Origin of the sequence: Marinomonas foliarum (genome assembly GCF_003337275.1) — a bacterium.
In the GTDB taxonomy this organism is placed as follows: domain Bacteria; phylum Pseudomonadota; class Gammaproteobacteria; order Pseudomonadales; family Marinomonadaceae; genus Marinomonas; species Marinomonas foliarum.
Window position 1 is genome coordinate 1 of record NZ_QPJQ01000011.1, and the last position, 57671, is coordinate 57671.

The following is a 57671-nucleotide window of genomic DNA, read 5'->3' on the forward strand; positions in this document are numbered from 1 at the left end:
AAACTGGCAGCCAATAGGTGATGTGGAATTAAATCCAGAGCAACACAAAGACGCTGCTTAATTATTTTAGGCGACAACTACCTTGAAAGACGCCGCTATGCTTGTTTTCCAGCTGTGCTTGAAATATTTCAAAATAAGTATGTAAAGATGAAAAGTCCGCTTCTTCTAATGGAGAACTATGGTTATACAACAGGTTGATGTTATCAAATGTGATTGAAGGAATCTGAGCTTCTGTAACCAAATAAAACGGTATCGATTTATCACGCCAATATCTACGCTCAATTTCAAGCTTTTCTATCGTTCGAGGGTTAAGTAATGCTTCTGTATGCTTTACCTGAATAGCGAAGCGCGGACAACCGCCTTCTTTAGCATCAACAACAAAATCACTACTCATGTATTGCGCGATGCCTTGGAAAGAAGGATGTCTAATACCTAGTCGATCACTTAAAGACATAGTTAATTCTAGATCTAGAGGGAATTGCTCACGTATATCAATGGTAGAACTTCGCCATTGAAGTAGTAGAAAGGTTGCAAGTTCAAGATCTGAGAGTAAATGGTGGGTACGATTAGTGAGATGCCCAAATATTCTATGGGAGCGACCTTCTGAAGCTACATCCCTGACAGTCAGCCATGGTTTATAATTCGAACCTCGCCCTTGACCCCGCCCCTCTTTCAGCCAACGTTTGTTTTTTACTTCTGTATTCCAATACCGTTTCTTGCCCATAAAAAACGCCACCCTAACTAATTCATTTAAAAATAGCTTAGGTGACGCTAGTTAACAACTTTTTTGTTTTGTTAGTAACTTTATTGTCTTATTAACAACTTTATTGTCCTGCAACACTAAGACCGAACTCTTTTTTTATATCACTCAACGGTAACCGATTTCGCTAGGTTGCGCGGCTGATCTACGTCTGTACCTTTCACAACAGCAACGTGGTAAGACAACAACTGCAGCGGAATGGTATGCACAATCGGCTCTAGAATGCTGTCTACTTTTGGTACTTCTGTGAAGATGATGTTGTCTTCATTATGAAGGTCGGTATCTTTATCAGCAAAGACGTACAGTTCACCACCGCGGGCGGCGACTTCTTGTAGATTTGACTTAAGCTTGTCCAACATGTCGTTGTGTGGAACCAGGGCAATAATCGGCATATCTTCATCGACCAATGCCAATGGGCCATGTTTCAGTTCGCCTGCAGGGTAAGCTTCAGCATGAATATAAGAAATTTCTTTCAGCTTTAATGAGCCTTCCAGTGCGATTGGGAACATGGTGCCACGTCCCAAAAATAGCGCATTGGTTTTATTCGCAAATCGATCTGCTACTTTCTTAATATGAGCGTCTGCCAATAAAGCGTCATTCACATAGGCAGGCAAAGAACGCATCGCTTGTACAAGCTCTTCTTCTTTTTTTGCAGACAAGCCGTTTTCAACAGCAATTGCTACGCTAGTAATTAATAGTGCCGTTAGCTGAGTTGTAAAGGCTTTGGTTGATGCCACGCCAATTTCTGGGCCCGCATTGGTCAACAAAGTAAGCGCTGACTCACGTACTAACGTACTAGATGGCACGTTACAAATAGCTAGCGTCGTTAAATAGCCAAGCTCTTTTGCCATACGTAGTGCAGCCAAGGTATCTGCTGTTTCACCCGATTGAGACAAGGTTAAAAACAAGGTTTTCTTTGGCACTGCCACTTTGCGATAGCGATATTCGCTGGCCACTTCCACGGTACATGGCAAACCAGCTAAATCTTCGATCCAGTATTTTGCCACCATGCCGGCATGGTAGCTGGTACCACAAGCAACGATATGAACATTTTCAACTTCTTTTAAGAAGCCAGAATTAACACCAAAACAGCTAGTAAGTACTTTGGTTTCGCTAATCCGCCCCTCTAAACAGGCGCTAATCACTTTAGGTTGTTCGTAGATTTCTTTCATCATGTAATGACGAAACTCGCCTTTGTCTGTGGCATCGACGTTGTGGTTAAACACGCTAATTGGTCGGTCTTGCAATTCGCCTTTTGCATCATAGATAGAGACTTGATCACGGCTAACTTCGGCGACATCGCCCTCTTCTAAGAAGATGAATTGGTCGGTAACGTGTAACAAAGCAAGCTGGTCTGATGCTACGAAGTTTTCTTCAATACCAACCCCAACGACAAGCGGACTGCCTTTTCGAGCCGCTATAAAGCGTTCGTTATCGTCTTTTTGCACCACGCCAATTGCAAAAGCACCATGTAGTTTTGTCAACGCAGCTTGAACCGCTTTCAGCAAATCCGGCTGTGTTTTCATTGCATCGTGTATAAGATGAACAATAACTTCGGTGTCTGTTTCAGATTTAAATTCATAGCCTTTGGCTTTTAATTCGCGACGCAGAGGCTCGTGATTTTCAATAATGCCGTTGTGCACTAGTGCAAGGTCATCACCAGAGAAATGCGGATGCGCATTGGCTTCCGTTGGTTTGCCATGGGTCGCCCAACGAGTATGTGCGATGCCCATTTTGCCATCTAGTGGCTCAGCCTCAAACTTGTCTTTTAACGCTTGAACTTTACCTACTGCACGGTGTGAAAACACACCGTCTTCGTTGTTAATCGCAACACCGGAAGAGTCATAACCACGGTATTCAAGGCGGCTTAAGCCTTCGATTAAAATTTTTGATACGTTACGACGTGCAATGGCACCAACTATTCCGCACATGAGAGAATCCTTTTTGTGTCTGCGAAAAGGGGTCTGACCCCTTTAATGCTTTTAAATTTAAATTATTTTAAACGTTTATTTTTTGGTGGGCCTAGGCCAATTGTCTTTATTGGTTTGTCGTGCTCTAGCGAAAGCTAATTGCTTCTCACCAACTTGTTTAGTGATGGTCGAGCCTGCTGCAATGGTTGCGCCTTCGGCTACTTGGACGGGGGCAACTAATGAGGTGTTGGATCCGATGAATACGTTATTGGCTACTTGTGTCTTATGTTTATTAACGCCATCGTAATTACAGGTAATGGTACCTGCGCCCACGTTTACGTTAGCACCCATTTCGGTGTCGCCAATGTAGCTCAAGTGGTTTACCTTGCTACCTTCACCAATAATGGCTTTTTTCGTTTCAACAAAATTACCTATTTTGGCTTTATTAGCCAGTTGAGTTCCTGGACGTAAGCGTGCAAATGGCCCGATGTCACAAGATTCACCCACCAGACTGTCTTCAATCAAGGTGTTGCTTTTTATAATGGTATTGTCGCCCACAATGCAATTTTTAAGGTAGCAGTTTGGCCCAACTTCCACACCAGAACCCAACACAACTTTTCCTTCAAAGACACAATTCACATCGATAATGACATCGTTTCCAGTTACTAGCTCACCACGAACATCAATGCGAGATGGATCCAACAAGGTCGCACCATTTTGCATAAGACTAATGGCTTGCTGACTTTGTAACTCTCGCTCTAATGCTGCAAGTTGTACACGGTCATTGACTCCAGCGACTTCGGCTTCGTTTTCTGGATTGACAGTGACGATATCAACGCCGTCACGTGCCGCCATGGCAATCACGTCAGTTAGGTAATATTCGCCTTGGGCATTGTTGTTTGTTAAAGCAGCAAGCCACCCCTGAAGGCGTGCATTTGGCGCCAATAGGATGCCCGTATTGACTTCTTTAATAGCCAGCTGACTTTCTAAGGCATCTTTTTGTTCAACAATTGCGGTTACTTTACCTTGTTCATTACGCACGATACGCCCGTAGCCTGTTGGATTATCGAGAGAAATTGTCAATAAAACCAAGGTATTAGCATTCGAAAGTGCTGTCATTTTTTCTAATGTATAAGCACGAATAAGCGGCACATCACCGTATAAAGTTAAAGTCGCACCATCAGCTTGAAGAAAAGGCGCAACGCGGCGCAACGCATCCCCAGTACCTTGTGGGTCGTTTTGCCAAACAATATTGGCTGAAAAATCCTGACAATTCGCTTCGACCTGTTCGCCTTGATGTCCAACAACAAGGTGTAATTTCGAATCTGCCAATGTGCTTGCGGTTGTCAGCACTCTTCTTACCATAGCGATACCACCTACTTTGTGCAGTACCTTGGAAAATGCAGATTTCATTCGGCTACCCTTTCCGGCAGCAAGAATTACGATGTCCTGAGTCATGAAGCGTCCTTGTATTGGCGTCTTTAAATAATGAATAAATTTAGGATGGGAGCCATTAGACCTTTTTGCAAAAAACGCTACAACCCAAATTGTCACAAAAAAATTGACAATTTTTATAAAAAATCATAAATCAATGATTTTCAACGCTTCCGCACAAGACAAAAACCAATATTGTCAGAGAATTATCAATCTGATGGTTGGAGGTTACATTAAGGCGTTTGCAGTATAAAATACCTTCTAATATTAATAGTAACCATTATCAATGATTGACCACACCTGCAACAATAAAGGACGAACATGAGTAAACTCAGCGAACCACAACAACTTAATGCACTTTATAAAGAGGCACATCCTTTAGCATTAAAAAAGGAGATTGATGCGTTGGAGCAGCACTCCATCACCTTCATTGAATATTGCCCTTTTATGATAATGTCGACATCGGACGAAAACGGCTTCGCTGACGTATCGCCTCGTGGTGGGGACGCTGGATTTATTAAGGTTTTAGATTCTAATACGATCGCTTTTTCAGACCTTCCTGGTAACAATCGTCTAGACAGCCTTAGAAACATTGTTGAGCGCCCTGAAGTAGGGCTGCTGTTTATGATTCCTGGGATTGGTGAGGTTGTACGTATAAAGGGCACAGCTAGCCTACACACTGACAAGGACACACTTGATTTGTTCGCTGGAGATAATAAGCCACCCAAGTTAGTCGTTAAAATACAAGTGCATAAATTACTGTTTCACTGCCCTAAAGCCATTGCCGTTGCCAAACTTTGGAGCGAAGAGAATAAAGTAGAACGCTCTTTCCTACCTTCATTATTGACCATCATTCAAGACCAAGTCCCAGAGTAATGTGGGACTTGGGGGGCTGTCACAATAACGAAGAAGCTTTACGACTTGGGCATGCATTGCATTCCGCCTGAAGAAGTTCAACCAGCAGTCTAGTCGCGGGCCCCGTTCGTTCACCTTTGCCGAAGATGGCATACATGTGGAAATTTCGCTCACTGCCAGAGATTAGTTTCAGCTTTTGCAGCTTTCCGCTTTGCAGTGCGTACTCCAAGTCAGCCTTTGGCAACCATGCAAAACCAATACCGCTCGTGACAATTTCTAAAGCAGACTGCACGCTCGATACCGTCCAGCGACGATCCGTCCCTAACCAACCCGCATCAACCGAGGTTTCAGAGGCAGAATCTCGAATGACGATCTGCAGCTCTCGGCTCAGTCGCTCATTATTAATGGGTTCTACTTCTTGTAGCAATGGATGACTGCTAGCCGCGACGGCGATCATTTCAACTTCAACAATCGGGTCGGCAAGATAACCTTTCGGAACGATACTGCTAAGCACTAAATCAGGGCGGCCTTTTCTAAGAGCTTCTTCACCTCCGCTCAATACCGCTTCTTTGAGCTGTACTTGCGTGCCTTGGCTTTGCGGTTCAAATGCTTGCAGCGCTCGCAATAGGGCCGGTGTTGGAAACGTTTGATCCACCACCAGTTCCAATTCTGGCTCCCAACCTTGGCCTAACGTATGAGCCAATTCTTCTAGGTCTACTGCTTCTTTTATTAGATGGCGAGACCGGCGCAATAGCACTTCCCCCCGCTCTGTTAATTTGGCCTTTCGGCCTTCAATAATTAATAGCGGATAACCGAGCTGCTCTTGAAGCTTCGCAACTGTGTAGCTCACCGAAGACTGGCTTTTGTGTAGCGCTTCCGCTGCTTGGGCAAAGCCGCCTTTATCAACAACTGATTGCAGCACTCGCCATTGTTCTAGGGTTACTCTTGGGGCTTTCAAGGTCATTCTCGTTTTAAAAATATGAATAAATAATGTATCGCATTTTTCGATTAATATCCCCAAAAAATGTCACTTTTTTATCGAATATATTGGTTATATGATAGCTTTATTCATCAAGACATAGCGTCTCAAAGACTCTAAACCCCTTATTACGGAGAACTTAACATGGCTACATTATTACGTATCGACTCTAGTGCTTCTGGCGAAAACTCAAAATCACGTCAGTTAGCAAATGAATTTGTTGAAAACTGGTTAGCAAAAAATCCAGGCGGCAAAATTATTGTTCGTGATGTTGATGCTAATCCACTACCACACTTTACAAGTGAAACTTTGGGTGCATTGTTCACACCAGAAGAAAACCGCACCGCTGAGCAAAAAGCCATTGTTGCGATTGGTGATGAGCTTATTAGCGAAATCGAAGCGGCTGATGTTGTGACGGTTTCTGCACCTATGTATAACTTCGGTATTCCTTCTACATTGAAGTCTTACTTTGACTACATCGCTCGCGCTGGTCGCACTTTCCAATACACAGAAACTGGCCCAGTTGGTTTGCTAAACAAAGATGCTTACATCTTCGTTGCAAGCGGTAGCTTCTTGGCAGAGACACCAATGGATCACCAAGTTCCTTACCTGAACACTTTCTTAGGTTTTGTTGGTATCACTGTAAAAGAAACTTTCATTGCTGGTGGTCAAGCACTGGGCGAGCCTGGTGAAGAATCTTTCAACCAAGCAAAAGCAAAAATCGCTACTGCGGCTTAATTTAATAGCCCAACGCGATACCTAAAAAAACCGATTAGCACGCTAATCGGTTTTTTTTGCCTAGATTTACATCATGACACCAACACTCGTAGATACTTATAAGTCCTTGTTGGATCACGGCCGTACCTCCCTCATCCAACCTACAAAAACATCATAAATGAGACACTCCGTAGGTCTGATGAGACGAGGCACGAGGCGTGATCTGACGTCCATAAGCATCTCTCTTAAAGCCCATTGGCTTTCAACGCGATTCGCTTACGTTGTATATCCACTTCTATCACGGTGACATTGACCACTTGTCCCACTCGAACTAACTCTCTTGGGTCTTTCACAAATCGGTTAGCCAGCTGCGAAATATGAATCAAACCATCTTGATGCACCCCAAGGTCCACAAAGGCGCCAAACGCCGCCACATTGGTCACAACGCCTTCTAATGTCATACCTTCCTGTACATCTTCAAGTTTCTGAATACTGTGATCAAAAGACGCATAGCGAAATTCTGGACGAGGATCTCGGCCTGGCTTGGCCAACTCTGCCAAAATATCAGAATAGGTAAAATCACCCGCTTGCGCAAAGCTTGGCGCCAACTGTTTTAATTGCTGTAAAGCTTGGGCATTGTTTAAAAGGTCGTTGGCTTTGAGAGAAACCTGCTCAGCCATTCTTTTCACCAAAGGATAAGATTCTGGGTGAACACCTGATTGATCCAGTGGCTCTTTACCGTTCAATATTCTCAAAAAACCAGCACATTGTTCAAAGCATTTATCGCCAACACCTTTTATTTTCAGTAATTCGGATCTGGATTCAATTCGGCCTTTTTCCTGTCGATAATCAACAATATTTTGAGCAAGACGATTGGTTAGACCTGAGACATACGACAGCAAAGAAACCGATGCTAAGTTGATATCTACTCCTACTCGGTTCACACAGTCTTCCACAACATTGGCCAGCGACTTTGAGAGCAGTGTTACTTTCACGTCATGTTGATATTGCCCAACCCCAATGGCTTGCGGGTCTATTTTTACCAATTCGGCCAATGGATCTTGAAAACGTCGGGCAATCGACACCGCGCCACGAATAGTGACATCTAAATCTGGAAATTCTTGAATCGCAATAGGCGATGCCGAATACACAGAAGCGCCAGCCTCACTGACAACCACTGCGCGACAGTCTAATTCTTGTTCCGCTATCAAAGCCTTTAGTAAAGATTCAGTTTCACGTGAGGCTGTGCCATTACCAATTGCTGCCCATGTAATGCGGTGCTTATTTATTAGCGCCAATAATCGAGCGTTTGCTTCTTGTGTTTTGTTTTGCGGACCATGCGGATAAATAACGCCATGATCTAATACGTCGCCTTGTTCATTGATTACCGCCAGCTTCACACCATTACGGAAACCAGGATCGACCCCCAGTACTCGGTACGCCCCCGCTGGCGCCGCCATTAGTAAATCCTGAAGGTTATCGGCAAAAACCTGAATAGCCCCTTCTTCTGCTCGCTCTTTCAATTGCGCTAATACATCACTTTCTAATTTGGAAAGAAGTTTCTTCTCCCAGGCAATGTTTAAATAACGTCGTTGCACAGAAGTTAGTCTATACGATTCAACTTGTTCATGATCAAGCAATTGGTTTAAGTGAGGGAACATTAAGCTATCGGGATAAGAATCTCCGTTTTTTAAGGTCATGCTCAACTTTAATAGAGTCTCTTTTTTTCCTCGAAATAGTGCTAATAATCGATGGGGTGGCACTTTATTTATGTCTTCTTGGTAATCAAAATAGTCTCTAAATTTTTCGCCTACTTCTTTTTTACCTCGCAATACTCGGCTGACTAAACGACCATTTTTAAGTAACTCTACACGTCCTTGCTTTAGAACATCACTGTCATTTGAAATAGCGTCACTCAATATCTCAATCACACCTTCTCGTGCTGAGTCAGCCGACATCTTAATATTATTTCGTCTATTCCAAGCCTCGATTGCGGACACACTATCAGACCTTTCTCCCGACCAAATCAAGGCCGCCAGTGGCTGTAAGCCTTGCTCTCTTGCTTCATCTGCTTTTGTTTTACGCACTTTTTTGAACGGTGCATACAAATCTTCTAATTCATTCTTTGACGTGGCACTTTGTATTTTCCGTCTTACTATATCGGTGACATTTGTATCATCAGCTAATAAGGAAAGAATGCTTTCTTTTCGTTTGTTTAATTCAACTAAATATTGCCATCTATCAAAAAATGCACGTAAATTCATATCGCTCATACCGCCAGTACTTTCTTTTCTATAGCGAGCAATGAAAGGTACTGTAGCGCCTTCTTCAAATAACTTAATGATGTTATTGCTGTATTTTTTTAATATAGAAAACTCTGTGCTTAAGTTATCTGGTATAGAATTCATTTATTACCCTATTATTTACACTTTTATAACAGTCTAAGAACATTATTTGATTAGCATGTTAGGTTATTTTTTATTAAAATCCACACACAAACTTGAAATAGTATAGAATCACGCCACAATATAATGACAATAATTCAACATCTTCTTAAATATTGAATTAGCGTCATTAGAAGATAAAAAGTCATCTCTTGTCTGAATTTTAATTCATGAACAAGAGTAAACGAAGCTACTTTTTATTAAAAAGTAACGTGTTTTGACTACCAATTTTACCACACCACTGTGTGTAATAGATGGATCTCTTTTTCAATACAGGATCACACAATCCGTTCTTAACAGATAGATAGGGGACACCAATGAGTTTATTAGTTGAATTAGCAGGCAACAAAGCGAAAGCTCGCGCTGCTGGTAAAGAGTTAAGCGTTGCACAACTTGAAAACCTAATTGCAGGCTTCACTAATGCGCTTGAGAAAGCGAAAGAAGAAGAAGCGGCACGCGAAGCTGAGCAAGCACTGAAATCTGCTCGCGCAGAAGAAATTGCTAGCCTGATCGCTAAAAGCGGCTTAACAATGGAAGAAGTTGCACTTTTAACTACGCCAAAAGCTGGCGCGACAAAAGGCAAAACTGTAGAGCCTAAATACCGTCTAGTCGTTGCTGGTGAAACTCACGAGTGGACTGGCCGTGGCCGTACACCAAAAGTATTCCAAGAATACTTTGACGCAGGCAACAGCCGTGAGAGCGTAGAAATCAAATAATATTTGATTCTCAACTTTCGAATAATAAAAAAGCGACCTAGGGTCGCTTTTTTATTAGCTAAGTATTAAAAGCGGAATTCTAATTTAGTACTTTTAATGCTTAGTTTATAATTTTGAATAAATCAAATCCCAAACACCGTGACCTAAACGCTCGCCACGTTGTTCAAATTTAGTCAAAGGACGCCATTCAGGACGCGGATGATAAAGTCCTTTGCCAGCGGCATTTTGATAACCTTTCTCAACTTCCATCACTTCCATCATATGCTCTGCATAGGGCTGCCAATCCGTTGCCATATGAAAAAGGCCACCCTCTTTTAAGACATTTGCCACTTGCTGAGCAAACAATGACTGTACAATACGACGCTTGTTGTGTTTCTTTTTATGCCAAGGATCTGGAAAAAACAGCTGGAATCCGCTTGCAGTGTTTTGCGGTAAGCAATTTGCCATCACCTCAATGGCGTCATCACAGTACACACGCAAATTGGTAACACCTTCCTCTTTCGCTAGCATCATCAACTTGGCAACACCTGGCGGGTGGACTTCAATACCGATAAAGTCTTTTTCTGGTGCATTCTTTGCCATTTCGACCAGAGATGCTCCCATGCCAAAACCTACCTCGATCACCACATCAGATTCACGATTAAATACACTTGTGTAGTCAATTCGGCCATCAGCAAGGTTTAAACCGTATACGACCCAGTTTGCGTCATAGTTCTTTTGCTGGCCTTCTGTCATACGACCACCACGTACCACAAAGCTTCTGATGGTGCGTTTGTGACTTGGTTCTTGTATTTCTGTGTCTTGCTCTTGCATGATTTCGTATCGCTTAGCTTAAATATGTTCGATTTGAATGGGCATATTTATCAATATTTGATAATACACAACACCCACTGTAAATTTTGGACGCAATACTACCCGAAAACCCCAAATCTGTCCTGTTTTGTCAGATCAAAAATTAGGCTTGATGCTGAGTTGAGCGCCATAAACTTAATGCGAATAAGCACCAAGCCAATAAATAACAAAAACCACCTATCGGCGTTATAGCCCCTAAATAAGTATGACCAGTCAATGCCATGATATATAAGCTGCCAGCAAAAAAGAGATTACCTAAAGAAAATAATATCAGCACGCGTTTACAAAATGACAAAAGGGATGACAGCGCAACGACCAACAAACCAGCCAAGGCGTGATACATTAAATACTGACTCGCTGTGTGCCACCAGCCAAGCGCTTTAGCATCAAGAATTGCAGTTAAAGCATGAGCTCCAAATGCACCAGCTGCAACAGAAATAGCGGCTTGGATAGCAAACAGGGCGCCCCACTTGGACAGCGCCTTCTGAGTTATTGGGAAAATAGAAGGTCTGTTTTTATCGGTCATTGCTATCGGACTTATAGTTTAATGAAAGGGTCATTCTAATATGTTCAAAAAGCCATTACTGCCAATGGCGTAGTATCGATTGTCAGATCCATGCGCAAGCGCTAGGACGCTAGAACCGGTAAGCCGAGCATTTTCTTGCACAACATCCCATTCTTTCAGCACAGTTCCAGTACTCACCTGAACCAAGGAAACTCGCCCTGTCACCTCACCAAGAAGAATCGACCTGTCGTCTTGGGAGAAAGCCGCCTGACTAATAGTGACATTACGGTACTTTAACGCTCCTGTGTCTATTTTTGTCAGCTCTTGCCCTGTTCTTGTCGACCAAATTTTGGCGTTACCAAGTTGAGCTGCACCAAAGGCATATTTGCCATCTGCCGATAATGCCACACTAGCTATCGCATTATCTAAAGGCCACTCGTACTTTTTCTCGCCGGTTTGCATATCCCACAGAATCACTTTGGACAAGTCATCCCCTGTAATACCTAATAGACCATCTGATGTGACATCGACTGCTCGAACCGTTGAGCTAGTTCGTAATGTCTGTCTGATGCCACCTTGTTTAATGTCAAAATAACGAGCAGTTTGGTCATTTAAGCCAACCAGTGCAAAATCGCCATTTTGGGTAAGTTTTAGCGACTGTATATCACCAGGCGTTGTCCAAAAACCATCAGACTTACCGGTTGTCGCATCCCACAGAACCAAGGAGCGACCGCCACCCGTCGCGGCAAATTGCCCACTAGGGTCAATATCCACTCCCAACAATGTCGTATATTCATTTGGCGCATGATTCCAGTTAAATCGACGCTCGTTAATTGCGTTTACCCAATAACTGCCGCCATGTTGAATAGAACCAATTAAAGCGGCTGAGCCGTCATCACTCAAGACAGCAGCATGCAGCCCCTGCACAGCGTATTTTGCCGTTCGGACTGGGGCTTCTGCCGAGCAAGACAAAAGCGCTATTGAGCAGAAAGCGATTACCCCCAGCTCAAGCGTTTTTTTCACTGTGCGCTTCATGTAATTCCTTGATCAACTGATCTTCATATTCGAATCGCTCAGCCATGACCACAGCCAATGCTTGCAATGAAAAAGGCAACGCTTCTAGCTGCTCGTTACAGTGCTCTTTGGTGTCGTATTTATCATTAAATTCGATAGCAATTTCGGTAGTGCTGTCTATTTGAGGCAGTAGTTCACGTAATAGCACCACAGCAGCATCATCGCGAAACTCTTTCGCTTCTATAGCCAGCTGCTCATAAACCGTGAAATGTCCCACTGAAACATAATCTACCAGCAACTCACAAAATGATTGGATCTTTGGTGTATCAGTCGGCGTAAATTCTCCACGCTCTCGCAAGTACACTCCCAACTCAAGCAGCTGTCGGCGCTGTGCTAACCAACGATCAATAATGACATGAACTCCGCCCCAGCGCTCTTGGGCTGTTTTACAACCTTCTAACATATGCAGACTCCATTAGGCGTTAATTATTATTTCTATCTTTTCTAAAGCATATTCCGATACCCCCCCCCCTGCAAGACGATAGTCAGAGGAATTTGTAACGTTTTTAGAGGGAGAAATAGGATAACTCCCCCTCCATCACTTTGCTAAAAGCTGCGCCAAAATACTCGTTTATTAACGTATTTTTTTGTTAACTCGCAATGCAATAACAATATTAATAACCGCCATGCCAGTAAATGCGACCAAGGTCCAACCTGGGATGCTCAGGCCAAGAAAAGTCCAAACGACGTCACCACATTCGCCAGTGCCCATCACCATAGCCTGCATAATCTCCTGCCATGGAAACACTTCAAACATATAACTCAACCCCGGCAAACATGCCGGTAACTCATCCATAGGCAAGCTTTGCAGATATAAGTGACGAATAGCCAGTGCCGCCCCCATAACTGACAACACCACTACAAGCCAAGCACAGCCTTTTCTGACACAAACTTTTTCAGACAAAGCCGAGCCCAAAGACACAACACCTACACAGAAAAAGACGATGCGCTGCAACATACATAAAGGACAAGGCTCTAAGCCCATTTGATACTCCATGTAGAATGCCACGGCTAAAAGCGCAAACGCGACAAACGCAACTAAACCATGAAAACGACGAGCGGATAAAAACGCAAACATATATAAAGGTTCCTAAACTGACTAAAAGAGTAATTCAAAGCAAATATAAAGGTTACGACAGTTAGAAAATCCGAAAGTGCAAAATTCCTACTGCAGAAAACATTAATGGCGGTTAGTATACTGTCTATTGGAATGAATACGAGAGTCCCAAATGTCATTGATGATGTCCCTACACAGTAAGTTACGAACCTTTGGTTTATTACTGCTTTTATGTACGACTAGCCTCACATCTTATGCGGCTGACGACGAAACTACGTCGGTACCTGCTTACGTTGAACTAAAGCCAAATTTTGTGGTTAATCATGTGGGCAACGAAACACGTTTGAAATACATCAAAACCAGTATTAGCATTCGTACCGACGAGTCCCAGACAGAACTCATTGAAGCCAATATGCCGTTGATCAGAGATGCATTGGTCATGTTTTTAAGCTCTCGTACCACAGAGCAAGTCACTGGCGCTATTGCCCGCGAGAAAACTCGTGAAGAAGCAGCACTGGCAGTAAACACGGTTCTAAAAGAAGAAACCGGACTAGAGCCGGTAAAAGACATTTTATTTGCCAGCTTTGTTACTCAATAACCTTCTTTAACTGGCTCAAATCAATATTTTAAGTCAAAAAAGGCCCCTTGCTAATGTGTTTAGCAAGGGGCCTTTTTTACAGTAATTTATAGCGTTCTAACGATCTGTTAAAGTTCTTTAATGTCATCCGGATCGACATAACCTGATAGTTTATCTGTCGCTTCGTTATTAAAAAATTTATCCATCTGCTCCATCACGTATTTACGTGACTCAGGCTGCATGAGATTCAACTGTTTCTCATTGATCATCATGGTTTGCAGTAGTTGCCATTCTTGCCAAGCTTGCTTAGACACGTTTTGCAGAATTTCTTGGCCCTTTGCTCCTGGTAACGGCGCTCGATCTAATGCCTCCATTTCTTTTTGAAATTTTTTACAAAAAACTGTATTCGCCATAGAAGTTGCCTGTCTTGTCAAAGTGTATAAGTTGAATAATGGCGTTAAGCGCACAGAATTCAAGGCATGATAGAAATAAGTCATAAAACGAGATAAAAAACTATTCGCTCCTCCCCCTGCTAAGAGGGAGACTGGGAGGGGGTAATCCTTAAAGGCTTCTAGCCAACCCAACAAGCACAAACACAAGAATCAACACAAAGATCGACGGTCGCTTATACACTAGCCAAATAAACCCGAGCCCGACTATTACCACATCCCAAACACTCAACAAGCTTGATGTGCCAATGGGATGATATAAGGCCGCTAAAAGAATCCCAACCACTGCAGCGTTCAAGCTTGCGACTGCCGAACGAAACAAAACGTGACAAGACAAACGCTGCCATGCTCCTTGAGCACTTAACATCAGTAGCAACCCAGACGAAAATACCGCTAAGGTTGCCATGCCAGCCCAAAGCCAAGCATTAGCGCCTGCTGGTGTCGCAGATGCACCGAGAAAACTCGCCATGGTGAACATAGGGCCTGGCACCGCCTGAGCAGCCGCATAGCCTAACAGCAAATCCGATTCCGACGCAGGCACAAAAGTCGCTAACATGGGCAAGACCACATGCCCACCACCAAAGACCAAGGCCCCCGCTCGATAAAAATCAGCAAACAATCCGGTAATACCGCTGCTTAATAAAAAGCTCACCACAAATATCACCAGCGCCACACCCAAAAAAAACCAAGCAAAACGTACCTTAGGCAAAGGTTCGGTGACTGTAGGCCCAGCAGAATGTCGTGTTATAACACCAAAACATACGGACATTAATAAAACCGCTAAGCTAGCGAAACCAAAAGGTGACAAGATAACAAATGCAGCGCTAGCAACCGTGACTCCCGCCATGGTTTTACTCTGACAAAACGACCGCCACATGCTAACGCAAGCGTCGGCAACCACCACCACAGCCAAAAGCTTCAGAGCATGGACCACAGAATCAAACCAGACATGACCTTGCCAATGATGGCCAAATTGCGCTAACAGCACCATGACAACAAATGATGGTAGAGTAAAAGCAACAAAGGCAGCGATTGCCCCCAACAGTCCAGCGCGATGATAACCTAACGCAAACCCTACTTGGCTCGAACCAGGCCCTGGGACAATCTGACTCAAGGCGATCCATTGGGCATATTGGGCTTCACTGGCCCATTGCTTACGCTTAATGAAAGTTTGATTGAAATAACCTAGGTGAGCGGCAGGCCCACCAAAACTGGTGAAGCCTAGCATGAAGAAAGAGAGAAACACCTCTGATACACGTTTTAAATAAGAGAGGTTTTTGTCTGTCATTGTCGTTCTATTCCTAGTTAAGTTAGCTGTTCCAAAATACTTCTAACCGGCGCAGGCAACCCTTGCGCCATGGCATCTTGTTGATTAAACCATTGATATTTTTCACCTTCCATTACCTGTTTTGTCTCGGTAATCTGAATTTGGCTTGGCGAAATATCCAAATGATAATGACTAAACGTATGTCTAAAAGATGACAAGGGTGTTACAGCAGAAACCTGCGTCGCAAATCGTTGCTCAATATGCAGCACCACTGATTCGTCAGATGCCAACTCAGGCAAGCTCCAAAGGCCGCCCCAAATACCTGTAGAAGGACGTTTCTCTAATAACCATTGACCCTGCTGATTCATCAATACCAAAAGCTGAATACTCTTCTTTGGCTTAGCTGCTTTTTTCGGTTTACGGATAGGGTATTGTGTAGGGTCTTGACTAAGACGACCTTGGCAATCGCTTTGTAATGGGCAGAGCAAGCATTGCGGTTTGGAGCGCGTACAGAGCGTCGCTCCTAGATCCATCATGGCTTGCGTATAATCACCACAGCGTTCGCTTGGCATATAGTGTTCAGCTAATTCCCACATGACATTTTCGGTTTTTTTCTCGCCTGGCCAAGTAGGTACCGCATGAAAACGCGCCAACACCCGCTTTACGTTGCCATCTAAAATCGCGGCCTGAACACCACGGGAAATAGATAAAATCGCTGCAGCCGTTGAGCGGCCAATTCCGGGCAATTCACATACGCCTTCTACTGTTTGAGGAAATTCACTGTCGAACTCATCCACCAGCATTTTTGCCGCCTTGTGCATATTACGAGCACGAGCGTAATAGCCCAAACCGCTCCAGTGGGCGAGCACCTCGTCCAGCTCTGCCTCAGCTAATGCTCCTACTGTTGGGAAAGACGTCATGAATTTGTGGTAATAAGGAATCACTGTCGTCACTTGCGTTTGCTGCAACATGATTTCAGAAATCCATACACGATACGGTGTTTTACTTTCTTGCCAAGGCAAGCTTTTACGCCCATGTTCGTCAAACCACGCTAGAACACGAGGCGCAAAATTTTCAACTGGCTGCATTTATATCTCACGTAACAAATACTAAACAAGCTTCGTTTTAATCAACCCGTGATTAGAGCAAGTTCTTTAATTTATCTTTTAGTTTCTCTTTTGCTCTTTCTTCTTCCGCTTTACGCTTTTCTTCCAATTCTGCTTTTAAGCGTGCTTTTTCAGCGTCTACTTTCTCTTTTAGTCGAGCTTTTTCCGCCTCGGCTTTTGCTTTTAACTCAGCTTTTTCTTCATCTAATTTGAGCGTTAACTCTTCTTTCGCGATATTGGCAAAGAGGGAAGCAAAGCCTTTTAGGTCTGGGCGGCACAACCCTGCTGGATCGTCACTGAACTGCCCTTTACAAACAATAGGAAAGGCCAGCCTAGTCAGTTTCTCGTTCACTCGACATGCTTTGTCTAATGCGCTACCTGCCACACCTACGTTCGCCTGATAATTTAACGACGAATCTGGCAATGACACCACGCCATCACCTGTTACTTGAATACCTGCCGAGCTGATTTTCAAGCCTGGAGTCGAGACCCGGCCATTCACAATATGAGCTGGAAAACGCATAGTTTCGAATGGTGTATCTTTACCGAAGAGCTGTTCATTGATCTGTTCTTTGCGCGTGGCGGCTATGCCTTCACACACTGTTTTGGTCAAGTTAGTTCCTACCAAGGCACCGTTTCTGATATCGATCAACAAGTCGCCTTGTAATGATGAAATCAAGTCATCCATGCGATTACCCTTGGCTCTAAGGTCACCATTTAGAAAAGTTGACCCTGCAATTTTGTCCATCTCCATGAAATCCATTAACAAAGGTTGAATCTGCACGCCATCAATCGCTGGCGACACATCCAATATGGGCGTTTTCCCGCGCACATCTAGGCTAGCTTTTGACGATACCGTTCCCTTATACAAGGCAACATTCAGAGGAGACACAGTCACTAGACCGTTCTGCTGAGTTGAATCCAAGGTGATCTTATCAATTTTTAGTTTTTTGACGGTCAGCCCTTCAAATGTCAAACCAACATGACCATTTAAACCACGAATCAACTCAACCGGAATCAACTCTCCAGCAGCGGCAGCGGCTTTCTCTTCAATTTGCGCTTCAGTAATGGCTTCTTTTGAGCCATTTTCATTAGGTTCAATAGGCGTAGGTAAATAACGGTCAAGATTCAAATTTTTACCCGCTACTTTTATGTCCCAGCGCAACGGCGATAAATCTACCACGGCATTCGCTTCAATATTGGTGTCGTCCAACGCAATAGAAATAGGCTGAGCGATAATCGAATTCAAATCGCCTTCAACAGTTATATTGGCTCGCGCTTTGGTCATCGCGGTTTCATCTGACATCTCGGGCAGAGGAAGTTTTAAACGCGTCAGAAGATAACGAGGATTAAACTCGCCTACTGATAACACAGCAGAAAATTGCGGCTCACTTAGCACTTGATAAGCTTGAATCTTCGCATCCAAATTGACACCAAAAGAGCTCAAATTTAACCCGTCTATCAAGACATTTTCTTGTGGTAAGTCGACATCAACTTTTACGGCACTAAGCTTAGCGTTAATTGGGCTTGTAGGTAACGCGGTACTTTCCACATCAGCGGATAACACCAAAGAATCCAGTGTCAAAAACTCTCTTTCTGGGAAAACCGCAAGGTTGGCATTAAGTGTTGCTTTGGCTTTAATGGGAGACTGCCCTTGCAAATCACTTTGTGTGACGGCGACATCCATAACCATTGGCCATGCTTTATCCCACTGAACGTCGTTAAGCTGCACATTTAGCGTAGCATTAATGAGCTGATTGGTTTGTTCGTCACGGTATTCAACTTGAGCATTCTCAATACGGAGTTCATCAAGTTGGATATCTGGTAGCTTTTTGTTGATGGCGTCATTTTCATCATTTGCCTGCTCAGAGCTAGCAGATGCTGTTGTTGGCGCATTAGAGCCTGTGGAACCCGAACCACTCACTTCTTCAGCCGTTTCTAACTGCCAATTACCTTGGCCTTGGGCATCTTTATTTAAGCGCGCTTTGACATTTACCAAGCTAACCTTGTTGACCTGAACTTTTTGCTCCAATAACGGCAAAATAGCCAAGCCAAATTCTGCACGATCGAATTGTACTATTTCAGCGTCCGTACCGAGCGCCACGCCAATATCTTCTAAGCTAAGACCTAACCAAGGAAAAAACGACCAGCTAATATCACCATCTAAACGCAAATTAACATTGGCTTTTTCTAGTGCAACACTCTTGAGCTCGTCTTTAAAGTCGTTTGGATTGACGAACAGCATTACGTACGCCAACAAAATAGCAATAATGGCCAATAAACCAGCCACCAACAGTGAAAGTCGCTTTATCCAAACCATGACAAACTCCTTATTAAATTCCCCCTCCGAGCCTACTCCTAACAAGGGGAGGAGCCAGAAGTTCCTTCTCCTTTCTTAATAAGGGAAGGTCAGGGTGGGGTTACTATTCTAAAATCTGCCTTATCATAGCATTCGAACTAAGTGTTTATCGATGCAATAGCGACAACTCATTAAAAAACACCTAGGCAAAGCATAGAAGCTAAAGAGCCCACGTTCTATAATGGGGAAATTATGTCATGCTCTTATTATACAAAAACGTGGCGACCATTCGTCACCATCACTGTGGAGAACTCAATCAATGTCAGATCGCATTGCCAGTGTCGAGCGTAATACGCTTGAAACTCAGATCAAGGTGTCGATTAACTTAGACGGTACCGGTAAATTCAACTGCGTCACAGGCGTTCCTTTCCTTGATCACATGCTTGAGCAAGTAGCACGTCATGGCTTGATTGACTTAGACATCCATGCGGTTGGCGACCTACACATTGACGCTCACCACACCGTTGAAGATTTGGGGATTACATTAGGCCAAGCGTTTGAGATTGCCGTTGGCGACAAAAAAGGCATCAAACGATACGGCCACGCCTACGTTCCTCTAGATGAAGCCTTGTCTCGCGTGGTTATCGACTTTTCTGGTCGTCCAGGTCTAGAAATGCACGTGCCTTTCACTCGTGGCTCTGTCGGTGGTTTTGACGTAGATTTGTTCTCTGAATTCTTCCACGGTTTTATCAACCACGCCAAAGTTACACTGCACCTAGACAATCTACGTGGTAAGAACACTCACCACCAAGCGGAAACCATTTTCAAAGCATTTGGCCGCGCATTACGCATGGCACTAGAAGCGGACGAACGCATGGCAGGGCAAATGCCTTCCACTAAAGGTTCTCTGTAAAATTCTCTTGGAGTGAGTAGTAAGAGTATGAGTGAGATGAAAAAATCCACCGTCGCGGTTATTGATTACGGCATGGGCAACCTTCACTCGGTTGCCAAAGCCCTTGAACACGCAGCCGATGAAAACACGTCTGTCATTGTCACCAGTAACCCTGCGGTGATTGATGCCGCTGATCGGGTGCTGCTACCTGGTGTTGGCGCTATTCGCGACTGTATCGGTGAAATGCACAACGCAGGGCTTGTTCCTAGCATTAAAAAAGCCATGGCTGAAAAACCTTTTCTTGCTATTTGTGTCGGCATTCAGTCTTTGATGTCTCACAGTGAAGAAAACGGCGGTGTTGATTGTTTAAACCATTTTCAGGGCAACGCTCTGTTCTTTGGTGAGAAACACATCGACCATGATGGCAGCAAGCTTAAAGTACCACACATGGGCTGGAATCAGGTTAAACAGACCATTAACCACCCTCTCTGGACTGATATCCCAGATAATGCTCGTTTTTACTTTGTTCATAGTTTTTATGTTGTGCCAGAGAACAAAAGCGAAGTGGCGGGTACCTGTGACTATGGTTTAGAGTTTTGTGTGGCAATCGCCCGCGATAATGTATTCGCTGTGCAATTCCACCCAGAAAAAAGCCATAAAGACGGTCTTCAGTTGTACAAAAACTTCCTTCAGTGGAATGGCAAGCCATAACAACAAACGATTAGTTTGTTTAGACAGAAGTATATTAGATTCTAGGAGCGCCATTTTATGGGCTTAGCAAAACGTATTATTCCTTGCCTTGATGTGGACAATGGCCGCGTTGTAAAAGGCGTCCAGTTTGTTGATATTCGTGACGCTGGTGACCCTGTTGAAGTAGCCAAACGTTACAACGAGCAAGGCGCGGATGAGATTACTTTTTTAGACATCACCGCCAGCTCAGATGACCGAGCAACCACTGTTCATATGGTCGAAGCCATTGCCAGCCAAGTATTTATTCCCCTAACTGTTGGCGGCGGTATTCGCACCTGCGAAGACATTCGTCGCATGCTAAACGCTGGCGCGGATAAAGTTGGTATTAATACCGCTGCGGTATTTAACCCTGAATTTGTTCGTGAAGCGGCTCAGCGCTTCGGCTCTCAATGTATTGTTGTCGCTATCGATGCTAAGAAAGTCAGTGCCGAAGGCGAAACAGACAAATGGGAAATCTTCACCCATGGCGGACGTAAGCCAACAGGCTTGGATGCGGTTGAGTGGGCCAAGAAAATGGTCGAATACGGCGCAGGAGAAATCCTGTTAACCAGTATGGACCGCGACGGTACGAAAAATGGTTTTGACCTTGGTGTTACTCGTGCCATTAGTGAAGCTGTGCATGTACCTGTCATTGCTTCTGGTGGTGTTGGTAACTTAGATCACCTTGTAGATGGTGTCATTGAAGGTAAAGCCGACGCCGTATTGGCCGCCAGTATTTTCCATTTTGGCGAATACAGCATTCAAGAAGCCAAGCAGCGTATGACCGATGCTGGCATCGAAATGCGTCTATAACCCATTCATCTAGTGAAAATTGTTGATCTAAAGACCGATCTACAGGTAATTGTATTTTTGTAGATCGTGTCTTAGCGCGACAGATTCATTATATATATGTTCTAGAAGTCAGCATTTTTTGTGCACAAGGCATCTGCTGCTTGCTGCGAATAAGCTCTGCCGAGTACAATCCTTAAAATTTAATTTTGCCTTATTTAATAGAAGGAAGACTTCTTGACCACCTTAACCGATGCCTTGCAAGCGCTGGCTGCACATTGCCAACAAGCTGCCACGACTTCTGCATTAACGTTTCATCGTGGTGTGGAGCGCGAAGCACTGCGAGTTGAACACTCTGAAGGCCGCATATCACACAAGCCTCATCCTAAAAGCTTAGGGTCGGCATTGACGCATAGCTCGATTACGACAGATTACTCTGAATCCTTGATGGAGTTTATTACTGGCGTTCACCCAAGCGTTGAAGGAGTTATTCAAGAGCTAGAAGACATTCATAATTTAGTAAACCACGAGCTCTTCAAGCAAGACGAATGTTTGTGGCCTGCTAGCATGCCTTGCTATTTAAATGGCAATGACGATGTCCCTATTGCGTATTATGGTGAATCCAACACAGGCAAGTTAAAGCGCGCTTATCGTGAGGGTTTATCCAATCGCTACGGTCGCATTATGCAATGTATTGCAGGCATGCATTATAACTTTTCCTTCGATAAGGATTTCTGGTCGTTTTTAGAGCATCACAAAGGCAAATCGAACCTATCTAACTCTGAGAAGCAAGCTTTTCAATCGGACAACTATTTTGCACTGATCCGTAACTTCCGCCGTAGCTCTTGGATGCTGTCTTTACTGTTTGGGGCTTCACCGGCGATCGATGAAAGCTTTTTACCTAAAAAGCCTGATAGCTTAAATGAACTTGAAGAAAATACTTGGTTCGGCCCAAAAGCCACATCACTTCGCATGAGCGACCTTGGTTATCAAAACAAGGCTCAAGCCGACTTATACGTGTGTTACAACGAAGTAGACACTTATATTAGCACTATCAAAAAAGCGCTGCGCACACCCTATCAGCGCTATCAAGATATTGGCGTAAAAGTTGACGGGCAATACCGACAACTGAACAGCAATCTGCTGCAGATTGAAAACGAGTATTACAGCGACATTCGCCCGAAACGCGTTACCCAACCAGGTGAACACCCAAGTGCAGCCTTGCACGCCAGAGGCGTCGAATATATTGAAGTTCGCATCATGGACTTGGATCCTAGTTCACCCATTGGCATGCAATCTTCAACCTTGTACTTCATTGATGTTTTCTTGCTCTATTGCATGTTACGTGGCGATGAGCATTTAGGCAGCGCAGAATGCAGTCAACTTCGTATTATGCAGCAAGAAATTGCATCTCATGGCCGTGACTTAGATATGGATTTCGATTTCGGTCAAGGTCCAACTAAGCTTCGTACCAAAGCAGAAGACATGCTGAACTCTCTAACAGAAGTCGCGAAATTTCTATCTAGTAAAACAGGCAACCCTGCTTATAAAAATGCAGTAGAAGTTCAACGAGAAAAATTAAGCGACGTATCTAAACTGCCGTCAGCTCAGCTGCTGGAACTCAGTAAAGCACAACAAGGCTATCAGAATGCCATGTTAGCATTATCGAAAGAGCAACAAGCCAAATGGATGTCTTGCCCTTTATCTGCTGAATTAACGAGTGAGTTTGCGCAAAAAGCAGAGCGCTCTTTACATGACCAAGCAGCCATAGAAGCAGCGGACGAAGTGGACTTTGATGCCTTTTTGGTTGACTACTTAACTCCGCAATAAAATACAGAAATCTACCTAACAGACATAAAAAAAGCCTCTAACAAGGCTTTTTTTATGTCTTAAAAGTACTAAACCCTTTTGGTGCTATGTCGTGGGCAAGATCAAGAAGAGTCTATTCTTAACTTGTTATTGGCCACAGCAGTCGAACAAGGGTTTTATATTATGCGTTTGGCGAAACAGGAATCTCTTCAAGATTTTCTAATACAAGCCATTCTGCCAACTTGGTACGTAGATCATCAACACCATCGCCATTCAAAGAAGAGAAGGTTTGGACTGAACCATCAACACCCAGTGTTTTTAGAACTTTCTGTACAGCCAACATAGTAGATTTAGCAGGACCACGCTTTAGCTTGTCAGATTTAGTTAATAGCACATGAACTTTCATACGATTGGATTTTGCCCAATCCAGCATCATTTCATCAAACTCTTTTAATGGATGACGGATATCCATCACTAAAACGACGCCCGCCAAAGAACGACGATTCATCAAGTAATCTTGCATGTGTGCTTGCCACACTTTTTTCATGGCAATCGGCACTTTTGCGAAACCATAACCTGGAAGGTCAATAAGACGACGATCATCAACATTCAGGCCAAAGCAGTTAATCAACTGAGTTCGACCAGGTGTTTTTGATGTACGTGCTAATTTTTTTTGATTCGTAAGGGTATTTAACGCAGTAGATTTACCAGCATTAGAGCGACCTGCAAATGCGACTTCGACACCTTGGTCTAAAGGACATTGGGAAAGTTTCTCTGCACTTTTAATAAAATGCGCGGATTGGAAAGTGGAGTCAAAAGGGGTCATAAGTTGATATTCGTCAGTAGATTCGGATTTGCATTCAGCGTTATTTCAATTGCTGTATATAATGCCAGCAATCAGTAGAAGATGCCATGTTAAACTCAGTAAGCAGCGGTAAACAAAGAAAATCTAGGTGAGCAACATTGATCGAATACAAGATTTTACAGGAAACACCTGAAAACTATCGATCAATACGCTTTAATGTTGTAAGTTTTATGTAAACTTACTGGAAAAGCAGAACCTTCGTTGGTTGAAATAATCGTATTCTATGTAATTCTATGCATGATATACACATACCCATTAAATATTAATACAACGATTAAATACGATCAGGAGCAACCCATGATAAAGCTGTTTTCAGCGCTAATACTTTCCTTATTTGTCTCACTCACCGCAAACGCAGCAGACTACAGTGATGGCAATGGCTACACCACAATTAAAACTCCCGTTCGTACTAGCGATCCCAGCAAAATCGAAGTTACTGAAATTTTTTGGTATGGCTGCCCACATTGTTACAAACTTGAGCCAATCGCTCAGGCTTGGAAAAAAAATGTTCCTAGCGATGTCGACTTTAAATTCCTACCGGCTGTTTTTGGCCGAGGCTGGTTAGCTCATGCTAAAGCCTTCTATGTCGCTGATTTACTTGGTATTGAAGATAAAGTTCGTGCAGATATCTTTAATGCTATCCATGTTGAACGTCGTAATCTAAACTCTGAAGATGCGTTGGCAAGTTTCTTTGCCAACTATGGAGTAAGCGAAGATGAGTTCCGCAAACAGTACAACTCTTTTGCGGTTAATAGCCGCCTAAGCCAAGCCGATGCGAAGATTCGCGCTTATGGTGCGCGTGGTGTTCCAGGGATAATTGTAAACGGTAAATATTTGGTTAGTGCCGAGACAGCAAACGGCAACGAGAATATTTTCAAAGTCGTTGATTTTCTTATAGAAAAAGAACGTCAAAAATAATTTTAATGAGGCGATATGACGGAATCATCAAGTGAAAAACTGATCGAAGTTTTGCGCAAGGCCGTTTCTAGAACCAGTATGTTGGCCGAAGGAAATGACCCTAAACTGGATTCCGTTGTACGCCAAATTCGTTTGGCAATCACCAAAGGCGCCAATGCCACTGAAATACAAGCAGTGCTCAATGACGCAGAACCTCTGCTTATTCAAAGTGATGAGGCTCAATTGGCTAGAGCAAAACAAGTCCGAAACTGTTTACAAGAACTGATCGACCTTCTTGAGCAACAAGAACAGAAAAACGTTCCGCAAAATGAAAAAAAACAACTAGAGGCCCAAATACGCATGCATTGGCAGGCGTCTTCACAATGGCCAGGACTATTAAAAGGCTTTCTATCCTTAGCCGAAAAGACCTTATCTCAAACTGATTCTAATAAGCCTAAAAGCTCATTTTTTAAGAGTTTCTTCAATTCTAAGACAGATACTGCCGTCTCAAAAAATGATCATGAAGTCATGGGAGAAATAAGCCATACTCTTGCTGGCTTAATGAATAACTTAATGCTTCCAAGCCATTACGATGATGATATTGCCGACCTTAAAAAAGCATTAGTAGGTAACAAAAACCTACAACAACTGCCCGCTCTGCTTGATGAAATCATCAACTTGATCATGGTCGCCATAGGGAAAACCCAAGAAAATTTAACGAACTATCTAAATCAGCTAAATAAACAACTTGCCAGTATCAATGATTCGATCAGTAACAGCTATAACTCTCAAAAGAATTTGTCTGAAAGCCGCGAAGGCTTTAATACAAGACTACAAATGCAAGTTACAGACACCTCTCAGGCCGTACAAGATGCCAGCGATTTAGACAGTCTGAAATCCCTTATCAACGAGAAAATGACAACGATTTCAAGCACCATGACTGAGTACCGTACTCAAATGCTGGAACAAGAAAAGCACGCTAATCAGTCTATTACTCAGCTTAAAAATAAAGTCACAAGAATGGAGAAAGACACCGCCTCATTGCGCTCTTTACTACAAGAAAAGCTTGCTCAAGCGATGACTGATTCATTGACAGACTTGCCCAATCGCACTGCGTATCAAGATGCCATTTTACCCCTTTGCAAAATCATGCAAAAAACACAAAAACCGATTTGTTTAGCGGTTTGTGATATTGACCATTTTAAAAAGGTCAATGACACTTGGGGGCATCTTGCTGGTGATAAAGTACTGCGCCTTGTTCCCAAGCAAATACGCAGCATCTTATTAAAACAAGACCACATATTTCGTTATGGTGGCGAAGAATTCGTTATCATTTTTCCAGAAGCAAACATTGAGCAAGCTATCCAGCGCGCTGAAGCGATACGCCTTGCCGTTGAAAAAACCCCTTTCAACATGCAAGGTGAGCCAGTATCGATTTCGGTATCAATAGGTGTGGCAGAACTTAAGCCACAAGAAGACCCAGAATCTTTATTTTCCCGTGCAGACAAACAGCTTTATCTGGCCAAAGAATCTGGTCGAAATCGTGTCATGGCACACAAATAGAAAGGACAAAGCAGTACCAGAGCCTTGCCGTCGGGGTTACAATAACCACATATACAATACAGCACTTTACCGAGTGACTATTTGCACACTATAGAAACGTAAGTAGGGCTGAAAACTAGATATAGGCGTGCGACGCCGCCATTAGGATGAAGTAGTTTATGCAAGACGATCAGAAAAAAACCACCGACTTTGGTTTTAAAGAAATCCCCACCGATGAAAAAGTACAAGCCGTCGCGCAAGTTTTCCATTCCGTAGCTGCAAAATACGACATTATGAACGATCTAATGTCTGGCGGCATTCACCGCCTATGGAAGCGTCACACCATCAGTCAATCAGGTGTTCGTGCAGGCAATTGTGTTCTAGACATTGCTGGCGGCACAGGAGATTTAACCCTTAAGTTTTCACGCCTAGTCGGTAGCCAAGGCCAAGTCATCCTAGCCGACATCAACGACTCAATGCTAAAAGTAGGCCGTGACAAGCTGGCAAACCAAGGCATTGTAGGCAATGTAAAATTTGTACAGGCGAATGCAGAAGCTCTCCCCTTCCCTGATGATACATTCGACTGTATCACCATTGCTTTTGGCTTGCGCAACGTAACAGACAAATCCAAAGCGCTAGCGTCTATGTATCGTGTATTAAAACCAGGCGGTCGTTTACTGGTATTGGAGTTTTCTAAACCTGAATCAGACCTTCTTTCACAAGTTTACGATCAGTATTCTTTCCGTCTCTTACCTGCGATGGGGAAACTAATTGCCAACGATGCTGACAGCTACCGCTATCTAGCCGAATCTATTCGTATGCACCCTGATCAAGAAACGCTAAAAGGCATGATGGAAGAGGTTGGTTTTGAACGAGCAAGCTACCAAAATTTAACTGGCGGCATTGTAGCGCTTCATAAAGGGTTTAAATTCTAATCATGTTAACCAGTGCTTTCCGTTTAATACGCATTCTATTTACGATTGTGCGCTTTCGCCTTGATGTGTTTATTCCCTTTGCTCTTTTGCCTTGGTATATCCGCTATACATTGGGGGCAGTTTGTTCAATCGGCCGCAAACGCGCTAGCAAAAATAAAGGTGAACGACTGCGCCTTGCGCTAGAGTCTCTTGGCCCTATATTCGTTAAATTCGGACAAATTCTTTCAACAAGACGAGACCTGCTTGACGACGACATCGCCGATGAACTGGTAAAGCTTCAAGATAAAGTACCTGCATTTCCAGGACATATTGCTCAAGCCATTGTTGAAAGAGATCTTAAAGCTCCCGTAGCCCAGCTTTTTGCCGAGTTCGATACTACTCCGCTTGCATCCGCATCTATTGCACAAGTACACACAGCAAAGCTACACAGCGGTGAAGAGGTTGTAGTAAAAGTTATTCGGCCAAAAATCGAAATAACCATTAGTAAAGATATAGGCCTACTTTATACATTAGCCCACCTTGTTGCCAATATGAGCGCCGACGGTAAACGCTTAAGACCCGTCGAAGTAGTGACCGATTATGAATACACCATTCTAGACGAACTTGATTTAGCCAAAGAAGCCGCTAACACAGGGCTACTACAGCGTAATTTCACTAACTCTGAATTGCTCTATGTACCTCAGGTTTATTGGGATTATAGCCACCGTAATGTCATGGTTATGGAGCGTATCTCAGGAATCCCTGTTGCAGACATTGCCGCTCTAAACAAAGCCAATGTAGATATGAAATGTTTGGCTGAACGCGGTGTCGAGATCTTCTTTACACAAGTTTTTTCTCACAGTTTTTTCCATGCAGATATGCATCCAGGTAACATATTCGTGGATGTGAGCAACCCGCAAAAACCTAAATACATTGCGATAGACTGCGCCATAATGGGCAGCCTAGATGATGCAGATAAAAACTACTTAGCACGTAATTTATTGGCATTTTTCCAGCGCGATTATCGTATGGTGGCGGAACTTCACGTGGAAAGTGGTTGGGTTCCAAAGGGCACTCCAGTGCATGCATTCGAATCAGCTATTCGTAGCGTTTGCGAACCAATGTTTGCCAAACCACTTAAAGACATCTCTTTTGGTCAAGTCCTTATCGGCTTATTTCAAACAGCGAGACGCTTTAATATGGAAGTGCAGCCGCAGTTGGTTTTGCTAGAAAAGACATTGCTGAATATCGAAGGATTAGGCCGTCAGCTTTATCCAGACTTAGACCTTTGGGTCACCGCGAAACCTTTCCTTGAACGCTGGATGCGCGAACAAATGGGGCCAAAACGGGTAATGGAAGAAGTTCGCAAGCAAGCCCCTCAATGGGCTGGCCAACTACCACAGATTCCAAACTTAGTTTTTACCGCATTATCACAAATGTCACATCAAGAAGAGCGTATGCAAGCGCAAACAGATGCCATCGCGCAACTAGGCAAGGAACTGAAAAGTAGCAGACAAGGCTTACCTTTCCGGCTACTTGGCGCATTAAGCATTGGGGCAGCTTGGTTTATTACCGATCCAGTATCTTTAAAGCATTTAGAAGTTGCCGATGTTACTAGCCTTGGGCTGTTTCTAGTTGGCCTATACTTACTTGTCTTAAAACCGTAACATGTGAGAGACTATAATGAAATCTGATGTATTGGCTGAATTAGCAGCCACTCTAGAAGAACGTAAAACCGCAGCAGCTGACTCATCTTATGTTGCCAGCCTACACGCAAAGGGATTAAATAAGATCCTAGAAAAAGTCGGCGAAGAAAGCATTGAAACCATAATAGCAGCGAAAGACGCTGTTATCTCGGGCGATAAGTCGGATTTAATTTATGAAACCGCAGACCTTTGGTTCCACACGCTTGTCATGTTATCTCACCTAGACATTGGCCCAGATGCTATTCTTGATGAGTTAGCTCGTCGTTTTAACTTATCTGGGCTTGACGAAAAAGCCAACAGAAGTAACTAAACAGCAGGAGTAATCTATGTTCGGTGGTATCAGTATTTGGCAATTATTAATTGTCTTGGCAATTTTAATACTCATTTTCGGCACGAAGAAATTGAAAAACCTAGGTTCTGATCTAGGCGGTGCAGTAAAAGGCTTTAAAGAAGCTGTCGACAAAGACAGTGACGAAGAAAAAGAGAAAGACGCACAGCATAAAGTTATCGATGCTGACACAAAAAAAGACGATAAGAGCGCCTAAACTGTGTTCGATATTGGCTTTTCAGAACTTCTTGTTGTCTTTGTTGTAGGTCTGCTTATTCTTGGGCCTGAACGCTTGCCCCACGCTGCAAAAACAGCGGGGCTTTGGGTTCGTAAAATCCGCCGCAGCATAGGTTCAGTGCAGAGAGAAATTAATGCACAGTTGGACCATGAAGAACTGCAGCAAAAAATTACCGAAACCAATCAACGCCTATTAAAAGAAGGCCAAGCCATTCAAAACACCATCACACCTTATCCAGAAGAATATAAGGCGAAAAACGACGCAGTGCCTGAAACAGAGATGCAGCCCCTCAAAGCAACACCAGAAGCGGCAAGCGATCCTACAGAGCAAGGAAAAGCAGACCAAAAAGACATTGCAGCGGATACGACAAACCAACGTTAGTGACATCCTTATCATTGTAAGTTGGATAACTTCTTCATACCTTTCACATTACGGCGGATATAAGACGCATTATGAGCACTGATTCTTCAAATCAAGCCCCATTGGTTGCTCACCTGATTGAGCTGAGAAACCGTTTATTAAAATGCGTTGTTGCTATTCTGGTTCTTTTTGTTGGCTTATATGCGTTTGCTAACGACTTGTACTTGATCGTATCCGAGCCTTTGCGTTTATTATTGCCTGCTGGCAGCTCACTCATTGCTACCGAAGTCGCATCACCGTTTCTGGCTCCACTCAAGCTAACGTTTGCAGTGTCTGTTTTGATCTCTGTTCCATACACGCTATTTCAAGCATGGTCTTTCATCGCACCAGCGCTGTATAAGAACGAAAAACAAATTGCCATTCCCTTGCTCATTTCCAGTATTTTTCTGTTTTATGCTGGGGTTTTGTTTGCTTACTTTGTCGTTTTACCACTCATTTTTGGCTTTTTTACCACGGTAGGGCCTGGCGAAGTCACCGTAATGACAGATATTAATAACTACCTAAATTTTGTTTTGAAGTTGTTTTTTGCTTTTGGTGTTACCTTTGAAATCCCTGTCGCCACGTATCTACTAATTAAAGCTGGCGTCACCACAGTGGCGACACTATCAAAAAAACGCCCTTATATTTTCTTGGGTTGCTTTGTCGTTGGGATGCTAATCACCCCACCAGATATTTTTTCACAGACCTTACTTGCGATCCCTATGTGGATGCTCTTTGAACTGGGCCTGATTGCTGGGCGCACGGTAAAAGTCGTCGTCGATGGGAGTGAAGAAAATGAAGAAGAGGCAACGGATAGAGCGAGCTAAGAGACTCATCATTATTACGAAACGCTGAGTCATCTGCTATTTTCAATTTAACATAAATGTCACAGGACCATCGTTGGTAAAAGACACCTTCATATCAGCCCCAAAGCGCCCTGTTTCAACTTTATCGTACTGAGCGCGCACTTGATTAACAAAATCGTTAAATAGCCTCTCACCCTCTGTAGGAACCGCTGCAGTAGAAAACCCAGGCCGAAGGCCTTTCTTAGTTTCTGCCGCCAAGGTAAATTGCGACACCAGCAAAACACCGCCACCTACCTGCTGAACATTAAGGTTCATTTTGCCATCTTGATCGCTAAACATGCGGTACTTTAATAGCTTGTCAGCTAGACGCTGGGTATCAGCTTCTGTGTCGCCTTTTTCGATACCCACCAGCACTAATTGCCCGTGATCAATTTCACCTATCGTTTCCCCATCTACGACCACACTGGCACCCAATGCCCGCTGCACTAATACCTTCATGGCTTACCTCTTTTTTCTCTATCTACCGGAACCTATCACTTTAACAAAGCCCAGATAAAACAAAAGCGCCCGAAGGCGCTTCTGTCGCTCACGAATTCATTTGCATGAATTCATTTGCTGCTGCTCTTTATAGAATAGCGAGTATTACTTACGACCAGCGCGTTTACGCTCGTTTTCAGTCAATAATTTCTTACGAACACGGATGCTTTCTGGTGTTACTTCTACCAATTCATCGTCTTCGATAAACTCAAGCGCTTGCTCAAGAGTGTGGCGAATCGGTGGAGTCAACGTCAATGCTTCATCAGTACCAGAGGCACGCATGTTAGTTAACGCCTTACCTTTAACTGGGTTAACCGTTAAATCATTATCGCGTGAGTGAATGCCGATAACCTGACCTTCGTATACTTCAACCGCGTGACCCAAGAACAAACGACCACGGCTTTGTAGGTTAAACAAAGCGAACGCTGCTGTTTTACCAGTAACCATACTGATCAATACACCGTTCTGACGACTACCAACATCACCATCTTTTACTGGACCGTAATGATCAAATACGCTGGTCATGATACCAGAGCCAGATGTCAATGTTAGGAACAAGCCACGGAAGCCAATCAAACCACGAGAAGGCGTCATGAATTCTAGACGAACACGACCCTTGCCATCTGGTTCCATGTTAGTTAACTCAGCTTTACGCAAGCCAAGCTCTTCCATGATAGAACCTTGGTGTTGCTCTTCAACGTCGATAACGACTAACTCAAATGGTTCTTGAATTTTTCCGTCAACAAGCTTTTGAACCACTTCAGGACGAGAAACCCCCATCTCAAAGCCTTCGCGACGCATGCTTTCAATCAATACAGAAAGATGAAGCTCACCACGACCAGATACGATAAATTTATCTGGCGTTTCGCCTTGACGAACACGTAAGGCTACGTTGTGGATAAGCTCTCGATCAAGACGATCAGAGATATTACGAGTCGTAATATATTTACCTTCTTTACCAGCGAACGGGGAGTCATTCACCATGAAGGTCATGCTTACTGTTGGTTCATCTACAGATAATGCAGGAAGCGCTTCAACACACTCAGGATTACATAATGTGTCAGAAATACTTAGACCATCGATACCTGTGATACAAACAATATCTCCAGCAGAGGCTTGGTTTGTATCAACACGAGCTAGACCGTGGTAGCCCTTCACGTTTAGGACTTTACCTTTACGCTCTTTGCCATCTGCCGATTTAACAATCACTTGTTGGTTTGGAGACAACAAGCCACGAGTAATACGACCAATACCGATAACACCAACATATGCATCGTAATCCAATGCAGAAACCTGCATTTGGAACATACCCTCTGGATCAACATCAGGCACAGGCACGCTGTCGACGATCATTTGGTAAAGAGGCGTCATGTCTTCCGCCATATTTTCTGGATCATCACCAGAAATACCATTGATTGCAGACGCATAGATAACAGGGAAATCTAATTGCTCTTCTGTTGCACCAAGGCTGTCGAACAAATCAAAAACCTGATCCATAACCCAATCAGGACGAGCACCTGGGCGGTCAATTTTGTTGATAACAACGATCGGACGAAGACCACGCTCAAATGCTTTTGATGTTACGAAGCGAGTTTGTGGCATTGGACCATCAACGGCGTCAACTAACAAAAGTACAGAGTCAACCATAGACAATACACGCTCAACCTCACCACCGAAGTCGGCGTGTCCAGGTGTATCAACGATATTAATACGGTAGTCGTGCCACATAATTGACGTGTTTTTCGCCAAAATTGTGATGCCACGCTCTTTCTCTTGATCGTTCGAATCCATGATTCGCTCAGAACCTAGGTCCTTACGATCAAGTGTTCCAGATTGGCTTAGTAGCTGGTCAACCAAGGTAGTTTTACCATGGTCAACGTGGGCAATAATAGCTACATTACGTAACTTATTGATATCATTAGACATTTATAGTTCTCTGCATTTAGCGTGAGCAAAAAGATATACCGCCGCTTGATACGGGCAGGCATGCTCTTCAAGCGTCTAGGATCTTGGTGCGGGGTAAAATTCGCGCAATTGTACCCTTATATTGATCAATATCCCATTAAAGTGACAAAAAAAGTCCACAAAAAATACTTCAATAGGGTAAAAAGCGCATTCGAATAAAAACGATAACATTCATATACTACAAAAATGCTACCGTTTTTTAGTACTTATTACGGTAGGTAAACACCTACATTTTCATGTCCTTTTCCTAATAAAAAAGAAGCATGCATACGACTCATGACACCTTTACCGCAATATAATAAATGCGTCACATCTTTATCTAAATCAGCCCAATTCGTTTCTAGCGAAAAAAACGGAATCACTTTGACTGGACGTCCACTCACCTTTAACGGTCGGTTGCTTGCTTCATCGGGATGACGAATATCAATAATCACTTCATCACCAACCGGCATGCGCACAACAGGCACTTCACCTTGATATTGCTTAGACACATCATCCATCACATTTTGAATAGACATAATCTGTGCATTCTCAATGGCGCTTTCTAGTACAGCAAAATCAAAATTGGACTCTTGCTTCTCTACACGGTGCATTTTAGCTCGCGTCGTTGGTTTCACCGAAATAACGCCACAAAATTCAGGCATACTTGCAGCAAAAGGCGCAGTACCTATTTCGATGGCCTTATCTATAATGACCTGTTTATTTGTGGTAATCAAAGGACGAAGCACCAACTCTTCTGTCACTTGGTCAATTACTTTTAAATTCATTAGAGTCTGGCTAGATACTTGGGCAACGCTCTCGCCCGTCACCAAAGCCTTCGCCCCCACTTCAGGCATTAACTGAGACGCTGCTCGTAACATCATGCGCTTAAGAATCACGCCCATTTCGGCGTTATCGACTTTCGTAAGAATCTCTCCAACAACGGCTTCGAAAGGCACAGTAATAAACTTCACATTCAGCGTTGAGCCATATTTTTCCCATAGGAAATTAGACACTTGCTTTACACCAATCTCGTGAGCATCGCCGCCAAGGTTAAAAAAGCAAAAGTGTGTTTTTAAGCCTCGGCTCATGGTGAGGTAAGAACTAACTGTCGAATCATAACCGCCAGACATCAAAGACAGTACACAGTCCTGCGAACCTAATGGGTAACCACCAAGACCTTCTACACGTTGCTCAATCATCCACACTCTGTTATCGCGAATATCGATAGGCACCAATACTTCAGGATTCTTTAACCGCACAGCCAAAGCACCACAACGTGCTTTAAGACAACCACCAATATGGCGCTCAGCGTCCACCGACGTGAAGTCATGATGACCTACTCGTTTAACTCGAACAGCAAACACAGCATCTTTGATAACATCACCATAAGAAACTATGGCTTGCTCAACAATGTCATCTAGATCAACTAAAGGGAATTCACGTACGAATTGAAAGTGTGCGATACCAGCAATGTTCGATAGCGCTTCGGTAAACTCTTCCCGTAATTCATCCTTATCAGAAAACACTTCGATGAAGTCCCAGTTACCAGATACGACGACGTCAGCATCATGCTTTTTTAGAACCAACTTAACATTGTGTCGAAGCTGCTTAATAAAAGCTTTTCGAACAGGACGACTTTTAATAGTGATTTCTGCAAAGAACTTAACAATAAATTTCATAGGGATTGTGGTTTTTACCGGATATTTATAAAGGCGCACAGTATAAAGAAAAGACATTCGATACGAAAACGCTAAATTCGCACCAAAACAACACAAAACACAAAAAATCGCACCACAAAAGTGCAATTACAGTTTTTATCGCCCTCTCCATGAGCCACAAATAAGTGCAATTTATAAGTGAGAACGTCTATCTATTTGTAAAATATAGAGTTATTGCCTCGCACAAATTTCTGGCACAAGTTGTGCTTAATTCAATTTGATAAATAACTCGACAAACGGTGCTTTGTATTAAATATTAGAGCACCTTTTACAACGAAAAATAATTTCGCTTTAACTACGACTGGAGAACAACTATGTCAAACAAGACCCTTGCCTTGATTGCTGAGCACGACGCGAAGTGGGTTGACCTTCGCTTTACCGATTTTAAAGGTAAAGAACAACACGTATCTATTCCAGCTATTACGGTAGATGAAGAGTTTTTTGAAAACGGTCAGATGTTTGATGGATCATCAATCGCTGGTTGGAAAGGCATCAACGAATCCGACATGATCATGATGCCTCAGGACGATACTGCAATTATCGATCCTTTTACAGAAGAAGCGACTGTTATTGTTCGTTGTAACATCATCGAACCTTCTACTATGCAAGGCTATGACCGTGACCCACGTTCTGTTGCTCTTCGCGCTGAAGAATTCCTTAAATCAACAGGTCTTGGCGACACAGCATTCTTTGGTCCAGAACCAGAATTCTTTATCTTTGATGATGTTCGCTGGAAAACAGACATGTCTGGCAGCACAGTAGAAATCAACTCTGAAGAAGCGGCTTGGTCTTCTAACAAGAAGATTGAAGGCGGAAACATGGGTCACCGTCCTTTCGTTAAAGGCGGCTACTTCCCAGTACCACCAGTTGATTCTCACCATGACCTACGTGGCGCTATGTGTGGTGCTATGGAAACAATGGGCTTAGTTATCGAAGTTCATCACCACGAAGTAGCGACTGCTGGCCAGAACGAAATCGGTGTAAAATTCAACACTCTAGTTAAGAAAGCCGACGAAGTTCAAATTCTTAAGTACTGCGTACACAACGTAGCTCACGCTTACGGCAAAACAGCGACTTTCATGCCTAAACCAATCGTTGGTGACAACGGTTCTGGTATGCACGTTCACCAATCTTTCTGGAAAGATGGTACTAACCAATTCGCTGGTGACCAATACGCCGGCCTATCTGAAATGGCGCTTTACTACATTGGTGGTATCATCAAGCACGCTAAGGCATTGAACGCGTTCACTAACGCTTCAACTAACTCTTACAAGCGTCTTGTTCCTGGTTTCGAAGCTCCTGTGATGCTTGCATACTCTGCACGTAACCGTTCTGCTTCTATCCGTATTCCATACGTTGCAAGCCCTAAAGGCAAACGTATTGAAGCTCGTTTCCCTGATCCAACCGCTAACCCATACCTAGCGTTTGCAGCTATGTTGATGGCTGGTATCGACGGTATCAAAAACAAGATTCACCCTGGCGATGCAGCAGATAAAGATTTGTATGACCTTCCGGCTGAGGAAGCCTTAGCAATTCCACAGGTTGCTGGCAGCCTAGAAGAAGCGCTTAAGTGCCTAGACGAAGATCGTGCTTTCTTGACTCAAGGCGGTGTATTCTCTGATGGTATGATCGATGCTTACATTGATCTTAAATCTGGCGAAGCACAGCGCGTAGCAATGACAACTCACCCACTTGAGTTCGAACTTTACTACAGCGTTTAATCGCTACAGCACTTAATAAAATATGAAAGGCCCTGATACAAATCAGGGCTTTTTTTTGCCCTAAAAAAATCCTCCCAGCCATTGCGCACAATTATAGTGCATAATGTTTTTATCCCCATGACAATACCCTTAATAAACAAGCCATTCAAAGCTGCCCAATGTTGGTTCGCTTTTTGCAACTGTATTGAAAGAAAGTCATGAAAGCAGGAGTCAACAGAGAGGCGCTGTCTGTGTATAGTTTACTAATCGACCATTTATCCACTGCTGTTGTTCAATTAAACGATCAACTTCAAATTGAGTATTTAAACCCTGCTGCCGAAATGTTGTTAGCTGTTAGCCGTCGTCGAATCTATGGCAACGACATCGGCGTTGCATTTAGGGAAAGCGAAGAAAGCATTCAAGCTTTGTACTCCGCTATTGAATCTGGCCATCCATTCACAAAACGTGAAGCTGAAATTGAATGTAGCAATAACAAAAAGCTTTTCTGCGATTACACTGTCACCCCCGTTATGGGCACGACCAATAACACAGAAAGCCTCATTATAGAGCTGTACCCTCGCGATCGAATGAAGCGGATTTCGCAAGAAGACGAAATCATCGCTAACCATGAAAGCAGTAAAGAGCTGGTTCGTGGCCTAGCTCATGAAATTAAAAACCCGTTGGGTGGTATTCGTGGTGCAGCTCAGCTGATTAGCCGCGCCTTTACCGATGAAGCACTAAACGACTACACGCAAGTCATTATTGAAGAATCAGATCGCTTACGAGATCTAGTCGATCGTCTATTAGGCCCAAGACAATTACCAAAAAATAAATCTCTCAACATTCACAAAGTGATTGAGCGAGTTAGACAACTTATTTCGGTTGAAACCGAGAACCAAATTAAAGTAATCAGAGACTACGACCCCAGTATTCCAGACTTAATCGGGGACGAATCACAGCTAATACAAGCGCTTCTAAATATCACCCGAAACGCGATGCAAGCGCTAATGGAAGATCAAGGCAATCATCACAAGACTATTCATATGGTAACGCGCGCTTTGCGACAATTCACCATCGGCTCAAAGCGCCATCGCTTAGTCTGCAAAATCAGCATCATCGATAATGGTCCAGGTATACCTGAACACATTTTGAAGACTCTTTTTTATCCCATGGTCAGCGGTAGAGCAGATGGTACAGGCTTAGGCTTATCTATCGCACAGTCAGTGATTCACCAGCATCATGGAATTATTGAATGCAACAGTTACCCACAGAAAACCGAATTTAATATATTAATTCCCATTGAGACGACAGTCCAAGAACAGGAGAAACACTCATGACACCAGAAGAAACCGTATGGATTGTTGACGACGATCGCTCTATTCGCTGGGTTTTAGAGAAGACATTAGAACAAGAAGGAATCCAATGTCGCTTGTTTGATTCTGCCGAAAACCTAGTCAACCTTATTGATAAAGAACAACCAAGCGCCATTATCAGTGACATTCGAATGCCTGGCATGGACGGCTTAGCGTTGCTTGAAAAGCTACAGAAAGATCACCCCTATTTACCTGTTATTATCATGACAGCACACTCAGATTTAGAAAGTGCAGTAGCCTCTTACCAAGGTGGTGCGTTTGAGTACCTACCTAAACCCTTCGATGTCGAAGAAGCCGTTAGCCTTGTAAAGCGCGCCATGCTTCACCACCGCAATGCACGACCAAGCACTGACGATATGGAAGCCGAAGAAGAGCCACAAGTAGACAAAGAAATTATTGGTGAAGCTCCAGCCATGCAGGAGGTTTTCCGTGCTATTGGTCGACTTGCCAATTCTAATATTACCGTACTGATCAATGGTGAATCCGGTACAGGTAAAGAGCTAGTAGCCCAAGCCCTACACACCCACAGCCCTCGTGCAGCAAACCCTTTTATCGCTTTAAACATGGCCGCAATTCCACACGACTTAATTGAGTCTGAGTTATTTGGCCATGAAAAAGGTGCCTTTACCGGTGCCAATACACAGCGCCGAGGCCGTTTCGAACAAGCCAATGGCGGAACTCTATTTCTAGATGAAATTGGCGATATGCCAGCTGAGACACAAACACGCCTATTACGTGTTTTAGCGGACGGAGAATTCTATCGAGTGGGTGGACATACCCCAGTGAAAGTCGATGTTCGCATAATTGCAGCAACCCACCAAAACTTAGAAAACTTGGTGCAAAAAGGTTCGTTCCGTGAAGATTTATTTCACCGCCTAAACGTCATCCGTATTCACTTACCTAAGCTGGCAGAGCGTCGTGAAGACATTCCAAAGCTTGCTCGCCACTTCTTGAGCCGCGCAGCTGAAGAACTTGCCGTTGAGCCTAAACTGCTTACCAAAGAAACAGAGAACTATCTGACTCAACTAGATTGGCCTGGTAATGTCAGACAACTAGAAAATACCTGCCGCTGGTTAATTGTTATGGCATCGGGACGTGAAGTTCTAGTGGAAGACTTACCACCTGAGTTATTAGCGGCAATTCCGCACGAGCAGCCTTTTGCATCATGGGAAGAAGCGCTGAAAAATTGGGTAGACAGCACGCTAGCGACAGGCCAGAAAGGCATCCTTGATCAAGCCGTACCAAAATTTGAACGCATTATGATAGAAACGGCGCTTGCTCACACTGGCGGACGTCGCCGTGATGCTTCTCTTCTTCTTGGCTGGGGACGTAATACACTAACCAGAAAAATCAAAGAATTGAACATTGATCATGCTGAACAAGATGAGGATTAATCAGACCTCATAGAGAAAAGAGTGATGCAGGCATCATGAATTAGTATTTGCCTGCATTATCTCAGCTTTATGCTGTTTTAGACTTGCTTTTACAGACACAATCCCCTACTAATTAAAGACGACTAAATGACCATTAATAAACGGGAAAACTGTTATGTATCCAACACTTCAGTCCATGGGTATCACAAGCATACAGGACATTGAAAAATTCACTTTGCGCTATGAAGGCGGCCACGATGTTTTAAAAATTTACTACCGTCGTGAAAAAGGCTCGCTACTTCCAAAAAGTAAAAAATTCAAATTTGGTCGCTCGACTAAAACCGTTTTAGCAGACGGCGGTCAACAAACTTATCGACAAGTACAAGAGCCTTCTTTAATTGTCTTACGTGCAATGGAAGAGCTAGAGAAAATCGTCGGTCGACAGCACGAAACCAAAGCATCAAAAGAAGATTTGATCAAAGAACTTGAGCACTTAGAAAAAGTCGTTAATAGCAAAATTAACGAAATCAAAGTAAAAATTGAGTCGATGCAATAAATCAATTTGATCGTTTGACAGAACTCCCTCTTTTGACTGAGCGGTGACTTACTATCGCTCAGTCATTTGATCACATTACCAACTAGCCCCATTTATAAAATCTCGCTACAATCTCCCGCTATTTCATATCTACTATATTTTTCAGAAGCCAATTATTATGAATCTTATAACCTGCGTCGAAGAGCTGGCCGATATTATCCGTAAAGGCGGCGTTATAGCTTACCCAACAGAAGCAGTTTGGGGATTAGGCTGTGATCCTTACAACGAATCTGCTGTAAGGCGAATTCTGGCCCTAAAAGATCGTCCAGAATACAAAGGTCTGATTTTGATTGCGGGGGCAAAAAACGAGCTAACACCCTGGCTACAGACGCTAGATACAAAAGCAGCAGAACGCTTAATTAGTAAAAATGACATTCCCATTTCTTGGGTCGTACCGGATACAACAATCACCCCGAGCTGGGTGAGAGGTGAGCATCAAAGTGTCGCCATACGCCTTTCACAGCACCAACCAGTACAACGTTTGTGTGCGGCTTATCAAGGCGTCATTGTGTCAACTTCGGCTAATCCTGCGGGGCTAGATCCAGCCATGAGCGTAGAAGAAATAAATGCGTACTTTGGTGACAAAGTGGATGCTATTTTTAACGCATCACTAGGTGGCGCTTCACAACCCTCACAAGTGAGAGACATTCTGACAGACACCCTGTTTCGAGCTTAAATTAAGCCAATACGGATAGGTATATCCATCTATTGTGTATAAGCCCAGTTTTTACCCACAATACAAAATAAAAAAGCGCGGTGACCTTGTTTATAAACTGGTCACCACGCTTTTTTCTTACTTTAACTGAGTTTAATGACCGCCTAGATAAGCATCACGCACTTCAGGATTAACCAAGAGCTCCGCTCCAGTTCCCGTCAATCGAATCTCACCATTCACCATAACATAGCCACGATTGGCCAGTTTTAGTGCATGGTTAGCATTCTGCTCCACCAAGAAAATTGTCATCCCAGTGCTAGCCACATCTTTCAAAATTTGAAAAATTTGCTTAACAATTATTGGCGCCAAACCTAGGCTTGGCTCATCCAATAAAAGCAATTTTGGACGACTCATTAGAGCTCGCGCTATAGCCAACATCTGCTGCTCACCACCAGACATGGTCGATGCTCGCTGGTTACGACGCTCCAATAACCTAGGGAATAATCCGAACATACGCTGCATATCTTCTTCCGCATGATCCATGCCGATTGGAATCGTCCCCATTAATAGGTTTTCCTCCACTGTCATGCCTGGAAAAATACGACGTCCCTCTGGCGATTGAGCCAAACCGTGAGAAGCCACGTAATGGGCAGATTTTTGTGATATATCTTCACCGCGATAAATGATTTCACCGGAAGAAATTCGAGGCTGACCAAATATAGACATTAACAACGTCGATTTACCCGCGCCATTCGCACCAATCAAGGTAACAATTTCACCTTCATCTACGGTTAGAGAGACTTTTTTTAACGCTTGAATCGGGCCGTAATGCACGTCAACATCTTTAAACTGCATCAATGTAGTCATAGTGTTACTTCCTCGCCTTCTTCTGCACCAAGGTAAGCCGCAATAACCTTTGGATTACTCTTAATATCATCTGGACCACCTTTGGCAATAACTTCACCATGGTCTAACACAACGATGTAATCGGAGATATCCATTACCATCCCCATATCGTGCTCGATTAACAGAACCGTCGTGTTGTGCTCATCACGGAGGACTCGAATCATCTTCGTTAAGGCTTCAGTTTCAGATGGGTTTAAACCTGCAGCAGGCTCATCCAAACAAACAATTTCAGGATTAGTACACATGGCACGCGCAATCTCTAAGCGACGCTGCTGCCCATATGAAAGTTCGCCTGCCAGACGGTTTGCTGAATCCACAAGGTCCACTACACCTAACCAATAAAAAGCACGTTCTAATGCTTCTTCTTCGGCTTTTTTATAACCTTTCGTGTTCAAAATTCCAGCAATCAGACTGCGATTAACAAGCATATGCTGAGCAACTAACAAATTTTCAATCACAGACATTTCTTTAAACAAACGAATGTTCTGAAATGTTCTAGACAAGCCTGCTCGGTTCACAAGATGAGACCCACCGAACATTTTGTACTTAAGACGAGAGGCAAATGAGGCAGGTGAAATAAAGTCAGTCGCTTTGAAAGGTTCGCCCAGTACTTTAATAATACTGGTTTCTTTACCGCCAGCAGATAATTGAATCTTGCCACCAGTCGCTTTATAAAAACCGGTAAGGCAGTTAAACACAGTGGTTTTACCCGCACCGTTAGGTCCAATCAAAGCTGATACTGAACCGCGCTTAATATCAAAAGTCACATCATTTAGCGCTTTAATACCACCAAAGTGCATCACCAAGTTTTCAACAGCTAAAATATTTTCTTGGTTCATTTCACCACCCCTTTTTTCGGAGAAAAGCCTGTTCTAGTTACACGAACAATGCCCCGAGGCTTCCAAATCATCATTACCACCATCAAAATACCAAACATCAACACACGGTATTCTGCGAACTCCCTTAACATTTCAGGTAATACTGTTAAACAGAAGGCAGCAATAACTACACCTAATGTTGACCCCATACCACCTAATACCACAATCGCTAAAATTAATGCAGACTCAAAGAAAGTAAATGAGGACGGATTAACAAAGCCTTGGTAAGTCGCGAAAAATACACCCGCCAAACCACCAGTCGAAGCGCCTATCATGAAAGCAGAAAGTTTCACCAACACATGGTTCAACCCCAATGACCGACAGGCTATCTCATCTTCGCGTAGTGCTTCCCAAGCACGGCCAATTGGCATTTTTACCAGACGATGCTTGATAAAAAGCACGGCCCATACAACAGCAAATAGTACGATATAGATAAACATGTACTTATAAGCAGAATCATAGGGGATATTAAAGAACTCGTGGAAGGTTTCACCGTCTCTCGACCTGCGCTTAAACTCCAAACCAAAGAAGGTTGGCAAAGGTGCTGACACACCATTAGGACCATGAGTGAATGACGCCCAGTTTGTTAAGATAAGACGAATAATTTCACCAAACCCTAATGTCACAATCGCCAAATAATCACCATGCATTCGCAATACAGGAAAGCCTAATATAGCCCCAGCAAACGCCGCAAGTATGGCAGCAATTGGCAACATCGACCAAAAGCCTAGTCCTAAGTTTTCATAGCCTAATGCTAGGCCATAAGCCCCGATGGCATAAAAGCCAACAAAACCCAAATCCAGTAGACCGGCCAAACCGACAACGATATTTAGACCCAAGCCCAGTAAGACATAGATTAAACCTAGGATAATAACTGTCAGTACATATTTAGACGCGATAAAAGGTATCAAGAGACCAACCGCGATGACCAATGGAATAATCCATATCATTTTGGATTTATGGCCAGGAGGAAGAACCGTGACGCCGTCATCACTATTGGCATAACGAAAAGCCAGCGCGATGCCTTTTTCTGTCTGCAAGAAGCTAGACATAACAAAACGTCCGACTGCAACTACCGCCACAATCCAAGCAACTCGCCCAAATTCGGCATTGAAACCGTAACCATCCAATACGACACCAACAATTGGCCCAAACAAAACCAATGCCATTAAGCCAGCAATGAAGGCATCAACACTACTTTTCTTAAAATTTATTCCTACTGCTTGGCTCATTTATACTTTCTCCACTTCAGGTTTGCCTAGAAGGCCACTTGGGCGAATAATCAAAATGAGAACTAATAAAGAGAATGAGAAAACATCTTTATAATCAGAACTAATCAACCCAGCAAACAGAGCCTCAGATAATCCAAGGATTAGCCCGCCTAGCATAGCGCCAGGTAAAGAACCTATGCCGCCAAGCACCGCTGCAGTAAACGCTTTGATACCAATAATAAAGCCAACATAAAAATCAAATGCGCCATAGTCTAATGTCACCAATACACCAGCCAAGGCCGCCATCACAGCACCGATCACGAATACCGTTGATATAACCTTATCTGTGTCGATACCCAAAATAGACGCCATTTTTCTGTCTTGCTGAGTCGCTCGACACATGCGGCCTAATTTTGTTTTTTGAATAACATAAGTCAGTACGCCCATTCCCAATAAGGAAACGAACAAAATAAATAATTTCATATAAGTGATTTGTACAAATCCATCACCCACTGAAAAGCGGATAGCGCCAGTCAATAGAGTTGGAACACCTTGTTGGTTCGCTCCCTGACTCAATTGCACGTAGTTTTGTAAAATCAGCGACATACCGATTGCAGAAATTAATACTGCCAAACGGCTAGAGCTTCTTAATGGTCTATAGGCGATACGTTCAATCACCCAACCATAAGCCCCCGTTACAGCAACGGTAAGAAACAATGTACCAACAATAATGATAGGAAAAGATTCGATACCGAAGAATGTTAAAATCGCAATAGCAATAGCGGTGATATAAGCTGACACCATATACACGTCGCCATGGGCGAAGTTAATCATGCCTATAATGCCGTACACCATGGTGTAACCGATCGCAATGAGTCCGTAAACAGAACCAAGGGTAAGACCGTTTACCAGCTGCTGGAGAACGATATCCATCGTAAGACCTCGTGGGAATTTAGCTCAAATAGAGAGGATATCTGCTAGCAGATCCTTGCTAGCAGATACATTTATGGAGATTCTAAAAATTAATTTAGCTGAATGGATTTACCATTTTGCCATTCATACATCACGTAATCGGAAACAACCAAATCGCCTTTATCATCGAATTGTTTTTTGCCCATTACGGTATCTGTAGCGTTATTTTTTAGCCACTCAGCGCCCTTGATAGGATCTAAGTCATTATTTGCCAAAGCTGCCGCAGCTACTTGCATAGCGGTGTAAGAATATAATGTGTAGCCTTCTGGCTCGTAACCGCTAGCACGGAACTCGCCTACTACTTTTTTACCAGCTGGGTATGAGGTTGGATCAGCACCAAAAGTGTTTAAGACACCTTCAACGTATGTCGGAGAGCCTGCAACAGAAACAAACTCATCCGATACAATACCGTCACCAGACATAAAGATGGCTTTTGAACCTTGCTCGCGCAATTGGCGAACCAAAGGACCCGCTTCGGAATGAAGACCACCGAAGTAAACAACATCTGCGTCTACAGAACGAATCTTAGTGATCAATGCGTTGAAATCTTTCTCACCACGAGTCAGACCTTCATACATCACTTCTTTTTCGCCATAAGCGTTAAGTGTTGACTTCATAGCATCAGCAAGACCTTTACCATAAGTATCTTTGTCGTGAATGATTGCAACACGCTTAGCCTTAAGAACATCAACAATATAACTTGCTGCTACGTCACCTTGCTGATCATCACGACCACATACACGGAAAACGTTAGGAAAGCCTTGATCAGTTAATAGAGGCGCTGTCGAAGCAGGCGTAACCATTAGAACACCAGCTTCTTCATAGATTCGAGAAGCAGGGATAGAAGAAGACGAACAGAAGTGCCCAACCACAGCCAAAGCTTCATCAGAGTCAACTAAGCGGTTAGCAACCGAAACGGCCTGTTTTGGTTCACAAGCATCATCCGCTTTTACAAGCTTTATCATTTCACCATTAATACCACCTGCAGCATTAATGTCCATGGCCGCTTTTTCAGCCCCTTTCCACAATTGCTCACCGAACGCTGCGTATGCCCCTGTATGAGGACCCGCTACACCAATTACTACATCAGCTTGAGCCAGTGTCGCAGCACCAGCAACCGCAAGAGAAATTAATGTTTTTCTAATAACCGCATTTGACATAAGAAAAGCCTCTATTCGTTTTGTGATTTATCGTTATTATTCAAAAGCAAGAAGCGTTCCAACAATTTTACCCATAGAAAAAGTATAAAATGTGGAACTTAATACAGCAACTATTCAAAAAATGTGCACCGTAATAAGGCTACACATTAATATCACTGCCATCTTTGGTCAATAGTAGTGCAGATAAATTGTACAAATTGATCGAATTAAACGCTGCGTTTAAAAATATAAGCAAAATTAATCACTAGGTTTTTTTATAAGAAAAGGTTTTTCCACTAAAGTGGTTCGATAAACGCACTATATGAGGGCGAAAGCAAAGAGAGTCATACCTATAAGGAATAACTGATACAAAGCCAGAGTAATAATGCACTCAATGCTCAATCAGATGATAAAACAAAACTCAATTATCTGGCTCACCCTGAGAAGACACTAGCAAAAAAGACAGCGGAACGAGAAGCACACCATCATGCTCCAAACTGGATAGGCGTTTTTTCAAATAAGACATAGTTTCTGGGTAAGGATGACCAATCGCCAGCGCACTCCCGTTCTTTCTGGCAAGTTTTAGTAGGCGCGTGAATTGCTTATCAATGGCAGCCTCGGTGCGAATATTATCCAAGAACACGTCACGGCTGACTGTGTCTAAACCGTACTCTTGCGCTGTTTTCTTAGCAACACTTTTCGGGCTGGTTAAACTGTCGATAAAAAACAAAGATCGGCCTTTTAGCGTTTCCATCACCCAAGCCATAGAGTTGGCCTTGGTGGTTAACAAGCTCCCCATATGGTTGTTCACACCTTGAATACCCGGCAAACCGTCTAAGTCTTTGCTTAGCGTCGCTTTTAATTCGTCTTCCGTCATATTGGCATACAAACCACCAGGACCAAGCTTCAACTCTCGTTGATTTTCCATCGGAGCATGTAATAGTGTAATACGTTTTTGCTTTTGTGCCGACGTTGCCGTTTGCATAGCAAAAGGGGTACTTGGCAAGATGGCCAAGGCCACTTCTGTCGGCAGCGATAAAGACGAATCCATGCCATGACGGTTGTAGCCTAGATCATCAATTAAAATCGCAATCCTTGGCATTTTAGGATGCACATCCACAGCCAGTATTTTAGAGGGCGCCGATATCTTGGGCTCACTGCGTTCAAGTGGTGCTTGTTCCTCAACACCATCAGATGCATCCAAAAAAGGCACAATAGCAGGAGCCCAAGGCTCCCTAGCATCTAATAAAATATTACCCTTGTCTGCATTAGTCTGTTCAACTTCGTCTTCTGCCAACACGTTTGTGTCAATGACAGGACCCAAATGCTCAGGCAAAACAACCGCCTCCTCAGAACGAGCGGCATCTTGCTGCGCCTCAATAAAAGCCACGTCTTCGACCAAAAATTCACTTGAATCATTTGCCCATACAGACAATGCCAATGAACAAATCACCACAGAACAAATTTTCTTAAAATTAACCAAGCGAACCATTACCCAAAAAAAATACGTTTATAAAACAAAAGGCTACTTATGCGAAAGCTTAGGCAGAGTTTTTAAAATAGTCACCGCCTGATAAAGTTGAAAATCCGTTTTTGCCAACTCTCCAATGTCGGATTTCACGTCAGAACTGGTACGTTCCTCTCCACCCGTTCCGTTTCCTAAATGGCCTTTTAGTTCGGCTTCCTTAACAAAAAACTGCCCTTTCTCGAACGTCAGTGTCGCCTGTGGCACCACTAGGTCCGGCGTGATACCTTGAGCTTGAATCGAGCGGCCATTTGGCGTGTAGTAAAGTGCGGTAGTCAATTTAACCGCATCACCATGAGATAGAGGAATCACGGTTTGGACCGATCCTTTCCCGAACGTTTCTGTGCCCATAATCACTGCCCGCTGGTGATCTTGTAAGGCACCAGCAACGATCTCAGACGCAGAGGCAGACCCCTCGTTTACAAGGACAACGAGCGGAGTATTGGCCAACTTGGTATTTTTCTCTGTTGCCGTAAATTGGCTCTTGGACATATCATGGCGGCCATTCGTATAAACAATCATGCCTGTATCAATAAAAGCATCAACTACACCTACTGCGCTTTGCAGCACACCGCCTGGGTTATTACGCAAATCCAGAACAACGCCTTGAATCTTGTTTTCTTTTTTCAGCTTATCAATAGCAAGGTGAAACTCTTCACTGCTGTCGCCTTGAAATTGGCTAATACGAAAATACGCAATACCTTCGCCTAACCATTTATCCGTCACACTGGCATCTTCCACAAGTCGACGCACAAGCTCAAAGTGCTTAATCTCACCATCACGCTCGATATCTAAAGTCACGGTAGTGCCAACTTCGCCACGCATCATAGTAACGATATCCTGCATACCAAGATCGGTAATAAGCGTGTTATCAATCTTCACGATGACATCACCAGCTAAAATACCAGCTTCTGCAGCCGCAGAACCGTCAACAGGCGCAACAATAGTCAAACGTTTGTCTTTCATTTCGACTTCAACACCAACGCCAGCATAGTTACCAGACGTTAGCTCATTAAAATCGACTAATTCTTCTTTGGTAAAATATTCAGAATGCGGATCCAGGCCTGACACCATGCCTTTCAAAGCTTTATTCAGAATATCTTGATCTGACATTTCTTCCACATAACCTTCTCGAATGGTTTCAAAGGTTTCAACAAAAGACTGTATCTCAGCACTCGGCAGCTTAGACTTCTCCTGATTTCCTTCCGGAGTTTGCGCAGCAAAAACAGGCTGAGCTAATAGCGCAATAAATATAAAAGAAACCTGTCTACGCAAAGTATTGTTCATGGTCATTCCTATCACTGGTTACTAGGGCGTATTTATTCGTTGTGTAAAAAATCACCCAGCTCTTACCCAAGAAAGTGGTTTTAATGGCGTGCCATTGTGTCGTATAGCAAAAAATAAAGCCGTGTCTGGGCGACCACCCGTACTGCCAGCCATTGCCACAGTATCATTAGCGCCAACCCACTCTCCAACTTCTTTTAAAAGACTTTGATTGTAACCGTATAATGACATGTAACCGTCACCATGATCTAAAATAAGTAAAAAGCCGAACCCTCGCATCCAGTCAGAGAAAACAACTCGACCTGAAAATATGGCGTGTATAGGCTCACCTTCTTTAGCACGTAATGTCACACCACCTAAATTTATGCTGCCATTAGTCGATAGTTCAGACAGTTTTTTTAAAGGGCTGATGAGCTTACCTCGTTGTGATGAGAAAGGCACATCCTGATCAGGAATCTGAATATCAGCCAACGCTTCTTCTAAACGCTGTAACATATCTTGTAAGTTTTTCTGGTCTTGTACCAATTGCTTCGCGCGCTTGTCGCCTGTTGCCAAATCTTTGTCTAGCTTAGCAAGTAGGTCGCGTCGATCCGCTTGCTGACTTGTCAACCGATTACGCTCTGCCACCAGCTCTGTTTCTTCTTTGGCTTGCTGGGCTCTATGGCTACGAATGCTTTTTTCGACAAGATTTAAATCACTTACTTCGGTCACAAAGCCATTAATAAGCGATTGTCTAGCATTAGAAAAATAACGGTTGTATTGCACTAAACGCTCAGCATCTTCTGAGCTATCTCCATTGAGGAGTAGCTTGATACTTTCTTCATTGCCGGAACGATAAACCGCCCTCAATTGGGCGGCTATTTGTTCATTTTGTTGCTGAATACTCAGCTGCAGAGACCGCTGCTGGACTCGTAGCTCCCCGAGCTGTTTCTCGCCTTTTTTGAGACTTTCCTGAATACTTTGGATTTTTTTAAGCAACTCTTGGATATCTTTTTCTTTTCCTTCAAGCTGCTTTTCCACATCTGAGCGCTCAGATTTTATATCTTTTAGCCAGCTGTTAAGCTTTTTCAAGTCTTTCTGTAAAGCCTGAATCTGCTGCTTGGCCTCTTCTGGCGTTTGAGGCTCACCTGCCGCCCAGCCAATGCTGGACAACAGGAATAAACTCAAAAAAAGATGGCGGAATAATACGGTCATTCTTGCCTCAATCCCGTGTCAGCAAGCTGACACCTGTCATCTCTGCTGGCTTTTCCATTCCCATCATATCGAGCAAAGTAGGCGCAAGGTCACACAATGCCCCTTCTTTAATGCCTAACCCTTGAGTAGGAGAGAACAAAACCAGCGGTACAGGACCAATAGTATGAGAGGTCAACGGCTGAGCACCATCATCGCTTAACATCTGCTCCACGTTACCGTGGTCAGCAGTAATCAAACACTGACCACCGTTCACTTTCAAAGCTTCAATTATACGACCTAGACAAGCATCAACCGCTTCAACGGCTTTTACTGCGGCTTCAAAAATACCACTGTGACCAACCATGTCACCGTTGGCAAAGTTACAGATGATAGTGTCGTATTTACCCGCTTCGATGACTTCCACCAGCTTATCGGTAACTTCTGGCGCACTCATTTCTGGTTTTAAATCGTAAGTGGCAACATTCGGAGAAGGAATCAATTCGCGCTCTTCGCCATCAAATAAAGCTTCTTCGCCACCATTAAAGAAAAACGTAACGTGAGCGTATTTTTCGGTTTCAGCTATACGCAATTGTTTCTTATCGTTCTTCGCCAAGACTTCACCCAAGGTATTAGTCAAGGCAACGGGAGGAAATGCCACGTCGGCTTTGATAGTTGAGGCAAACTCAGTGAAGGTAACAAAAGACGCTAGTTTTGGATAAACAGCGCGAGTGAAACCATCAAAGTCAGCTTCGGTGAACGCACGAGTTAACTGACGAGCACGGTCTGGACGAAAGTTTGCGAAGATAATCGCATCGCCATCTTGCACAGGTGCAGATTCGCCCACAATAGTCGCTTTTACAAACTCGTCATTTTCGTCACGTTCATAAGCCGCTTGAATAGCCGCTTCCGCCGTATCCGCTTGAAACTCGCCTTTACCTAAAACAATGGCATCGTATGCCGTCTGCACTCGATCCCAACGATTATCGCGGTCCATTGCATAATAACGACCCGTTAAGGTAGCAATTTTACCAACGCCTAGCTTTGCCAGTTTAGCGTCTAGCTCAGCCGCTGGCGTTTTAGCAGAACGTGGTGGCGTATCACGGCCATCGGTGAAACCATGAACGTAAACTGCTTTTGCACCGCGCTTGGCCGCTAGTTCGCACATCGCCATAATTTGCTCATGGTGACTGTGAACACCACCATCAGACAACAAACCTAAAATATGAACCGCTTTGCCAGCACCAACTGCTTTATCAACCGCATTTACAAGGGCTGCATTTTCAAAAAAAGAACCATCTTCAATGGCTTTACCGATACGAGTAAAGTTTTGATAAACCACGCGGCCAGCACCTAAATTCATGTGCCCAACTTCAGAATTACCCATTTGACCTTCGGGTAAACCCACCGCAAGGCCAGATGTTTTAATAAGAGTATGTGGCTGATTATTCCAAAGTGCGTCCCAGTTAGGCGTATTCGCAGCAGCAATGGCATTGGATTTGGACGTTTCGCTGTATCCCCATCCATCAAGAATAAAGAGAGCTGTAGTTTTTTTGTTCATGTTAATCTATCCCGTAAATGGCTCATGACTATGCCTCGATACTACCACAGGCTTGTAATTTAATTACAGAGCAGCACAACTATTCAGACTATTAATTTCACTAATGATAAACTAAGACTGATTTCGCTTAGCTAATAACCAGTCTCGAAAAACCACGACTTGCTCAAGATCGGCCTTGTCCGCTGGATAAGACAAAAGATATTCATGGGGCGTAGAAACAGCATCACCGAATGGTGCCACCAGCTCGCCATTTTTCAGGCTACGTTCGGCCAGCACACTTGGCATAATGGCAATTCCCATACTGTTTTTAGCCGCTTCAAGCAACATATGAAAATGCGCAAAAGAAGCACCAGCGAAAGAACCACTTTCCAACCCTTGGGAAACCATCCAATCTGGCCAAGCATTAATGCGAGACGATAAATGCAAAAATGGAAATAGTGTCACGTCTTCAACTTTCCATGCATCCATAGTTTTATCTCCCATTCTTGCTAATAGTTCAGCAGAACAGACAGCAATCACTTTTTCCTTCATCAACTGATGGGAGATCGCTCTCGGCCAATGATCGCCACCATAATGCAAAATGATATCAATGCTTTCAGGATCTATTTTTGCAGCGTCATCTAGTGAGCGAACTTTAATTTGAAATTGTGGATGGGCCGTTTGAAACTCTGCCAGAAGCGGCATCAGCCAATAAGAAGCTAAGGTAGGCAAAGCCGATATAGTCAGTGTGGTTTTTTCATCTTCTCTATGCAGCATACGTAAACAAGCGTTTTCCATGCCATCAAGCAAGGGCACCACTTCTTTGTAATAAGCCGCGCCCGTTCCTGTTAATACCAAACGCTTATTGAGACGAATAAATAAATCTCGCGACAAGAATTCTTCAAGGTTACGAATTTGTCGACTGACCGCACTCTGAGTCAGGTGCAACTCTTCCGCCGCCTTAGTAAAACTTAAGTGTCTGACAGAGGCTTCGAAGCATTTTAACGCGGTTGACGATGGAATATAACGGCGCATCTAGACGTTGCTCATTCACGTAAATTAAAAGACAAAAATTGAAAATAAAAACAAGAAGAGAATAACTCTATCCTATATCACACTGATTCCCAACCGGAAAAATAAAAAACGCACCATAAAGATGCGTTTTAGTGTAAAAGTTATTCGCAGTAAACTTATGCCAGTGCCAAACTAACCGTAACATTTACATGATGTAGCGAGCGCAGTAATCATTCTAATCCAAAGCGTGAGACTGTTGCCCAAGATGATAAGTATGAGCACCTACTTCATAAAACAGGCGCTTCAGCTCTCGAAACGAGATATCTCGCAGTAATGTTGTTGGTATAGACAAGCTTTCTCTTCGACCCGACAGCCACTCTGCCAACTCAGCGCCAACAACAGTTCCTGGCCCAATACCTCGACCGCTGTAGCCTGCCACACTAAACAAGCCTTTTTGTAGCTGCTGGCAATGGGGCAAATGGTCTTCGCTGTAAGCGATTTTTCCTGTCCAGCAATAGTCCCATTCCACTTTGCTTAGAATAGGGAACAATTCAGATATCCGCTGGGTCGCCCAGTTTGAATGAACACCACCCTCACCACCCATACCACCAAACACTAAACGGCCTTGCTGATCCAAACGGAAAGAACTCATTACAGTACAGGTATCCCAAACGCCTTCTTTGTTAGGTAACACAAAGGCCAATTGCACGTCGCTTAAAGGCTTAGTTGCCAACTGGGAATAAAATATAGGCACAAATTTACGTGCTTGTTCTTTCACTCCGAATTCGCTGTACGCATTCGTCGCGAGAATCACTTTTTCAGCATTTACCTGACCTTTTTCCGTGTGCAAAACCCAGCCATTTTCAGCAGGTTCAATTTTGCTAACGGGCGACTGATCAAAAAGCTTAGCGCCTTCTTTTAACGCCGCATGGGCAAGGCCACGAGCGTAAGCCAATGGCTGAATCGTTCCAGCTCTTGGGTCAAACAAGGCAGAATTGAATTTGCCAGAACCAATGCGAGCTTGGGCTTCTACGGCATCCAACAACTGAACGGGCGCTCCGCGTTTTTTCATTTGTTCATAACGACGTTGTAATTGCGCCAAACCGTTTTTCCCCACGCCTGCGTGCAAGGTTCCGTTACGCACAGGTTCGCATTGAATGTCGTATTCTTTAATTAGGCTGTAAACAAAATCAGGTGCCGCTGCCAATGCCTCGTACATAACATTGCCCGCTTCTGCGCCAATAGCCTGATCCAGCTGATCTGGTTCTAGCCAAACACCGGCGTTCGCCAAGCCAACATTTCGACCCGAGCCGCCAAAGCCAACCTCTTGCGCTTCAACCACAGCAACGGAAACACCAAATTTAGCCAGATGCAACGCGGCAGAAAGACCTGTAAAGCCCGCACCGACGATCACTACTTCGACATCCACGCGCCCTTCAAGAGGCGTTAATACTGGCGCATCTGGAGAGCTTGCTCGCCATAACGAATTGCAGACTTTTTCTGACATAAGACGACCCCATTAAAGACATTGGCCAAACTGTTAGCCAAAACCTAAACAGGCGAGAACGCCTCGCCTGTAACTGACCTAAAAAAGCGCTTGCCTAAAGAACACTCCGCAAAAGAACATCCTTACTCAAAGACGATCCCTTGAGCCAACGGCAAATCACCACCGTAGTTCACTGTGTTTGTGGTGCGACGCATGTAGTTTCTCCATGCATCAGAACCAGATTCACGACCGCCGCCCGTTTCCTTCTCACCACCAAACGCACCACCAATTTCAGCGCCAGACGTACCGATATTAACGTTGGCGATACCACAGTCAGAACCCGCTGGTGACATAAACATTTCTGCTTCACGCATGCTTTCTGTAAACACTGCGGAAGATAGGCCTTGTGGCACTTCATTTTGGATTTCAATCGCTTCGTCAAACGTCTTGTAAGTCAAAACATACATGATAGGCGCGAAGGTTTCTTCATGTACGATTGGCGCATCGTGAGCAATACGAACAATCGCTGGACGCACATAGAAACCACCAGCAGGAACACCTTCAGTGACACGTTCGCCACCGAAGACAACTTCGCCGCCTTGTTTCTTAGCGGTTTCTAGGGCCGCTTGCATGCGGTTGAAGCTGCCTTCATCAATTAACGGCCCGACCAGATTACCCTCAACGATTGGGCTACCGACGCGAAGCGAACCGTACGATTTCGCCAAACGCTCAACCAAGCCATCAACGATAGATTCATGGGTAATCAAACGACGTAATGTTGTACAACGCTGACCAGCTGTGCCCGCTGCAGAGAAAACAATCGCACGTAGGGCAAGATCCAAATCCGCGGAATCAGACACTATCATGGCGTTATTACCACCTAGCTCTAACAAAGAACGACCTAAACGACCCGCGACTGTTTTCGCCACAGCTCGACCCATCGCAGTTGATCCTGTTGCAGACACCAATGGGAATATCTCGTTCGCAGCAATCGCTTCACCAAGATCACGATCACCAATCATTACAGACACTGCCGCTTTCGGGATATCCGGCATATCGGCAATGACGTTTTGTGCGATTTGGTACATAGCCAAGGCACACAAGGGCGCTTTTTCAGAAGGCTTTAGTAGGATTGGATCACCACACACCAGACCCAGCATGGCATTCCACGCCCAAACGGCCATAGGGAAATTAAACGCAGTAATAACGGCAACAGGGCCAAGTGGCTGCCACTGCTCCATCATACGGTGACCAGGACGTTCAGACACAATAGACAAACCATGCAACATACGTGATTGACCGACCGCGAAATCACACACGTCGATCCATTCTTGCACTTCACCCAAGGCTTCAGGGACGATTTTTCCGGCTTCCAAAGAGATCACTTGTGCTAACTCATGTTTGTACTTACGCGCTTCGTCTCCAATTCGACGAACCAATTCACCGCGACGTGGCGCAGGAATGGTACGCAATACTTTAAAGGCGTCTTTTAGTTCAGCATTTACTTTATCTAACTGTGCTGGTGTTGCGTTGTTAAAGGTAGACAATGCTTTGCCATCAATTGGACTGTGAGCTGAAAAAGTGCTGCCTTCACCCAAAGCAAGCGTATTACCTGTTAATACGCTGTAAAAAGTGTCCCCTTGTTTTAACGTATTTACACCCAGTGTTTCTAAGCAAGTAAGTGACATATAAACCTCTAAAATTTATGTATGTATTAATTTCTAACTATCAACACCATAACCAGCCAAATCATAAATAAGAAATACCGTTTTCCTGCCAGTGGTCTAGTTTTTTCCTATAGCATGAGAATTGCTCTATAGGTATATTGATAGAGAACTCAAAGGCCATTCACAAAAGAGCATAACGATGGACATCCGATCATTACGTTATTTTATTGCTGTTTACGAAGAGCGCAGCCTAAGTGCCGCTGCTAAGCGTTGTTTTGTGGCACAACCGTCCATATCAACCACGGTGTCGCAATTAGAAGATGATCTAGATACAAAACTCTTTGTTCGCCATTCCAAAGGCGTATCACCAACCGACAGCGGCTCACAGCTTTACCCTCACGCCTGCAAAATGGTCAGTGATCTTAGTGCGATGCGCAGCTTATTTACCGACACACCTGTACCACTCGCTCTCTCTATTTCTTTAACGCCTTTTTTGTCGGGTGCCTTAATCAGTCAGGTTATTAAAACCATGCTCGATGAAGTCCATGGACTGACGTTAAAGTTAGTCGATGAATCAGAAAGTGCGGACCTGCGCTTTACTTGTCAGCGCTACACTAACGAAGAAGATGTGTTTTATCCCCTTTGGGAAGATGACTATGTAATCGCCATGCCACTGGATCATTGGTTAGCGGATTTCCCTTCGTTATCCATTAAACAAATAGACAAACAACCGTTCATATCTCGCACACCATGTGACATTTTGGAATCTTGGAACTACTTGATGCAAAAACAGGAGCTCACTACCGATGTTCGTGCTCAAGTAAAAACGGAAGAATATGCGTTGGACCTAGTGGCTGCAGGTTTAGGAATTTCGCTAATCCCCGAGCATTCATCACGGGGGCGTAGCGACCTGTGTTTACGACCATTAAACGACGTAAAATTAAAACGCGTGGTAGGCTTAGCTCATAAAAAAGAGCGTAGTTTTCCAGCTCATCTTATCAACACAATTTTGGCGGCAAAACAGCAATTGTTAGTAAACAAGAGCGCGCCAGAAAATCGTCTCGCATAACTTTTATGCATAACAAGGTGCATTTTTACCTTTTGCATTTCTTGTAAGTCGTGGATTAGAGTAAGTCTTATTCGATATATATTACCTCTTTCCAAACTCACAATTCAGGAGCATTCCATGAAGCCCGCCGATTTCTTCGCATCCTTATGGGATCATTACACAGACGTCACGCCCCAAGCGCAGCGCATTCAACAACTGTTCCAAAGCTACGGTGAAAACGTCCTTAACGACCACGTTGCTTTTCGTACGTTCAATAATTCACCTGTGTCATTAGAGAAGTTAGAGCCTCAACTGGAAGCCCTAGGCTATGTTGCCTATGGTGCTTTTACTTTCGAGAATAAACACTTAAAAGCCCGCTGTTATAAGCACAGAGCCGATGCGGATTCTCCGAAAGTGTTCCTATCTGAGTTACTGGTTGAAGAGCTTCCTGCAGAATGCCAAGACATCATTGCTAAATTTATCGCACAAATTCCGAGTGATGCAGTGCAATCCCCGGCTATTTTTTGGGCTGGAAAGCTATGGGATACACCAACAGAAGCCGAATATCTCACGCTAGCGGAGCACAGTGAATACGCTGCATGGTTATCGACCATGGGATTACAAGCTAACCATTTCACTGTCAGCATTAATCACTTGCAGAAATTCCCTACGATTGAAGATGTAAATACTCTATTGTTAAACGAAGGTTACGCATTAAACCAAGTGGGTGGCTTAGTAAAAGGCACACCTGATTCCTTCTTGGAGCAATCTTCCACCATGGCCGACAAAGTCGAATACACCTTTACTGATGGCCAACAGAAAACCATCCCTAGCTGCTTTTATGAGTTCGCTCGTCGTCACACCATGCCAAACGGCGTGCTGTTTGATAGCTTTATCGAAGGCAACGCAGACAAAATCTTTGACTCAACCAGCACCAAGTAACGGACTGAAAAAAACTCATCACATAACGAGCCCCAGTGGCTCGTTTTTGCGTTTTAAACCTTGTAGCATCATATCT

The 57671-nt window shown here is 43.7% G+C and carries 53 protein-coding genes; 23 read left to right on the top strand and 30 right to left on the bottom strand.

What is annotated here, in order from left to right; all coding sequences use genetic code 11:
• Positions 1–61: 61 nt before the first annotated feature.
• The 3 genes from DFP77_RS07620 to glmU all read right to left on the bottom strand — a co-directional run bounded on the left by DFP77_RS07620 (position 62) and on the right by glmU (position 4128).
• The gene (locus DFP77_RS07620; protein WP_220235526.1) at positions 62–724 is read right to left on the bottom strand and encodes a TnsA endonuclease N-terminal domain-containing protein; all 663 of its coding nucleotides are present in this window, start codon (positions 722–724) and stop codon (positions 62–64) included.
• Between the two features lie 140 nt (positions 725–864).
• The gene (gene glmS / locus DFP77_RS07625) at positions 865–2691 is read right to left on the bottom strand and encodes a glutamine--fructose-6-phosphate transaminase (isomerizing) (RefSeq protein WP_114411693.1); all 1827 of its coding nucleotides are present in this window, start codon (positions 2689–2691) and stop codon (positions 865–867) included.
• Between the two features lie 75 nt (positions 2692–2766).
• The gene (gene glmU, locus DFP77_RS07630; protein ID WP_114411694.1) at positions 2767–4128 is read right to left on the bottom strand and encodes a bifunctional UDP-N-acetylglucosamine diphosphorylase/glucosamine-1-phosphate N-acetyltransferase GlmU; all 1362 of its coding nucleotides are present in this window, start codon (positions 4126–4128) and stop codon (positions 2767–2769) included.
• 297 nt (positions 4129–4425) lie between these two features.
• Between glmU and DFP77_RS07635 the strand changes: the two genes are divergently transcribed.
• Positions 4426–4980: an MSMEG_1061 family FMN-dependent PPOX-type flavoprotein gene (locus DFP77_RS07635; RefSeq protein ID WP_114411695.1), complete on the top strand. Its 555-nt coding sequence runs from the start codon at positions 4426–4428 to the stop codon at positions 4978–4980.
• Positions 4981–4999: 19 nt separating this feature from the next.
• On the opposite strand, the gene DFP77_RS07640 is transcribed toward DFP77_RS07635, so the two are convergent.
• The gene (locus tag DFP77_RS07640) at positions 5000–5917 is read right to left on the bottom strand and encodes a LysR family transcriptional regulator (RefSeq protein ID WP_114411779.1); all 918 of its coding nucleotides are present in this window, start codon (positions 5915–5917) and stop codon (positions 5000–5002) included.
• Positions 5918–6082: 165 nt separating this feature from the next.
• On the opposite strand from DFP77_RS07640, the gene DFP77_RS07645 reads away from it, so the two are divergent.
• Entirely contained in the window at positions 6083–6676 is a 594-nt protein-coding gene (locus DFP77_RS07645; protein WP_114411696.1) for an FMN-dependent NADH-azoreductase, read from the top strand.
• Between the two features lie 224 nt (positions 6677–6900).
• Here the strand turns inward: DFP77_RS07645 and DFP77_RS07650 are convergent, their stop codons facing one another.
• A complete protein-coding gene (locus tag DFP77_RS07650) occupies positions 6901–9063 on the bottom strand; it encodes a Tex family protein (RefSeq protein ID WP_114411697.1) in 2163 nt (720 codons plus the stop codon).
• A gap of 353 nt (positions 9064–9416) precedes the next feature.
• Here DFP77_RS07650 and DFP77_RS07655 point away from each other — a divergent pair, with 353 nt between their 5' ends.
• A complete protein-coding gene (locus DFP77_RS07655) occupies positions 9417–9815 on the top strand; it encodes an H-NS histone family protein (RefSeq protein ID WP_114411698.1) in 399 nt (132 codons plus the stop codon).
• A gap of 105 nt (positions 9816–9920) precedes the next feature.
• On the opposite strand, the gene trmB is transcribed toward DFP77_RS07655, so the two are convergent.
• The 5 genes from trmB to DFP77_RS07680 all read right to left on the bottom strand — a co-directional run bounded on the left by trmB (position 9921) and on the right by DFP77_RS07680 (position 13324).
• Positions 9921–10628 (bottom strand): tRNA (guanosine(46)-N7)-methyltransferase TrmB, encoded by a 708-nt coding sequence (gene trmB, locus DFP77_RS07660; protein WP_114411699.1) that lies wholly within the window; start codon positions 10626–10628, stop codon positions 9921–9923.
• Positions 10629–10770: 142 nt separating this feature from the next.
• Positions 10771–11193: a DUF423 domain-containing protein gene (locus DFP77_RS07665; protein WP_114411700.1), complete on the bottom strand. Its 423-nt coding sequence runs from the start codon at positions 11191–11193 to the stop codon at positions 10771–10773.
• A gap of 30 nt (positions 11194–11223) precedes the next feature.
• A complete protein-coding gene (locus DFP77_RS07670) occupies positions 11224–12207 on the bottom strand; it encodes a WD40 repeat domain-containing protein (protein ID WP_114411701.1) in 984 nt (327 codons plus the stop codon).
• Positions 12179–12649 (bottom strand): sigma D regulator, encoded by a 471-nt coding sequence (gene rsd, locus DFP77_RS07675; RefSeq protein WP_114411702.1) that lies wholly within the window; start codon positions 12647–12649, stop codon positions 12179–12181. Before rsd ends, DFP77_RS07670 begins: the two co-directional genes overlap by 29 nt.
• A gap of 171 nt (positions 12650–12820) precedes the next feature.
• Positions 12821–13324: a disulfide bond formation protein B gene (locus DFP77_RS07680; protein WP_114411703.1), complete on the bottom strand. Its 504-nt coding sequence runs from the start codon at positions 13322–13324 to the stop codon at positions 12821–12823.
• A 151-nt stretch (positions 13325–13475) separates the two neighbouring features.
• Here DFP77_RS07680 and DFP77_RS07685 point away from each other — a divergent pair, with 151 nt between their 5' ends.
• Positions 13476–13901 (top strand): flagellar basal body-associated FliL family protein, encoded by a 426-nt coding sequence (locus DFP77_RS07685; RefSeq protein WP_114411704.1) that lies wholly within the window; start codon positions 13476–13478, stop codon positions 13899–13901.
• Between the two features lie 107 nt (positions 13902–14008).
• Here DFP77_RS07685 and DFP77_RS07690 read toward each other — a convergent pair whose 3' ends face one another.
• From DFP77_RS07690 to DFP77_RS07705, 4 genes are all read right to left on the bottom strand, one after another.
• Positions 14009–14293, bottom strand: a complete 285-nt coding sequence (locus DFP77_RS07690) for an oxidative damage protection protein (RefSeq protein WP_114411780.1) — start codon at positions 14291–14293, stop codon at positions 14009–14011.
• 148 nt (positions 14294–14441) lie between these two features.
• Positions 14442–15617 carry a chromate efflux transporter gene (chrA, locus tag DFP77_RS07695; protein WP_114411705.1) on the bottom strand — a complete coding sequence of 392 codons (1176 nt, stop codon included), beginning with the start codon at positions 15615–15617 and terminating at the stop codon, positions 14442–14444.
• A gap of 17 nt (positions 15618–15634) precedes the next feature.
• A complete protein-coding gene (mutY, locus tag DFP77_RS07700; RefSeq protein ID WP_114411706.1) occupies positions 15635–16684 on the bottom strand; it encodes an A/G-specific adenine glycosylase in 1050 nt (349 codons plus the stop codon).
• 52 nt (positions 16685–16736) lie between these two features.
• Positions 16737–19022, bottom strand: a complete 2286-nt coding sequence (locus DFP77_RS07705) for an AsmA family protein (RefSeq protein ID WP_114411707.1) — start codon at positions 19020–19022, stop codon at positions 16737–16739.
• A 298-nt stretch (positions 19023–19320) separates the two neighbouring features.
• On the opposite strand from DFP77_RS07705, the gene hisB reads away from it, so the two are divergent.
• The 4 genes from hisB to gshA all read left to right on the top strand — a co-directional run bounded on the left by hisB (position 19321) and on the right by gshA (position 23241).
• Positions 19321–19914, top strand: coding sequence for an imidazoleglycerol-phosphate dehydratase HisB (hisB, locus tag DFP77_RS07710; RefSeq protein ID WP_114411708.1), 594 nt, complete (start codon positions 19321–19323; stop codon positions 19912–19914).
• A gap of 27 nt (positions 19915–19941) precedes the next feature.
• Positions 19942–20604: an imidazole glycerol phosphate synthase subunit HisH gene (gene hisH / locus DFP77_RS07715; RefSeq protein WP_114411709.1), complete on the top strand. Its 663-nt coding sequence runs from the start codon at positions 19942–19944 to the stop codon at positions 20602–20604.
• 57 nt (positions 20605–20661) lie between these two features.
• Positions 20662–21435, top strand: coding sequence for an imidazole glycerol phosphate synthase subunit HisF (hisF, locus tag DFP77_RS07720; RefSeq protein WP_114411710.1), 774 nt, complete (start codon positions 20662–20664; stop codon positions 21433–21435).
• A 213-nt stretch (positions 21436–21648) separates the two neighbouring features.
• Positions 21649–23241 carry a glutamate--cysteine ligase gene (gene gshA / locus DFP77_RS07725; protein ID WP_114411711.1) on the top strand — a complete coding sequence of 531 codons (1593 nt, stop codon included), beginning with the start codon at positions 21649–21651 and terminating at the stop codon, positions 23239–23241.
• Between the two features lie 160 nt (positions 23242–23401).
• Here the strand turns inward: gshA and yihA are convergent, their stop codons facing one another.
• Entirely contained in the window at positions 23402–24046 is a 645-nt protein-coding gene (yihA, locus tag DFP77_RS07730; protein WP_114411712.1) for a ribosome biogenesis GTP-binding protein YihA/YsxC, read from the bottom strand.
• Positions 24047–24382: 336 nt separating this feature from the next.
• Between yihA and DFP77_RS07735 the strand changes: the two genes are divergently transcribed.
• The 8 genes from DFP77_RS07735 to tatC all read left to right on the top strand — a co-directional run bounded on the left by DFP77_RS07735 (position 24383) and on the right by tatC (position 30936).
• Positions 24383–25003, top strand: a complete 621-nt coding sequence (locus DFP77_RS07735) for a thiol:disulfide interchange protein DsbA/DsbL (protein WP_114411713.1) — start codon at positions 24383–24385, stop codon at positions 25001–25003.
• A 15-nt stretch (positions 25004–25018) separates the two neighbouring features.
• Positions 25019–26545 carry a GGDEF domain-containing protein gene (locus DFP77_RS07740; protein WP_114411714.1) on the top strand — a complete coding sequence of 509 codons (1527 nt, stop codon included), beginning with the start codon at positions 25019–25021 and terminating at the stop codon, positions 26543–26545.
• A 158-nt stretch (positions 26546–26703) separates the two neighbouring features.
• Positions 26704–27459 carry a bifunctional demethylmenaquinone methyltransferase/2-methoxy-6-polyprenyl-1,4-benzoquinol methylase UbiE gene (gene ubiE / locus DFP77_RS07745; protein WP_114411715.1) on the top strand — a complete coding sequence of 252 codons (756 nt, stop codon included), beginning with the start codon at positions 26704–26706 and terminating at the stop codon, positions 27457–27459.
• 2 nt (positions 27460–27461) lie between these two features.
• Positions 27462–29105 (top strand): ubiquinone biosynthesis regulatory protein kinase UbiB, encoded by a 1644-nt coding sequence (gene ubiB, locus DFP77_RS07750; RefSeq protein ID WP_114411716.1) that lies wholly within the window; start codon positions 27462–27464, stop codon positions 29103–29105.
• A gap of 16 nt (positions 29106–29121) precedes the next feature.
• Complete coding sequence (locus DFP77_RS07755; RefSeq protein ID WP_114411717.1) at positions 29122–29454, top strand: phosphoribosyl-ATP diphosphatase; 333 nt, start codon at positions 29122–29124, stop codon at positions 29452–29454.
• Positions 29455–29470: 16 nt separating this feature from the next.
• Positions 29471–29689 (top strand): Sec-independent protein translocase subunit TatA, encoded by a 219-nt coding sequence (gene tatA / locus DFP77_RS07760; RefSeq protein ID WP_114411718.1) that lies wholly within the window; start codon positions 29471–29473, stop codon positions 29687–29689.
• Positions 29690–29692: 3 nt separating this feature from the next.
• Positions 29693–30091 (top strand): Sec-independent protein translocase protein TatB, encoded by a 399-nt coding sequence (gene tatB, locus DFP77_RS19785; RefSeq protein WP_239544411.1) that lies wholly within the window; start codon positions 29693–29695, stop codon positions 30089–30091.
• 71 nt (positions 30092–30162) lie between these two features.
• The gene (tatC, locus tag DFP77_RS07770; protein ID WP_114411719.1) at positions 30163–30936 is read left to right on the top strand and encodes a twin-arginine translocase subunit TatC; all 774 of its coding nucleotides are present in this window, start codon (positions 30163–30165) and stop codon (positions 30934–30936) included.
• 42 nt (positions 30937–30978) lie between these two features.
• Here tatC and dtd read toward each other — a convergent pair whose 3' ends face one another.
• The 3 genes from dtd to thiI form a co-directional block, all read right to left on the bottom strand.
• Positions 30979–31413, bottom strand: coding sequence for a D-aminoacyl-tRNA deacylase (gene dtd, locus DFP77_RS07775; protein WP_114411720.1), 435 nt, complete (start codon positions 31411–31413; stop codon positions 30979–30981).
• Between the two features lie 144 nt (positions 31414–31557).
• Positions 31558–33378, bottom strand: a complete 1821-nt coding sequence (gene typA / locus DFP77_RS07780; RefSeq protein ID WP_114411721.1) for a translational GTPase TypA — start codon at positions 33376–33378, stop codon at positions 31558–31560.
• Between the two features lie 248 nt (positions 33379–33626).
• Positions 33627–35078 carry a tRNA uracil 4-sulfurtransferase ThiI gene (thiI, locus tag DFP77_RS07785; RefSeq protein ID WP_114411781.1) on the bottom strand — a complete coding sequence of 484 codons (1452 nt, stop codon included), beginning with the start codon at positions 35076–35078 and terminating at the stop codon, positions 33627–33629.
• A 353-nt stretch (positions 35079–35431) separates the two neighbouring features.
• On the opposite strand from thiI, the gene glnA reads away from it, so the two are divergent.
• The 5 genes from glnA (at position 35432) to tsaC (ending at position 40834) form a co-directional block, all read left to right on the top strand.
• Positions 35432–36838, top strand: a complete 1407-nt coding sequence (gene glnA / locus DFP77_RS07790; protein ID WP_114411722.1) for a glutamate--ammonia ligase — start codon at positions 35432–35434, stop codon at positions 36836–36838.
• A gap of 230 nt (positions 36839–37068) precedes the next feature.
• Positions 37069–38154: a nitrogen regulation protein NR(II) gene (gene glnL / locus DFP77_RS07795; protein ID WP_114411782.1), complete on the top strand. Its 1086-nt coding sequence runs from the start codon at positions 37069–37071 to the stop codon at positions 38152–38154.
• Complete coding sequence (ntrC, locus tag DFP77_RS07800; RefSeq protein WP_114411723.1) at positions 38151–39584, top strand: nitrogen regulation protein NR(I); 1434 nt, start codon at positions 38151–38153, stop codon at positions 39582–39584. Before glnL ends, ntrC begins: the two co-directional genes overlap by 4 nt.
• A gap of 154 nt (positions 39585–39738) precedes the next feature.
• Entirely contained in the window at positions 39739–40119 is a 381-nt protein-coding gene (locus tag DFP77_RS07805; protein WP_114411724.1) for a DUF3461 family protein, read from the top strand.
• 157 nt (positions 40120–40276) lie between these two features.
• A complete protein-coding gene (gene tsaC / locus DFP77_RS07810) occupies positions 40277–40834 on the top strand; it encodes an L-threonylcarbamoyladenylate synthase type 1 TsaC (RefSeq protein WP_114411725.1) in 558 nt (185 codons plus the stop codon).
• Positions 40835–40966: 132 nt separating this feature from the next.
• On the opposite strand, the gene DFP77_RS07815 is transcribed toward tsaC, so the two are convergent.
• The 12 genes from DFP77_RS07815 to amaB form a co-directional block, all read right to left on the bottom strand.
• Entirely contained in the window at positions 40967–41680 is a 714-nt protein-coding gene (locus DFP77_RS07815) for an ABC transporter ATP-binding protein (RefSeq protein WP_114411726.1), read from the bottom strand.
• Positions 41677–42558, bottom strand: a complete 882-nt coding sequence (locus DFP77_RS07820) for an ABC transporter ATP-binding protein (RefSeq protein ID WP_114411727.1) — start codon at positions 42556–42558, stop codon at positions 41677–41679. Before DFP77_RS07820 ends, DFP77_RS07815 begins: the two co-directional genes overlap by 4 nt.
• Entirely contained in the window at positions 42555–43829 is a 1275-nt protein-coding gene (gene livM / locus DFP77_RS07825; RefSeq protein WP_114411728.1) for a high-affinity branched-chain amino acid ABC transporter permease LivM, read from the bottom strand. Before livM ends, DFP77_RS07820 begins: the two co-directional genes overlap by 4 nt.
• On the bottom strand, positions 43830–44741 hold the full coding sequence (locus DFP77_RS07830) for an ABC transporter permease subunit (RefSeq protein ID WP_114411729.1): 912 nt from the start codon (positions 44739–44741) through the stop codon (positions 43830–43832).
• A gap of 89 nt (positions 44742–44830) precedes the next feature.
• Positions 44831–45940, bottom strand: a complete 1110-nt coding sequence (locus tag DFP77_RS07835; RefSeq protein WP_114411730.1) for a branched-chain amino acid ABC transporter substrate-binding protein — start codon at positions 45938–45940, stop codon at positions 44831–44833.
• Positions 45941–46340: 400 nt separating this feature from the next.
• Positions 46341–47360, bottom strand: a complete 1020-nt coding sequence (locus DFP77_RS07840; RefSeq protein WP_258861087.1) for a divergent polysaccharide deacetylase family protein — start codon at positions 47358–47360, stop codon at positions 46341–46343.
• Between the two features lie 84 nt (positions 47361–47444).
• Entirely contained in the window at positions 47445–48731 is a 1287-nt protein-coding gene (locus DFP77_RS07845; protein WP_114411732.1) for a S41 family peptidase, read from the bottom strand.
• A 51-nt stretch (positions 48732–48782) separates the two neighbouring features.
• On the bottom strand, positions 48783–49922 hold the full coding sequence (locus DFP77_RS07850; protein WP_114411733.1) for a murein hydrolase activator EnvC family protein: 1140 nt from the start codon (positions 49920–49922) through the stop codon (positions 48783–48785).
• Between the two features lie 7 nt (positions 49923–49929).
• Positions 49930–51459: a 2,3-bisphosphoglycerate-independent phosphoglycerate mutase gene (gene gpmI / locus DFP77_RS07855; RefSeq protein WP_114411734.1), complete on the bottom strand. Its 1530-nt coding sequence runs from the start codon at positions 51457–51459 to the stop codon at positions 49930–49932.
• A 111-nt stretch (positions 51460–51570) separates the two neighbouring features.
• On the bottom strand, positions 51571–52473 hold the full coding sequence (locus DFP77_RS07860) for a LysR substrate-binding domain-containing protein (protein WP_114411735.1): 903 nt from the start codon (positions 52471–52473) through the stop codon (positions 51571–51573).
• A gap of 214 nt (positions 52474–52687) precedes the next feature.
• Positions 52688–53959 carry an NAD(P)/FAD-dependent oxidoreductase gene (locus DFP77_RS07865; RefSeq protein WP_114411736.1) on the bottom strand — a complete coding sequence of 424 codons (1272 nt, stop codon included), beginning with the start codon at positions 53957–53959 and terminating at the stop codon, positions 52688–52690.
• Between the two features lie 122 nt (positions 53960–54081).
• Entirely contained in the window at positions 54082–55626 is a 1545-nt protein-coding gene (amaB, locus tag DFP77_RS07870; RefSeq protein WP_114411737.1) for an L-piperidine-6-carboxylate dehydrogenase, read from the bottom strand.
• Between the two features lie 178 nt (positions 55627–55804).
• On the opposite strand from amaB, the gene DFP77_RS07875 reads away from it, so the two are divergent.
• Both DFP77_RS07875 and DFP77_RS07880 read left to right on the top strand, forming a co-directional pair.
• Complete coding sequence (locus DFP77_RS07875) at positions 55805–56674, top strand: LysR family transcriptional regulator (RefSeq protein ID WP_114411738.1); 870 nt, start codon at positions 55805–55807, stop codon at positions 56672–56674.
• 117 nt (positions 56675–56791) lie between these two features.
• Positions 56792–57595, top strand: a complete 804-nt coding sequence (locus DFP77_RS07880) for a DUF1338 domain-containing protein (protein WP_114411739.1) — start codon at positions 56792–56794, stop codon at positions 57593–57595.
• The last annotated feature ends 76 nt before the right edge of the window (positions 57596–57671 follow it).

What these genes read in the sequence shown, in the direction of transcription:
- DFP77_RS07620 (WP_220235526.1), bottom strand. Translation starts at nt 724, where the DNA reads ATGGGCAAGAAACGGTATTGGAATACAGAAGTAAAAAACAAACGTTGG.
- glmS (WP_114411693.1), bottom strand. Translation starts at nt 2,691, where the DNA reads ATGTGCGGAATAGTTGGTGCCATTGCACGTCGTAACGTATCAAAAATT.
- glmU (WP_114411694.1), bottom strand. Translation starts at nt 4,128, where the DNA reads ATGACTCAGGACATCGTAATTCTTGCTGCCGGAAAGGGTAGCCGAATG.
- DFP77_RS07635 (WP_114411695.1), top strand. Translation starts at nt 4,426, where the DNA reads ATGAGTAAACTCAGCGAACCACAACAACTTAATGCACTTTATAAAGAG.
- DFP77_RS07645 (WP_114411696.1), top strand. Translation starts at nt 6,083, where the DNA reads ATGGCTACATTATTACGTATCGACTCTAGTGCTTCTGGCGAAAACTCA.
- DFP77_RS07650 (WP_114411697.1), bottom strand. Translation starts at nt 9,063, where the DNA reads ATGAATTCTATACCAGATAACTTAAGCACAGAGTTTTCTATATTAAAA.
- DFP77_RS07655 (WP_114411698.1), top strand. Translation starts at nt 9,417, where the DNA reads ATGAGTTTATTAGTTGAATTAGCAGGCAACAAAGCGAAAGCTCGCGCT.
- trmB (WP_114411699.1), bottom strand. Translation starts at nt 10,628, where the DNA reads ATGCAAGAGCAAGACACAGAAATACAAGAACCAAGTCACAAACGCACC.
- DFP77_RS07665 (WP_114411700.1), bottom strand. Translation starts at nt 11,193, where the DNA reads ATGACCGATAAAAACAGACCTTCTATTTTCCCAATAACTCAGAAGGCG.
- DFP77_RS07670 (WP_114411701.1), bottom strand. Translation starts at nt 12,207, where the DNA reads ATGAAGCGCACAGTGAAAAAAACGCTTGAGCTGGGGGTAATCGCTTTC.
- rsd (WP_114411702.1), bottom strand. Translation starts at nt 12,649, where the DNA reads ATGTTAGAAGGTTGTAAAACAGCCCAAGAGCGCTGGGGCGGAGTTCAT.
- DFP77_RS07680 (WP_114411703.1), bottom strand. Translation starts at nt 13,324, where the DNA reads ATGTTTGCGTTTTTATCCGCTCGTCGTTTTCATGGTTTAGTTGCGTTT.
- DFP77_RS07685 (WP_114411704.1), top strand. Translation starts at nt 13,476, where the DNA reads ATGTCATTGATGATGTCCCTACACAGTAAGTTACGAACCTTTGGTTTA.
- DFP77_RS07690 (WP_114411780.1), bottom strand. Translation starts at nt 14,293, where the DNA reads ATGGCGAATACAGTTTTTTGTAAAAAATTTCAAAAAGAAATGGAGGCA.
- chrA (WP_114411705.1), bottom strand. Translation starts at nt 15,617, where the DNA reads ATGACAGACAAAAACCTCTCTTATTTAAAACGTGTATCAGAGGTGTTT.
- mutY (WP_114411706.1), bottom strand. Translation starts at nt 16,684, where the DNA reads ATGCAGCCAGTTGAAAATTTTGCGCCTCGTGTTCTAGCGTGGTTTGAC.
- DFP77_RS07705 (WP_114411707.1), bottom strand. Translation starts at nt 19,022, where the DNA reads ATGGTTTGGATAAAGCGACTTTCACTGTTGGTGGCTGGTTTATTGGCC.
- hisB (WP_114411708.1), top strand. Translation starts at nt 19,321, where the DNA reads ATGTCAGATCGCATTGCCAGTGTCGAGCGTAATACGCTTGAAACTCAG.
- hisH (WP_114411709.1), top strand. Translation starts at nt 19,942, where the DNA reads ATGAGTGAGATGAAAAAATCCACCGTCGCGGTTATTGATTACGGCATG.
- hisF (WP_114411710.1), top strand. Translation starts at nt 20,662, where the DNA reads ATGGGCTTAGCAAAACGTATTATTCCTTGCCTTGATGTGGACAATGGC.
- yihA (WP_114411712.1), bottom strand. Translation starts at nt 24,046, where the DNA reads ATGACCCCTTTTGACTCCACTTTCCAATCCGCGCATTTTATTAAAAGT.
- DFP77_RS07735 (WP_114411713.1), top strand. Translation starts at nt 24,383, where the DNA reads ATGATAAAGCTGTTTTCAGCGCTAATACTTTCCTTATTTGTCTCACTC.
- DFP77_RS07740 (WP_114411714.1), top strand. Translation starts at nt 25,019, where the DNA reads ATGACGGAATCATCAAGTGAAAAACTGATCGAAGTTTTGCGCAAGGCC.
- ubiE (WP_114411715.1), top strand. Translation starts at nt 26,704, where the DNA reads ATGCAAGACGATCAGAAAAAAACCACCGACTTTGGTTTTAAAGAAATC.
- ubiB (WP_114411716.1), top strand. Translation starts at nt 27,462, where the DNA reads ATGTTAACCAGTGCTTTCCGTTTAATACGCATTCTATTTACGATTGTG.
- DFP77_RS07755 (WP_114411717.1), top strand. Translation starts at nt 29,122, where the DNA reads ATGAAATCTGATGTATTGGCTGAATTAGCAGCCACTCTAGAAGAACGT.
- tatA (WP_114411718.1), top strand. Translation starts at nt 29,471, where the DNA reads ATGTTCGGTGGTATCAGTATTTGGCAATTATTAATTGTCTTGGCAATT.
- tatC (WP_114411719.1), top strand. Translation starts at nt 30,163, where the DNA reads ATGAGCACTGATTCTTCAAATCAAGCCCCATTGGTTGCTCACCTGATT.
- dtd (WP_114411720.1), bottom strand. Translation starts at nt 31,413, where the DNA reads ATGAAGGTATTAGTGCAGCGGGCATTGGGTGCCAGTGTGGTCGTAGAT.
- typA (WP_114411721.1), bottom strand. Translation starts at nt 33,378, where the DNA reads ATGTCTAATGATATCAATAAGTTACGTAATGTAGCTATTATTGCCCAC.
- thiI (WP_114411781.1), bottom strand. Translation starts at nt 35,078, where the DNA reads ATGAAATTTATTGTTAAGTTCTTTGCAGAAATCACTATTAAAAGTCGT.
- glnA (WP_114411722.1), top strand. Translation starts at nt 35,432, where the DNA reads ATGTCAAACAAGACCCTTGCCTTGATTGCTGAGCACGACGCGAAGTGG.
- ntrC (WP_114411723.1), top strand. Translation starts at nt 38,151, where the DNA reads ATGACACCAGAAGAAACCGTATGGATTGTTGACGACGATCGCTCTATT.
- DFP77_RS07805 (WP_114411724.1), top strand. Translation starts at nt 39,739, where the DNA reads ATGTATCCAACACTTCAGTCCATGGGTATCACAAGCATACAGGACATT.
- tsaC (WP_114411725.1), top strand. Translation starts at nt 40,277, where the DNA reads ATGAATCTTATAACCTGCGTCGAAGAGCTGGCCGATATTATCCGTAAA.
- DFP77_RS07815 (WP_114411726.1), bottom strand. Translation starts at nt 41,680, where the DNA reads ATGACTACATTGATGCAGTTTAAAGATGTTGACGTGCATTACGGCCCG.
- DFP77_RS07820 (WP_114411727.1), bottom strand. Translation starts at nt 42,558, where the DNA reads ATGAACCAAGAAAATATTTTAGCTGTTGAAAACTTGGTGATGCACTTT.
- livM (WP_114411728.1), bottom strand. Translation starts at nt 43,829, where the DNA reads ATGAGCCAAGCAGTAGGAATAAATTTTAAGAAAAGTAGTGTTGATGCC.
- DFP77_RS07830 (WP_114411729.1), bottom strand. Translation starts at nt 44,741, where the DNA reads ATGGATATCGTTCTCCAGCAGCTGGTAAACGGTCTTACCCTTGGTTCT.
- DFP77_RS07835 (WP_114411730.1), bottom strand. Translation starts at nt 45,940, where the DNA reads ATGTCAAATGCGGTTATTAGAAAAACATTAATTTCTCTTGCGGTTGCT.
- DFP77_RS07845 (WP_114411732.1), bottom strand. Translation starts at nt 48,731, where the DNA reads ATGAACAATACTTTGCGTAGACAGGTTTCTTTTATATTTATTGCGCTA.
- DFP77_RS07850 (WP_114411733.1), bottom strand. Translation starts at nt 49,922, where the DNA reads ATGACCGTATTATTCCGCCATCTTTTTTTGAGTTTATTCCTGTTGTCC.
- gpmI (WP_114411734.1), bottom strand. Translation starts at nt 51,459, where the DNA reads ATGAACAAAAAAACTACAGCTCTCTTTATTCTTGATGGATGGGGATAC.
- DFP77_RS07860 (WP_114411735.1), bottom strand. Translation starts at nt 52,473, where the DNA reads ATGCGCCGTTATATTCCATCGTCAACCGCGTTAAAATGCTTCGAAGCC.
- DFP77_RS07865 (WP_114411736.1), bottom strand. Translation starts at nt 53,959, where the DNA reads ATGTCAGAAAAAGTCTGCAATTCGTTATGGCGAGCAAGCTCTCCAGAT.
- amaB (WP_114411737.1), bottom strand. Translation starts at nt 55,626, where the DNA reads ATGTCACTTACTTGCTTAGAAACACTGGGTGTAAATACGTTAAAACAA.
- DFP77_RS07875 (WP_114411738.1), top strand. Translation starts at nt 55,805, where the DNA reads ATGGACATCCGATCATTACGTTATTTTATTGCTGTTTACGAAGAGCGC.
- DFP77_RS07880 (WP_114411739.1), top strand. Translation starts at nt 56,792, where the DNA reads ATGAAGCCCGCCGATTTCTTCGCATCCTTATGGGATCATTACACAGAC.